A 56,121-nucleotide genomic window follows, 5' to 3' on the forward strand; every position below is an offset into this window, starting at 1 on the left:
GCGCGGCGTGCCGCGCCCTTGCTTTTTTTTTGCGCCCCTCTGCCGTACTGTGTTTATGGTTAAATAATATTTAACATTTTTTTCAATTCCCCGCTCGCCCCCTGATTCACCGGCTTACTGGTAGAACTTCATGTTTGGTCTAATCGGTCACCTTAACAGTTTGGAACACGCCCAGTCTGTAGCCAGAGATCTGGGCTACCCAGAATACGCCGATCAAGGGTTGGATTTTTGGTGCTCCGCGCCCCCCCAAATCGTTGACGAGATTACCGTCACCAGCATCACTGGCCAGAAAATAGAAGGCCGGTACGTGGAATCCTGCTTCTTGCCCGAGATGCTGGCCACCCGCCGGATTAAGGCCGCCACCCGCAAAGTTGTCAACGCGATGGCTCACGCCCAAAAGCACGGCCTGAAAATCACCGCCCTAGGGGGCTTCTCCTCGATCATTTTTGAAAATTTCAACCTGCAGCAGCTGCAGCAAGTCCGCACCATCAAGCTCGAATTTGAGCGCTTCACCACCGGCAACACCCACACAGCTTACATTATCTGCCGGCAGCTGGAACAGCTCGCGCCCCAGTTAGGCATTGAACTGTCCAAAGCGACCGTGGCCATTTGCGGGGCAACCGGCGACATTGGCAGTGCCGTGTGCCGGTGGCTGGACGCCCGCACCGATGTGGCGGAACTGCTGCTGATCGCCCGCGATCGAGATCGCTTGCAAGCGCTGCAGGAGGAATTGGGGCGCGGCAAAATCATGCAGCTCGAAGAAGCGCTGCCCCAAGCTGATATCGTGGTTTGGGTGGCCAGCATGCCCAAGGGCGTGGAAATTGACCCGGCGCAGTTAAAGCAGCCCTGCCTGCTGATAGATGGCGGCTATCCCAAAAACCTGGGCAATCAAATCCAGCACCCGGGGGTGTATGTCCTCAAAGGGGGCATTGTCGAGCACTCCCTCGATATCGACTGGCGGATTATGAAAATCGTCAACTTGATGGAGATGCCGGCACGCCAGCTGTTCGCCTGCTTTGCCGAGTCGATGCTGCTGGAATTTGAAAAATGGCACACTAATTTTTCTTGGGGCCGGAATCAGATTACTGTGGAAAAAATGGAGATGATTGGGCAGGTTTCGCTCAAGCACGGATTCCGCCCCCTGCTGTCATTCTGAGGGCCTTTTTTGGGGAAGAGTGTGGCGGCTGGCACCTCCGCCCCCAACCCGCGCACCTCCGGCAGCCGGCGGGCCCTTATCCCACCGGCTCCCCCTCTTCCCACACGAAATTTTTGATGTTCATCACTTCTATAATTTTCTCGCCAATCTCATCGGGGATTTCCAAAGCGTGCCACAGCTGAATCATAAATTGCTTTTCTTCTTTAGTGAAAACCGCATCCGCTAAAATTAGATCGGCGGCAATCGCAAACGCAGTTTGTCGCTGTTTCGGCGTTAGCGCTTTTTTTGCAGCAGCAAACACCGCAGGTGAACTGTGCTGCTCTATCAGCTTCAAGACTTGACTGAAAAGCTCTTTGAACTGCTCGCCTGAATAAGATTTGAACATCCGGACGCGGTTGGCAGACAGCGCCCACTTCTCCTCCTCAACTATCTTCCCATCCGCAGCCGCAGCTAGCACAAAAATAGCCACCAGCGCCTCCGCCGGCTTCAGCGACCGCACTGGCGCGCCGGGGAACGCCCTCTCATTTCCGAATAATTCCTTTCCGTCTCTCGGGGGTGTTGGGGGCATATTTGTTTCCTTTTAGTTTAAATTATGTGGTCTTCTCCCTCGTTGCCCTCGTTCCAGGGCAGAGCCCCAGAACGCAGTTCAGGAGGCAGGGCCTCCTTTCTGCAATAAGCAAATTAAAAGCGTAACAGCTCAGGATTTTCCCCTCGTTCCTGGGCGGTCGCTCTTTCCCGTACCCACAGAATAACTCGTTCCGGGGCAGATCCCCGCAACGCAGTTCAGGAGTAGAGCAGTATAGCAGCAGCCATTTAGGTTAAGACGTAGGACAGGCGTCTCGCCTGTCCCTATCCCTACTAGCAAGTGACATGCCTTGTCTTAAACTAACTGTGGATTGCTATAGTCATATGGGTTAGGACAATAGGAGCTTCGGGAGCAAGGGAGCAAGGGAGGCCGGAATGTACCTTCCCTAAATGCCTACTGCTATATAGACTTAGGGCAGGCGGGACGCCTGCCCTGAAGGTCTAATGTCCTAATCTAAGTGGCTCCTGCTCTATCTGCCTCTTTTTTGCAACAAGCAGCATGATTAGCGTAACAGCTCAGAATTTTTTATGAAAGAGGAAAACTGCTCGATCCCCGAGTTTTCAATTCCATTCTCCGGACATCTAAAATCCAAAATGGCTATTGAGGGGGGGTGGGGGGTGGGAGAGTGTGCGGCTGGCTTTCAGCACAACCCGCAGGGCTGGCAGGGGCTGGCCTGCGGTGCGGGCCGGCAGCCAGACGCTCTCGTGCAGTTGCAGATAGTTGTGCTTGATTCAATTGAAAGCCGCAATAACTGCGGAGCCATCCCTATGCTGGCACAGGTGGAAGCAATCGGCTGGCGTGCCGGCGGCGCGGGGATCACCGGCAGCAGACGGCCTCAAACGAGGCAACCGCTCTCGGGGGGATCTGCGATCCGCACTCGACAGGTTAAGATTTTATAAGAATCCACTCAATGCTATCCGAATTCCTATTGTGGCCAGTCCCGAGCGCAAACCCCTCCTTCTCGACTTTGAAAAGCCCCTGGCGGAGCTAGAGACCCGCATTGACCAGATCCGCCAGCTGGCAGAGGAAAATGGCGTCGATGTTTCCGAGCAAATCCGCCAGCTGGAAGCTCGCTCAGAGCAGCTGCGCCAAGAGATTTTTAGCAGCCTGTCGCCCATGCAGCGGCTGCAGCTGGCCCGCCACCCCCGGCGTCCCAGCACTCTGGATTACGTTCAGGCGATCGCCGACGAGTGGATGGAACTGCACGGGGACCGGCGGGGCTCCGACGACCCCGCCCTCGTCGGGGGGCTAGCCAGACTGGGAGGGAAGCCGGTGGTCATCGTTGGCCACCAAAAAGGCCGCGACACCAAAGACAATGTGGCCAGAAATTTTGGCATGGCGTCTCCGGGGGGCTACCGCAAGGCAATGCGCCTGATGGAACACGCCAACCGCTTTAGCATGCCGGTACTCACCTTCATCGACACCCCCGGCGCTTGGGCCGGCATCGAAGCCGAGCATCTGGGCCAGGGAGAAGCCATCGCCTACAACCTGCGGGAGATGTTCAGCCTCGATGTGCCGATCGTCTGCACTGTCATTGGAGAGGGCGGCTCCGGCGGTGCCTTGGGCATTGGCGTCGGCGACCGGCTGCTGATGTTCGAGCACGCCGTTTACACCGTCGCCACCCCGGAAGCTTGCGCCGCCATTCTCTGGAAAGACGCCCGCAAGGCACCCCAAGCCGCCGAAGCCCTGAAAATCACCGCCGGTGATTTGAAAAACCTCGGCATCCTCGACGAGCTGTTGCCCGAACCCAGTGGGGCTGCCCACGCCGATCCCCTCAAGGCGGCGGAGATTCTCAAGCAGGCGCTCTTACAGAATTTAGAGGAACTCTGTGGGATCACCGCCGCACACCGCCGCGAACTTCGCTATCAAAAGTTCCGCCGCATTGGCATGTTTCTCGAAGGTGCCGCCTAGCGCCGCCGGTCAAAGAATACCACAAACCGTTTTTTTTTGCATGGCGCAAAGTAACCCGGTTTCTTCCCACTCCCGAACCATACAGCACCTGTTCTCCCGTCCCCCACTCACCATGCCTCACACCCCTCCCCCATGCCAGATATCCCCAAGAGTCTTGGCATCTGTTACATTCCCTCCCAACGCCGCCGCCCACTCACTGCCTGCCACCGCCAGAAAGTCGGGCAGCGCCTCATATCTAGCCCTGTTGTGAACCGCTTCAGTACGGGGGCGCAGGGAGCGCAGCCAGAGCCCTGTCTGGGGTTGGCTATCACTGCTTGTTGGCGAGGGACAGAAATCTAATTGCCGGCACGGAAATTTCCGTTAGATTAGTGTCTTGTTTTTAGAGGCTGGCATTAGCTGAAACCCAGTAAAATCATGGTTTATAGCGTTCAGGCCAGAATCAAAATAGACAACTGAAAATTCGCTCTCCTGTCAGGGAGGAGGAAAATTCAGTATATCTGCTCATTGTAGCTGCGGTTGTGAGTGATAAAATGGGAGCGTAACAATTTTTAATGGTTATTTAATCTTGCCTAGTCTCGTTGTCCTCGACTGGGGTGATACCGGGCACAGTCCCAAACAAAATCACCCTAGGGTAGCCCCAGTCAAATTTCCAGAATCCTGGTAAGGGTGGGGCGATGTATAGATTGCGATCTTCCCAACCAGCCGGTGCAAATCCATTGAGAAAAGCTGAGGGATAATGTCCACCAGCAGTAAGTCTCGCACAACTGGCGTCAGCCAGAAAATTAGCTCATTAGAAGCACTTTTGGAAATCTGAATGAATTTCCCAACAAAACGGCGCGCCCCCCTCGCAGGGGCTAGCAGTGGGATTGGCAAAGCCACAGCCTTGGCGTTCGCAAAAGCAGGAATAGATGTTGCTTTAGTCAGTCGATCCCAAGAAAAATTAGAAGCCGTCGCTCAAGGCGCACGGCTGTGTGGCGTCAAAGCAGGGGTTTATCCCTTGGACTTGGCGAAAGTCTCCTCGGTGCGCGAGGGAATTGCCGCCATTGCAGCCGAAGAAAACCCCATCGATATCTTAGTGAACAGCGCCGGTATGGGGTACACCGGCACCTTAATGGATACCCCCCTTGCCGACTGGCAGCGCCTCATAGACTTAAATCTGACCAGCGTCTTTCAGTGTGTCCAAGGCGTCTTGCCCGCCATGCGATCCCGCCGAAGCGGACTGATAGTCAACGTCGCCTCCATTGCCGGCAAACAAACCTTTCCCAACTGGGGTGCCTGCGCCGTCAGCAAATTTGGCGTCATGGCGCTTTCCAAAACCCTGGCAGAAGAAGAGCGCCCCCACGGAATTCGCGTCACAGCTATCTGTCCCGGCGCTGTCAATACCCCCCTCTGGGATGCGGAAACAGTGGGAGCGGACTTTAACCGCTCTAGCATGCTAACCCCAGAAGTTGTCGCCCAGTCCATCTTGCATATCGCACTGCTCCCAGAAACAGCAGCGCTGGAAGAATTGACCCTAATGCCCAGTGCCGGCACCCTCTAAAAGCATTCAGCATTCAGCAACCGAATCTGAAATTTTTTCAGGCAATCGCCTTTTTCAAAATCCGGAACCGGCTGACAGCTGAAATTGACGCGCTCGCCCTGTCAACTCCTCATACAGTTAACCCAAACTTATCATGACTGTTACCTATTCCAACGGTTTTAATGGCTCCAGCTCATCCGTAGATAATAGTGCCAAAATGTCTCAAACTCCAGAAATTATCCCCAGCTTAGAAACGCGACCCGACCGCAATACCTTGGACGGTCAGCGCCAACCCCACCTGCACTCCCCTAGCGAAGAAGATAACCAGCAGCTGATGGAATCTGTGCGGACGATGCTGCTGAGCCTCGGAGAAGATCCAGAGCGGGAAGGACTCCTGAAAACCCCCAAGCGGGTGGCAGAAGCGATGCGATTTCTCACCAGCGGCTACTCCCAGTCCCTAGAAAAACTGGTCAACGGAGCCATCTTTGATGAAGGTCACAACGAAATGGTTCTCGTCCGGGACATCGACTTCTTCAGCCTCTGCGAGCACCACATGCTGCCGTTTATGGGCAAAGCTCACGTCGCCTACATCCCCAACCAAAAAGTAGTCGGACTGAGTAAATTAGCCCGGATTGTCGAGATGTACGCCCGCCGGCTGCAGGTGCAAGAACGCCTGACTCGCCAAGTCGCCGAAGCCATTCAAACCATCTTGGAACCCAAGGGAGTCGCCGTTGTCATGGAAGCCACCCACATGTGCATGGCCATGCGGGGCGTGCAAAAACCCGGTTCTTGGACAGTCACCAGTGCCATGCTCGGCATCTTCGACGAAGACCACAAAACCCGCGAAGAATTCCTCAACCTGATTCGCCACCGCCCCGCCTTTTTTTAAAGAAGAGGGGTGCCCTAATACAGGGTGTTTTGTAAACACAAAGTGAGGGCTGCCAGAAACCCGGTTTCTTCAAGAAACCGGGTTTCTCCCCCTATTCTCCCCGGTTTCTCAACCCCGCACCGGCTCAAAACCCAAACAATCTGCCATCCTTATTGCCGGTGCGCGCTACCGAACAGCCGGGCGCGATGTCCCACGCCCCGCGAGAATTGCCGGTCAAATCGCAGTTTTCCACCGTTCCAGAACCGTTGGAGTCAGCGCACAACCCGTAAGTATTCCCATAAATCTTGCACCGGCGAATCGCAGGATTGCTGCCCTTGGCAATCCTCACCCCTGCAGAAGCGTGACCAAAAATATGGCAGCCCTCTAATGTCCCCTGAGCGCTCTCCGTCAGGGACACACCGTTATTCGGCCCGTCATGAATTTGGCAGCGCTCAATCGCCGGATTGCTGCCCCGCTCAACCCTCACCTGAGCGCCGGCATTGCCAAAAATATCGCAGCCAGCAACTGTCCCCCTAGCGTTTTGGGCAATCCAAATACCATTCTGTTTGCCGTCGCGAATTTTGCAGCCCCGGATAACCGGATTGCTTTTGTTAGTAATTCCCACCCCCGGATAGGCGTTGCCAAAAATATCGCAATCCTCTACAGTCCCCTCAGCGCTCTCAGTAATCCAGACACCGTTCTGCTGTCCGTCCCGAATTTCGCAGCCCCGGATAACCGGATTGCTTCCCCCCACAATTCCCACCCCTGAATGGGCGTTGCCAAAAATATCGCAGCCGAAAACTGTCCCCAAACCGCCCGCAGCAACCCACACGCCAGATGCTCTCCCGTTGCGAATTGTGCAGCGCCGGATTGTGGGATTGCTATTCTTCGTAATTTCCACCCCCGGAGCGTCGTTGCCAAAAATATCGCAGTCCTCCACAGTTCCCTGACTGTTGTGGCAGAAATAGACACCAACATTTTTCCCGCCGTGAATTTGGCAGCGCTGGATCAGGGGATTGCTGCCCAGAGTCACTCCCACCCCCGGCATTGCGTTGCCAAAGATATCGCAGTCCTCTACAATCCCCTGACTGCGCTCGGAAATCCAAATCCCATTATGCTGCCCGTCGTGAATTTTGCACCGGCGGATAACCGGGTTGCTGCCCGAGACAATTGCCACTCCCGCACCGGCATTCCCCCTAATATCGCACTCCTCTAATATCCCCTGACCGTTTTCGCTAACACACACACCGGCGTCTTTCCCGTCGCGAAATTTGCAGCCCCGGATCAAAGGATTGCTGCCTTGCTTGATTCCGGCACCGGCACCGGCATTGCCAAAGATATCGCAATCTTCTACAGTCCCCTGACTGTTGCCCTCAAACAAAATACCACAATTCCTGCTATCGTGAACAGCGCACCGGCGGATAGCGGGGTTGGCTCGTTCCGTGCCAACCGCTATTCCAGGGCCGGTTTCCGAGGCAATATCACAGTCCTCAAGTATCAGGCATCCCTGAGTCACCCACACCGCACTGTCGCAGGACCGCCCAGATGCCGGTGGGAGACTGCCGTCGCCCCCCTCTGGCACAAGCCCCCGCCGGCGCACAGTCAAACCCCGCACTGTGGCGCAATCCGCCCGCATGACAATCCCCGGCGAGTCCCCACTCTCGATCGCGATCTCCCCCACCGGCCCATCCCCGAGAATCCCCACTGGCTTGTCAATGGCAATGCTTTCGCGGTATAATCCAGGACGCACCAAGATGCTCGCTCCCGCCCGGGCGTTTTTGAGCGCTTCGCCAATCGTTCTAAAGTCAGCCGGCCCCCATTGGGCCACCACCAAACTCTGTGCCGCTGGCGGATTTAAAGCAGCCAGCACCCGATCTGCTGACTGATAGCGATCCCTCACCAACTCGTGCAGCAGGTTGTCCAAAATTTGCCCCAGCTCGTCGCTCACTGCAGCGCCCGGTGGCAGGCGTTCGCGCCAGAACCAGCGATTTTCCACAGGATTGTGCAGTCGAGAGGGGTGAGTGCCTGTCAGCAGGTGCAGGCAAGTCGCGCCCAAGGCGTACAGGTCACTCGCTGGGTACGCTTTGCCAAATTGCAGCTGTTCCGTCGGGGCGTACCCTTTTGTGCCGGTGCGAGTCCCCGCTTGAGCCGGCTTTGTTCCTGACAGCTGTTTGGAAACCCCAAAATCAATCAGCACCAATTTGCTGTCGGACTGGCGGCGAATAATATTATCTGGCTTGATGTCTCGGTGAATGACGCCCCGATCGTGGATAAATTTAACCACCGGCAGGATATCCGCCAAAAGCTCCCGGATCTGATTTTCGCTGTAAGGCCCTTTTAAGTTCCTTTCTGCCAGCAAATTCTGCCCGTCGATGAATTCTTGCACCAGATACAGCTGCCGGTCTTGCTCAAAGTAGGCGATCAGGTCGGGAATCTGCGGGTGCGCCCCCAGTTCGTACAGCCGCCGCGCCTCTTCGTTAAACAGGCGAATGTATTCCTGCAAGTGGGCGGGATTTTGCTGCACGTGCGGCGGCGGCGACAGTTGCTTGATCACGCAGGGTTCGTCAAATTTGCCGTGATTGACCGCCCGAAAGGTTCGCCCCATACCCCCCTGACCGAGTGGCGAAATCGCCCGGTACAGGTCTTTGAGCAGCAATTTTGCGCCGCACTGCTGGCAAAATTTATTGCCGGCAGGGTTTTGTGGGTTCTGGCACTGGGGGTTGAGGCAATAGCTCATATTCGCAATCCATCAGCCAATGGATTCTATGATAGCGGCGGCAGGAGAGGGTCACGGTTGGGGGGAGCGCCAGTGATAGTTTTTATTAATATTTGAACCGCCAAGACGCCAAGGACGCCAAGGAAGAGAGGGGGAGAGTGTGAGGTTGGGGGAATTTACTGGGGATTGGGGGAGCGGGCCCACAGGCCGGTGCTGCCGGGACAGCAGTGCGTCAGGGATGTGCTGCCGGCGCGAGAGGGCCAGGGGGGTGCCGACCTGTGGGCCAGCCGGCAACCGATTCGGTGAAGTTTTACAATTAGTTCCAGGGAAAGGCTTATTTTCTGTTTGAAACTTTCTGGGGCCCGATTCTATGACATCGTATGCAACCTCCACTGCTAAAGCCGAAATAAATGAACTCCGGCGCTTGAAAGGCTTGCTGCCGCCGGAATTGCAGAGCTGGGTCATGGTGGAGAAGACCGCTGAGGTCAACCCCCCCCTGATCCGCTGCGAAGAGATTGGCAAGGATCAGGTGGAGATCCAAATTGACCTGGTGAAGTGGGAGCAGCTGGCGCTCGACCAGAGAAATCTGCTGTTTTGGCATGAAGTGGCCAGAATTCAAAACGACACCATCCCTAAAGAAGGGTGGGAAATGGCGGCGCTGGCGATTGGTCTGGGCGGCGCTGTGGGCGAACTCTGGGTGCAGGATGGGTTGCTGCTGCTGCTCGCCCTGGCGCTGTGCGGGGTGGCGGGGTACCGAATGTATCAGAAAAATAATGGCGACAAGCAACTCCAAGAAGCGATGGATGCTGACGAAAAAGCCATTGCCCTGGCCACTCGGTTTGGCTATTCTCTCCCCAATGCCTACAAGAGTCTGGGCAGCGCCTTGAAAACTTTGGTCGAGCTCACCCCCAAGAAGGGGCTGCGGGCTAAGTACGAAGCCCGGTTGCAAGCTCTCAAGCGCAGCGCTAACAAGGCTAAAGCCAAAGCTAAATCCCCCCGCGACACCAACCAATCTGAAAGCGTTTATTGACTGTTGGGCATTGGGCATCACGCAAAAGGGCAGGGGAGCTTGCGAGCAGGGGAAATCGGGAGCGGGGGAGCGCTATGCCCCATGCCCCATGCCCCATGCGCTATGCCATTACAGCTGGCCCAGGATTTTGTGCGTCTGCGGCACCACTCGCACTTGTTTGAGCTGGCGCTTGACCAGCGCTTGCCATTCCAGCACTTGCTCAGGTGCCGGTGCCAGCATCACCGGCACCTGTCCCGCCTCTCCCTCTGACGGCGCATTGGGTGTCACCGGCTGCAAAAACACCGGCACCTCCGGACTCACCGCCGCCACCATCTCCGCCGCCTGCTCTAACTCCTCTGGGTTCGTCTGGCTGGAAATAATTATCTTGACAAAAACTTCCTTTTGTGCTATTATGCACATCTTCAGAAATTCCGCGTGTGCCGGCCAGTGGCTTTCCCCGCTGACACTGGGCAGCTTGATGTCCATGCCTGCGGAGTCCAGATAGGGCAGAATCGCTGCCAGCTGCTGGGGGCGGTGGCCACCCGTTTCCAGGTAGACCGGCAAGCCGGTTCTGGCGCGAAGCTGGGGCAGAAATTCCGCCAAGAAGGGGGCGTGCAGCAGGGGTTCGCCGCCGGTCAGGCTAATGCTGTCGTGCAGCCCCGGTTGATTTTGCCGGTCTGTCCATTCCAGCAAGCTGTCAAGCGGCACGGGATTGGGGTGGGTTTGAAAGTCCCGCAGTCCGGGGGTTTGCTCGATGCTGCAAGTGGCCGGTGCCTGCCAGGTGTGAGCGCTGTCGCAAAAGTGGCAGCGCAGATCGCAGAGGGCAAAGCGGATGAAAATCTGGCGAGTGCCGACATTGAGCCCTTCGCCTTGAATGGCGGAGAACACTTCGATCAGCCTCGCAGTCGGGGTTTGATAAATCATAAAACAAACAAATAATGTCTTAGCATCCGACACCAAAAGCATTACATGGCTAAAGCCCAGCAAATATTATTATGTAATTTACGGTTGAATTGATTGTGTGTATAAACCGGTGTGGGCTTCGGGGTGCCGGCTCGGGAGACGTAGGACAGGCGTCCCGCCTGTCCTGCGGGGGGGTCAGGATGTGGGCGTTGCAGTAAAAAAAGATAATGTCACCAAAACCCCCATCTCTTTCTCCCCCTCCCCGCTTTTCGGAGAGGGGGTGAGGGGGTGAGGTTGTTAAATCTCAGCCACAGCGCGTTCAATCAAGCGGCGCGCCAGAGTTTGGATGCCGGTGTGTTCGTAATAGTTGGTGGTCATGTCGAGGAAAGCGCCGAGATAGTCCAACTTATCGTCGGCAATATCCACAAACCGCGACAGGTTGCTGACCACACTTTTTGGGGTTAAGTTGTGATCGGCGACGAAATTGTTCATCCAGCCAGAAACTGAGGAGACGCTTTCGCCAATAAAGCCCAACTTTCCGGCGGAACTTCCGCCTGGAATCTGATCGCTGATCTGCTTGAACGCCGGATTTTCCTCCAAGTCCGAGGGAGTCATTCCCCCGATTTGCTGGAGCGCCATCTGCACGAAGTTCGCACCGAGGGGAATCAAACCGTCGAAGCAAACCAGCGCCGCCATCCGGATCAGTGACTCGCCGCTGTATTGAGCCAAAGATCCGAGAAAATCGCCAATGCTGTCTCCGGGAATGCCGTTGATTTGGCAGAAAGCCAGCAACTCGGTGATAACTTTCAAGGAAAAATCAATGGTTTGAGCTTTCTCGGGTTTGGGAGTGATATTGCCCAAGAAGGACAAAAAGGAAACGTTCTCGCTCACTTTTTTGGCGAGGGCGGCTGTGCCCAGGGCGCTAGCGGTACTGTCAATGGTTTGGTAGAGCCACAGAGCTCGCTGGTATCCCTGGGATTTGTCGTTAAACAGGATAACAGCGCGGTCGCCGATTTGCTGGATAAGGTCTTCGTCTTCTTCGCCGGTGACGGCGCGAATGGTGTTGACGAAGCCCACGGTATTTTGCCACTCACCGGGGAGAACAAAATCCAGCGCTCGCAGCGACTTTACGGTCATGTTGTTGGTGGGCAGCTGATCGACTAATTCAAAAATTGGCTTGCTCATCAGAATTGGCTTGTGTTATCTGGGTTGTCTCTTGTCTGTGCTGATTTGAGCTTACTTGAGGCTGGCAATACCGCTGAGGTTAAATTTTTGCAGCCACGCTTCCCGGTCGCTCGGGCTAAAGGAGGGATCGAGGGAGCGGACTTTGACTTGGAATCGGTCGGCCACGAGAATGCTGGTCATGGTACTGCCTTGGGTGGCTGCGGGATAGCCGGCAATTCTCTGGGTGCTTTGCTTGAATTTCGCCCGCGTATCGGGGGTGTTGACGGTATCCGTGATGGACAGTTCGGCTACGTCCTTACCCCCTTTCTTCAATTTGGCTATGGCGGCTCCCTTTTTTTCCTGGGTGTAGACCCGCTCGTAGCCACCGCCTCCTGCGGGAAAGTATTTATTGAATGAACCGCCCGATGCAGACTCTCTGACGACCGCCGGACCTTTTGGCGGTGGATCAAAGCGGGATTGCTGCCCACCACAGGCGGTGACCAGCAGCAACACGGACAGTAGCACCGGCGCTAAAATTTTACGCCAACCGAAAATTCTCATTGCTGTCTCCTTAGATGTACTTAATTCGGTGTTTCTGGGTTTCCAGTAACGCTGTCGAAGCCTGCTGGGAGCGGTGACGCTCCCAACCCCGCTTTCCCGCAGGGGCTTCTAACCGACTATGTTAGTGCGGGCTGTTCCCAGTTGGGAACCCCCGATTCCCAGTCCTCTATCTAAGACCTGATTTATAAAGTAATTGTTAAGCCTGAATGGCGCTAGAAACCTGGTTTCTTCTCTGGGAGGTCGGAGGGAACGCCAGCCCCGGCGGTTTTTCCCGCTTCCCCAGCACAAGCCAGCCGGTTTCTTGTGCCTTCAGTTTTTCGTTATATAGCGGTTCTCCGTTGGATGAACTATGGCCCAGAAACCCGGTTTCTTTAAGAAACCGGGTTTCTCAGTACCTCACTAATATGAGAAAGGCTATAAATCAGCTCTCATATCTGAATTAGGCAGCTTTGACCCCCGTCAGGGCTGCTGCTGCGCCGGCGCGTCCCGGACGCCGATATGTTATTGCCGCTGGAAAATCAAGTCTTTGACCGAAATACCCCCCAGACTGTTACAAAACTCAACAGAATCCGCGAGTGGCGAACGTGCCTGAGATCCCTGATGCCAGACTTGGCTCGAAGGGATACTTTATTCTCTTTGCTCGCTGCCAGACTGTTCTTTGGCAATCTCACCTCTGGTCAGGACAACTTTCAAACAGTGGGTTCTCTTTCTCTATCCACCGGCAGAGTGATTTTGCCATCTTTTAGGGTAACAGATCGGGCCTGCCAGAACATTGGATAGAATTGCTTCGCGCGCCACGGGGATTTCATCGCTCGCCCCTGCTTGGGGTTCTTTTTGGTGCTGCCGGTGTTGCCAGTGAGAGCTTGACAGACCCTCTGAACCGGTTGAAAGTGGGGAGCCAACTTCCCTTTAGTTGCGCTTTGCCATTCTGTCCGCTTAGGCCATTAGGTTCTTGGCCTTCTTGATTCTGGGTTAATATCTTGACACAGGTGAGCTGCCCGAAACTGTTCTTCTTGAGCGGCTTTCAGTCGCTCAAACCATTGGGGTTCTCGATAGCCAAGCCGGTATATGGTTTTTGGCATTATACCACAAGATAGCGCATAATTTCCCCCCACTCATCAACAAGAATTGTTAAGAATGTGTTCGTAAATAAACTTAACAGCCGCGCTCATCGCAGGCCGATGGGGAAGGCTAAAACGGGGCCGGTATTCCCGCGCCCTCTTTTAAAGCGATTTTCAGAAGGGGCGGTGGCCATCGCCGAAGTCGTCTTGCCGTGTTCGCAGCTCCCACACCGGCGGCGGGTTGCCGGCGGTGCTGCTGCCGGTGGGGCTTGCGCCGCGCTGCCGGCCCCTCCAGGAAGCCCAAGAGCTTGTGCTGTATCGGGCAAATAGACCCGCCTTTTCGCCGGCTGCCGCAAAAGTGGCCCGCACGCACCCAGATTGGGAATTCCAGCCACCCCCCGAGGCCGGCGCTTTGGGGGCAGAAACATCTCCGACACCCCACGGTCAGTGAATTCCAGTTCTGGGATTGCAACCCCAAGCAACCCCTCAGTCGGCGCTCAGCGGTGGGACTTCTATCACTGCTTCGCCGGTGGCGATGTCCAGCAAGTGTTCCAGGGTGACTGGCTGCATCGTCTGGGGGTGGACTGGATCGAGAACGTCCATCAGCAGCAGCAGTTGGTCGATAGCGAGGCGGGTGATCTTTCCTCCTTCTATGCGATTGATCTGCGGGCCCGATATTCCTGGCACCAGTTCGGGGTCGATGTTCAATTCTTTGGCGCGGCGCAAGAGCAACTGGGACTCTTGCGCACCAATGTATGCCCCCAGCTCGTGGACTGAACTCCAGCCGCGATAGTGTCTGAGCCAGCGCAGATACCGGCCCAGCTGCATTAGCCCTATCTGGGTTAACCGGCGGTTCTTTTTCAGTGCGTTTTGGGGCATGGGGGCGCTATCAGTCTGCGGAGTTACACCCTCAAAATAGCACGTCTTTTTTAAATCCCACATTCTCTATAAATAACTCTTAACTTTTTTATAGCACATCAACAATTTGTAATATCTCCCAGGAGGCAGCGCGGCGCAGGGGGATACCGGTGTACTATCCGAATAAGCACTTATTAATACACCTGAGGGGAGAGGATCATTAATTAAGTTTATTAGAGACAATATAACAGCCGCAGCCTAAAGAGTTGCACAGATAAAAATAACGGATAAAGGAAAGGGGGAGCGAAGTGCTAGCCTTGAGGAGGGCCGGATGTCAGGGGGGAGGTGTGGCGGTCTGCTGCCGGTGGGGCTGGCGGCCAGTGATGGTCGTGGCCAACAGGAGCGGGCCGGGAGACTGTTACATAAATGTGAGGGGGCACTGAGAGGGGGGAATTCTGAAGTGGGGGCAGCAGCAGAGGCCCCACCGCGGGCCTGACCGGCACACGGTGGATGGAGAAGCGAGAGTGGGGGCAGCACCCGGTGGATTTCCCCACCACCGGGAGAGTGAGCTGGGGGCTGGGTGCGGCCACGAGCGCCCGGATGCTTGCCATGTTTTTCGCAAGTGGTGAAAGATTTCCGCGCTGCTGGAGCAGCAGCAGGAGACGCAGCTTTACAAAATATAAAAAAAACGTCTAAAAGCTTTACCAAAACTTTTTTTTCAGTTTATTCGACCTGGGTTATAATGGAGATAATCGAGAAAGCAGCCAAAGCGGGATAACTGTGTTGAGAGATGATTGTTAAGTGCCTGTGCCATCAAAGAACTGTGGCGTGCGTGTGCAGCTACCCTTTGAGTTTTAGCTTTCCAGCAGGAGTAGGGATTGAGATGCCACGCCCGCCTGTCATGCAGCCTTCAGCAGATAGAGAGAGCCGGTTAAAGAAATGAGCAGTGAGGGGTGCATTCGGGTTGTGAGAAGTGGGTTCGAGAGCTTCGTTACAGCGCCAGAGCTTCTGGCTAGTTGTGGCAAAAAGGCTGCAGCAGCAGTGCCGGTGCGTGCGCTTGCGCAGGGAAAAACCCCAAATTCAGCTTTCCACACCCTAAGGTGGTGGGGTAATCAGATGAATCAGTGCCGCAGGGCTCGGCTTGACGGAGGTGTTTTTAGAAAAGGGAAAAGAAGAAAGCCATCAGGGGAATACTATCTTTTGCAGGCTGCCGGTGGCGCGAGAGCAGACGGGGAGAGATCGTCCGCTTTGGCCAGAGGGCGCGGCCTGACCAGAATCAGGGATATAAATACGAGCGCTATCAACAGCACATAAAAGGAATGCGCCCAAATAGCTCCTCCGGAGAGCCACGGGAAGCCCTAGCGCCCCAAACTGCTCGCTCCCCTCTGGCAGCATCCCCAATCCCGACTGCCCAGAGACACTGACTGAACTTCTCTGTCCACAAACCAGGCATAAGATTACAGACGATGCGTATCTTGATTTATTCCTACAACTACTACCCAGAGCCTATCGGCATAGCCCCTCTAATGACGGAACTGGCAGAAGGTTTAGTCAAGCGAGGTCATCAAGTCCGCGTTGTCACCGGCATGCCAAACTATCCAGAACGGCGCATCTACCCGGGCTACGAGGGCAGGTGGTACATGACCGAGCGAAAAAACAGCGTCACCATTCAGCGCAGCACCCTGTGGATTCGCGGTCCCCGTCCGAATTTGCTAGACCGGATGTTGCTGGACGCCAGCTTTATTTGCACCAGCATGGTGCACGCCCTGAAGAGCTGGCGGCCAGACGTGATTTTGGCCACCGTGCCGCCGCTGCCGATTTGCGTGCCGGCAACCCTGCTGGGATGGTTGCGCAATTGCCCAGTGGTTCTCAACGTCCAGGACATTTTGCCGGACGCCGCCGTGGCAGTCGGTTTGCTGAAGAACAAAAAGATGATCCGGGTTTTTGAAGCCCTAGAAAATTTCGCCTACCGCCACGCACACACGATTAGCGTCATCGCCGACGGGTTTGTGGACAACCTGCAGGCCAAGGGAGTGCCGGCCAGCAAAATGGTGAAAATCCCCAACTGGGTGGATGTCAATTTCATCCGCCCCTTACCCAAAGAAAACAATGCCTTCCGCGCCACCCACCAGCTGCAAGACAAGTTCGTGGTTCTCTACTCCGGCAACATTGGCCTCACCCAAGGCTTAGAAACCGTTGTCGAGGCAGCCGTGCGCCTGCGCCACATCCCAGATCTTACCCTCACGATCGTCGGAGAGCCCAGCGCCATCAGCGAATTGCAGGATTACTGTCGCGCCCGCAGTGCGGATAACGTGCTGCTGCTGCCGTTTGAACCGAGGGAAAAATTGCCGGAACTGCTGGCGGCGGCAGATGTGGCTTTGGTGATGCAGAAGCACAACGTAATTTCCTTTAACATGCCGTCCAAAATTCCTGTCTACCTGGCCAGCGGTCGCCCGATCGTGGCCTCCGTTCCCGCCACCGGCACAGCAGCCACTGCCGTCAAGCAGAGTGGCGGCGGCATTGTGATTCCCCCAGAAGACCCGGAAATCTTGGCAGGGGCGATCTTTGACCTGTACGAACACCGGGAGAAAGCGGAAGCCCTCGGTCGCGCCGGCAGAAACTTTGCCCTGGAACACTATGCCTTCGAGGAAGCTTTAACCCGGTATGAGGAGATGTTCGCTGCGGTCTGTGCCAGTTGGGCGTCACCCGCCGGCGAGCTGGCCAAATAGAGCTCGCCAAATAGGAGAGGGGCGGACAGCGGCAGCCGGCAATGGGGGCGCAGGATGCCGGAGGGCGGCTTCGAGTAAACATACTTAAGCCGGCGGGTTGATTTTTGCGGTGGCGCAGACACTGCCGGCAAAAATTAAGCTAGAATGACAGGAAAATTAACAAAACCGCTTTTAAAAAGGCTGCGCGTTTACCACTGCCCTGACGATGTAAAGGAGATACCCTGGAGTGATGCGGGATCGGGTTCTGGCCTGGCTAGCAGAGAATGTACCCCCCTCTCGGCTGCGACATATTCTGGGAGTTGAACAGACAGCGATCGAACTAGCGCGAGCGCACCATCTCGATGTGGAGAAGACCGCCACCGCAGGGTTAATGCACGATCTCGCCAAACACTTCAAACCCCAGAAGCTGTTGCAAATGGCTTTGGCAGAGGGATTGGAGCTTGACCCAGTTCTGGAAGCTTCCCCTCACCTGCTGCACGCAGAGGTCAGCGCCACCGTCGCCAGAGAGGAGTTTGGCGTGTGCGACGAGGAAGTCTTGCAGGCGATCCGCAACCACACCTTAGGCCAGCCGGGAATGAGCGAACTCAGCTGTGCGGTGTTCCTGGCCGACAGTTTGGAACCGGGGCGGGGCAATACCCCTGAGCTAGCTGAGCTGCGGCAAGTCAGCCGGCAGGATCTCTATAAAGCGGTTGGGCTAACCTGCGATTATTCGCTAGGATTCTTGCTAAAAAGCCGTCAGCTGATTCACCCGCGAACGGTACTGACCCGAAATTGGGCGTGTCTAATGCAAGAGCGCAAAGAGCGCAAAGAGAAATCGTTGGAGAGCGCTAAAACAAGCTGCCTAATCGCATAGCAGGATGGCGCGTTACAAGATAACGCAAAGATTCTCTTAGTTAAAAGGGGACTAAAAAAGTAGGCCAAAGATTTCCAACTGAATTAATCAAAAGTAACACAGGAGCGGACGAAGTAGATTTAATGACAGATTATACGAAAGCGAATTATGTTGCCCAGAAAGGCACAGTCAGCCCAGATCCAACCAGAGACTTCGCCTTAACCATTGCCCGAGCGGCTGAGGATCGCAAAGGCGGCAATATCCTGATGCTGAAGGTGGCAGAAGTTTCCTATCTGGCAGATTACTTCGTGATTGTCACCGGCTTTTCTCGGGTGCAGGTGCGGGCCATTTCTCAAGCCATTCAAGAAAAAGTGGAACAGGAGTGGCACCGGCTGCCGCTGCGAATGGAAGGACAGGCCGAAGGCAGCTGGGTGCTGCAAGACTACGGGGAGGTGATTGTCCACATTTTGATGCCGAAAGAGCGGGAATTTTACAATCTAGAGGCGTTCTGGGGGCATGCAGAGCGGATTTCGCTGCCAGCTTCGGGTCGCGTGGGAGAGTAGGGCCATGACAGAAGGGCCAGTTACGCCGTGTCCGGTGCCAGAAGAGCAGCAACCGCTCAATGAGTATCAAGAACTCCAAGAATCGGCGTTTTTTCGCTCAGCAGCAGGAGATTTGCCCCAGTATCTGAAGGCGATAGCCTGGGTGTGGGGCTTGGCTTGGCTGGTGGGGGGGCCGGTGGCGGCGGCAAGTTTCGCGCCGGCTAAGTATCCGCTGCGGTTTTTCCTCAGCGGCGCTGCCGGTGCCGGTTTGATTTTGGGGCTGGCGCTGCTGCGGCTTTTTTTGGGCTGGTCCTACGTGCGCGACCGGCTGGTCAGCCAGACGGTGGTTTATGAAGAGTCGGGGTGGTATGATGGCCAGTCATGGACAAAGACCCCGGAAATCCTCCTGCGAGACCGGCTGGTTGTCACCCACCAAGTGGAGCCGATTCTCCGGCGGCTGAAGCGGACGTTCGCAGTCATGGCCCTGTTGCTGCTGGCCGGCACCCTGATTTGGTTTTGGCTGTAACCCCTGTGCCGGCACCCGGATTGCGGCGTGGGGAGCAATGGCCAATTGAAATCAAAAATATATTGTTAAAAATCCTTTGTCCTGTACCTTTCAAATGGTAAATTTTTACCCATGACAATGGGAAAACGAACTCAAGCCGCAGAGCTGGAAGTCAGGCTGCTGCGGGAAGGCATCATCGAATCAAGGCATCAAGTCCAGGCGGTCGTGTCTGACAACCGGGGACGGGTTCTGTCTGTGGCGGGCAATTCGGAAACCGCTTCCTTTGTCCGCTCGGCGTTCAAGCCGTTTCAAGCCCTGGCCGTGACGACGACCGGCACCCTGGAGCGCTACAGCCTCACAGACAGGGACTTAGCGATTATCTGCAGCTCCCACAAGGGGACGATTGAGCAGTCGCGGCAAGTTTTTAATATCCTGTGGCGCTGCGATATCGAACCCTCGGCGCTCCAGTGTCCAGTTCCGGAAGGTAAGCACAGCCCGCTAGAACACAATTGCTCTGGCAAACACGCGGGTATGCTGGCGGTGTGCCAGCAGCGCAATTGGCCACTGAATAATTATTTGCAGCGCAGCCATCCGGTGCAGCAGCTGATTTTGAGCAAAGTGGCCGAGTTGCTGCGCATGCCGGCGGCGGAGTTTATTTGCGCCCGCGACGACTGCGGGGCACCCACCTATTTCATGCAGCTAGGACAGATGGCCTCCCTGTACGCCAAGCTCGCTTCCGGCGACAGCTTGGATATGGAGCGCATTGTCCGCGCGATGACCCACCACCCGCAAATGGTCGCCGGTGCCGGTGAGTTTGATACCGAGCTGATGCGCTTGAGCGAGGGAGAACTGGTCAGCAAAGGCGGTTCGGAAGGGATTCAGTGCGTGGGCCGCGCCGGTGAGGGCATGGGTTTGGCCATTAAAGTGGTGGATGGGAGCAAGCGGGCTAAGCACGCCGTGGCCATCCAGCTGCTGAAGCAGATGGGCTGGATCAGTCCGGCGATTGCGGAAACGCTGTCGGAGACGTATATGAGCCTGAACCCGTTTAAGCGCCTGGAGGTGATCGGGGAGCTGTCCATGCTGTGAGGGCCAAGTTCAGCCCCCCTGGCCCGTGAGAAAAAAAAGAAAAAAATTTTTTCCAGGGGGGTTGTCAAACTGTTTCGCGTGTGCTTATAATAGAAACATCGACGCGGGATAGAGCAGTCTGGTAGCTCGTCGGGCTCATAACCCGAAGGTCAGTGGTTCAAATCCACTTCCCGCCACCTTGAAGAAAGCAAGATCCGCAACAGGAAACTGTTGCGGGTTTTGTTGTGTTTGCTTTGGGACATGGGGACAGGCGAGACGCCTGTCCTACGCCTTATTACTCGTTCCCAGGCTCCGCCTGGGAATGCTTGAAAGGAGGTTGTGCCTCCCCCTGCAAATTAAATGCGCAACAGCTGGCGGCACGGATAAGCTTGAGAAACCGGGTTTCTGAATCGATGTTTCGGGGAGGAGGCAAAGGTTGTCGCAGAAACCCGGTTTCTTTAGTTTCTTTAAATTTGATAGTACCTTGCCTGCAGTTCAAACAAGCGGGCGTAAGTCCCGCCAAACCGCAGCAGTTCTTCGTGGGAGCCGGCTTCTACAATTCTACCATCTTGCAACACAAAGATGCGATCGACCATCTTGACGGTTGAGAGCCGGTGGCTAATCAGAATCGCAGTTTTTCCTTGAATCAGCTGGCGAAACTGTTCAAAAACTTCGTGTTCCGCTTTGGCATCCAGGGCGCTTGTGGGTTCGTCGAGAATGAGAATTTGCGCTTGACGCAAAAAAGCTCTAGCAATGGCAACTTTCTGCCACTCGCCGACGCTCAGTTCTTCCCCCTCCTCAAATTGCGTGCCTAATGTAGTGTCGTAACCTTTGGGAAGTCGGACGATGGCTTTGTCTGCGCCCGCCTCCCGCGACGCTTTGAGAATTTCTTCCTCATCGGGGAAGATGCTGACATTGCCAAAGGCAATATTCTCCCTTGCGGTTAAATTATAGCGCACATAGTCTTGAAAGATGGCGCTAATTTCTCGCCGCAAGTCTGTGGTGGTGAATTGGCGCAAGTCAACCCCATCGATAGTGATGCGCCCGCTTGTCGGATCGTAGAGCCGGCACAATAATTTAATGAGCGTGGTTTTTCCGGCTCCGTTTTCGCCCACCAAGGCAACTGTCTCACCGGCGCGAATTGTCAGGTTAATATCTTCTAGCAAGGGGCGGGCGCTTTGGGGATAATGAAAATAAACGCCCTCGAACTGAATGCCGGTCTGTAGGGGATTGGGGACGGTTTGCGGACGCGCCGGCTCGATAACCGAGCGCTTTAATTCCAGAAATTCGTACAGAGTAGAGAGAAACAAGCTATTTTCATACAGACTGGCGAGACTGGTGAGCATTTCTCGCAAAAACCCCTGCCCCCGCTGAAATCCTTGGTAGTACATCACCAGCCCGCCTAAGGTAATTTGCCCTTGGATTGTCTGGTAAGCGATGAAACCGCAAGCTGTAAAAACGGCTACTGTGCCGCTAGCTTGGGTCATCAATTCTGCAATCGATCTATGGCTGGCTAGGGCGAGTTTTTCCTGACGGATTTGCTGGCGCAGGTTGCTGTAGCGCGTGCGAAATACAGGACCTAAGTCAAACAGCCGCACTTCTTTGGCATAGGAGTCTTGGGTGAGCATTATATGAAAGTAGTAAGCAATGCGCTCTTGAACAGTCCAGCCTCGCTGCCGGCGGTACAGCTTGCCGGTGTGCTTCAAACGCACAAATAAACCGGGAATACCGGCAGCAAATAGCACTGCAGCGATTCCCCAGTGCAGGGAAATTAACAGCCCCGCTATTGCTACGAGGGAAATTCCGTTTTGAGCCAGCTGTACGAGACTGGTAAGGATGCGGGTGGGGCGGTAAATCGCTTCTTGTTGGGCGCGGTGGAGGGCGTTGTAAAATTGGGCGTTTTCGTAATATTCCAGGTCTACTTCTATGGATTTCGCGTGCAAGAGGTCATGGACGAAATCGGTGACGATTTGCGACTGAGCCTCGCTTGCGTACCCGGATAGAGAGCGGCATATGTCGCCAAACAGTGCGGTAATTCCTGCTAAGATTACTAGCAGGAGTACCTGGGAGAAGGCTGCGGCGCGATTGCCGGCTCCTATGCCGGCGGTTACCGCATCGATGAGCAGTTTCATTAAATAGAGCGAGAGCAAGGGCAATAAGCCCTGTACCAGCAAGAGTGCGAGACTGACAGCAGTCCATAGGGGCGTGCTTTGCCAGACTAGCCGTATGGCTCTGGGCAGATTCTCTATGTTCTGAAGTTTATTTTTCAAGGGAGGAGTGCCGGGGGTATTTGTCAAGATGAGGGAGTCTGTGATATATTATAGTTTAGCTATGAGGGGTGACGCAAGTGCAGCTAAGTTCCTGGCGATTGGAAATCGCGGCTATACAAACAAAGCCCGCCTTCGCGGGCTAATTGTTGCAGAAAACCGGTTTCTGGGGGGCGGAGTGGGGGCTGAGAAACCGGGTTTCTGATTAAAGGTTTCGAGGAGGAGGCAAGGTTTGTCGCAGAAACCCAGTTTCTGGGTTTCTGGAGGGCGGAGTGGGGGCTGAGAAACCGGGTTTCTGATTAAAGGTTTCGGGGGGGAGGCAAGGTTTGTCGCAGAAACCCGGTTTCTGGGGTTTCTGGGCACTTTCGTGGGATGATAGGTTTGCACCGGCAAGCCCCCGCGCTTGCCCGAAACAAATTGTGCGACACTCGTTTAAATAAGGTCATTTTATGCTATGAGCGGTATTGTCGGTATTCTCAACGGCGACGGCGAACCTGTTGACCGCGCCCTGTTACAGCAAATGACCGATTTAATGGCCTTTCGCGGCCCAGATGCTCTCGATATCTGGAGTGCGGGTCATGTTGGGTTCGGTCACGCCCTCTTGCGGACGACTTGGGAATCAGAAAAAGAACGGCAACCTCACAGTTTGGATGGGGAAGTTTGGATTGCGGCTGATGTGCGCCTGGACCGGCGCGACGAGTTGATGGACCGGCTGCGTGCCGGTGGGTGCAGCCCAATTAGCGACGCGCCCGATGCTGACCTGATACTGCACGCCTACCGTATTTGGGGAGAAGCTTGTCTGGAGCACCTGAGTGGGGATTTTGCCTTTGCTATTTGGGACAGCCGGCAGCAGCGCCTATTCTGCGCCCGCGACCAGTTTGGGGTGGTGCCATTCTACTATACAGAAATCGGGAAAAGCCTGATTTTCAGCAACACCCCCGACTGCCTGCGCCTCCACCCGCAGGTATCGGATCGCTTCAATGAGCGAGCGATTGGCGATTTCCTGCTATTTAGTATGAATATGGATGTCGCCACGACCACCTTTGCCGATATCCAAAAGTTGCCTCCCGCCCACACCCTTATTTGGTCGGAGGGAGAGGTGCGGGTGCGGCGTTACTGGCAGTTGCCGGAAGCAGTTGAATACCTGCGTTACAAGCGCCCGGAGGAATATGTCGAGCAGTTTCGGGAATTGTTTGAAAGGGCGGTGGGCGACCGGCTGCGGACGGAGAGCGCCGGCACCCATTTAAGCGGCGGAATGGACTCTACCAGTATCGCCGCCACGGCTTATAAATTAATGGCGGCAAGTGGTAAAATTGTGGATTTTCGGGCTTACACGATCGTCTACAAACAGCTGATTTCCGACGAAGAAGGGGGCTACGCCACGCAGGTCGCTGAGGCTGCCGGTTTCCCAATTGAGTGCCTCGTGGCGGAAGATTACATACAGCAGGCACCACCGGAACAGCCGGAATATATCTCTCCGGAACCCCTAATGATTCCGAACCAACTCGCTGAAACGGAAATTAATAGGCGCACCGCCGGCTGCAGTCGGGTGCTGCTCGCTGGGTTTGGGGGCGATCCGGCGTTTTACCCATCGCCGGCTTACTGGTACACTTTACTACAAACCGGCAAGTTTCAGCATTTTATGCTAGATGCGCTGGCTTACATCCGCTGTTTTCGCCGGTTGCCGCCCTTGGGGTTGCGATCCGGAGTGCGCCGGTGGCTGAAAAGAGGGGACTTGCGGCAGCAAGAGATTGATTGTCCCGACTGGTTAAACCCAGATTTCGCAGAGCGAGTGAATTTGAAAGCGCGACTCCAAGAAATCTGGACTGCGCCACCGCAGAAAGACCGCTACGGGATGGCGGCGGCTCCCTTGTGGTGGAACATTTTTGCGTGGGCAGATCCGGGCTTCAGTGGCTTTCCTCTCAAAGTTCGTTTTCCCTTTTTCGATGTGCGTTTGGTGCTATACTTGCTGTCAGTGCCGCCGGCTCCCTGGTTTGAAAATAAATTGTTGCTGCGGGAGGCCATGAAAGGCGTGTTGCCCGATTCCGTGCGACAGCGACCCAAAACACCGCTGCGAGGTTTCGCCCATTACAACTTAATGCAGCAGCGAGGAATCCAGCCCTGGATGGTAGAATTGGCAGCAACACCGGCCCTGACCCCCTATGTCAGCAGCCAGCGCCTGTTGCAAAGACTGCAAGCCCTTGCAGAACTCACCCCTGCCAGCTACAGTCAGGCTGTCCCAGCCCTGCAACTGGCTTACTGGCTGCGCCACCAGCGTCGTCCAGAAGTCAAGACCAGACCAATTGTTTCCCTGATTTGAAGAAATTGAAATTCAGGAGGAAAACTATGTCCCAAACAACTCCCAACCAAGCAAATGCTGCGAATAAAAAGGCATACCACACCCCGCAATTGCGGAAATTTGGCAATGTTAGCGAACTGACGTTTACTAATATCACTAATTCGTCTGGGAATCCGGATGGCGGTTCACTTCCTGCTGTGTATGCTTCGTAACTAAAATGAGTTGTTAGTTTCCCCTCCTATAGGGGCGCTAAAAACCAGTCCACTTTACTGAAGCGCTAGGTCGGAAAGAGAGGGGTGGAAATCCCCTCTCAAATAATAGAGATTAAAAATGAGTATTTTAGAGAGAATGGGTGAGTTTTTTAGATATAGATCCTATGGCTTAACGCTACAGGCAAATCGACCTCTACCAGGGTTAATGGCTACCTCCGACCATGCGCCGGTCGATGTCTGGGTGGATTTGATGGGAGAGCGTAGTTCAAACCCCTCAGCACCCCAAGCAACTCCAAACTTTACTCCTTACCAGAATCAGGAAGAGGAGTTTGGGATGCGGGTGTGGACTGAGCAAACGGGAGACGGTCACTACATAAGGTTGTGGTTTCGCGGTCCTGTCAAGCCTTCAGGGAAAGTCGATTTCAGGCTCGATGAAGATGGGAAACGAATCTCCGTTACCTGGACTGAGATGGTGCTAGAGGATGTGATATCACTTTTGCTCGGTTCAGTTTTGGGGTGTGTATTGCGGCTGCGGGGGACAGCCTGTCTCCACGCCTGTACAGTAGCGGTCGGCGAGCGTGCTATTGCGATTTTGGGAGAGAAAGGGGCGGGTAAATCAACGACTGCTGCGGCATTAAGCCAGCGCCAAATGTCGATTTTATCCGACGACATTGCCGTTCTTAACGATAGCGGTAAGAATTTTTCAGTACAGCCTGGCTATCCGCACCTGCGACTGTGGCCAGAGGCGATAGATGCCCTCTACGGTTCAGAAGTGGATTTGCCGCCAGTTCTAACCGGCTGGGAAAAACGCTATATTAATTTGATTGACGGTGGGGGATCGTCTGCATGGGGATTTCAAAGCGATCCCCTGCCTTTGGGGGCGATTTACGTCCTGGGAGAACGGGTGCCTTCTTTGGCAGCACCGGCGCTTGAACCCATTCCCCCGGCAACAGCTGTGATGGCGCTGATGGCGCACAGATCGGCAAGCTTTTTAACATTAGAGCGAGAGAAGCAAGCGCGGGAGTTTGCCGTCCTCAGTCGCGTTGCTGCGACAGTGCCGGTGCGAAAAGTGATTCGCCCCGATAGCTTGGATGCCTTGCCCCAACTGTGCGATGCTATTTTGGAAGATTTGGCGGGGAATAAATGCACTCTACTTTAGCTGAATCTGTGGATGTGCTTTTGGGGGCGGGCGCGGAAGCACCGGCACTGCAGCATTTAATTGCGCCGGCTGCCGTATTAGAATTAAAAAAATTGGCTGCTAATTTAGCTCCGATTCTGCGGGGTGGCTTTGAGTGCCGGCTGGCTGCAAATACACCCCAAGTAGATTTGCAGCAGTGCGTTGTGCCAGACGAGAGCGAATTGACTTTGCTGCGAGAGCACATTGCTGCTGTCACCGGTGCCGGTGGGGTGTCCCCACATCCGGGGTGGTCACAGTTACAGGATTTCCTTGCTCAGTGGTGCGAGCCACTCTCCCCACTCCATAACAGCATACCAGAAATCTGGCTGGAGTTTGACATTAACAGCCCATCTGTTATCCTGCCAGTACCGGCGATTTTCTTTGGGTTGCCCCAAGACGTATCGCCAGCGGTTGAACCCTATCCCATCGCAGCGAAAGCCCTCGATTTGCTGCTAGGTGAGTTGGGTTGGTGCGCGTGGCGAGACAATCTCTATCGCTGCTTTGCAGCTTGTCCCGATGGCGTGTTTGTCAGTCACATCGGGGTGATGTTATCGCGAAAGGCACCGGCTTTGCGAGTCAATGTCAAACGTTTGCTTCCCGACTCGCTGGTTCCCTACCTGCAACAGATTGGCTGGGAGGGGGAAACAGACGAAGTGGGATCGCTGATGGAGCAGCTGTTGGCTTTCGCCGATCGGATAACGGTTTGTCTGGATGTGGGGGAGAGAATTTATCCCCAAATTGGGTTAGAATGTATTTTACTGAAACAGCCCCAAAGCGAACCTCGCTGGACTGCTTTTCTAAAGTATCTGGTAGACGGAGGTTTGTGTGCGCCGGCAAAGGCAGAGGCGCTGTTAAACTGGCCAGGACAAACGAATCCCGCCGGCGCACCGGCACCTTGGCCAGGTGAGTTGATTGCGGCGTCGCTGTTGCAGCCTCCAAATTGCTTTAGCGTCTTCGAGCGCCGGTTGAGCCACATTAAAATTGTTTGGCAACCGCAACGCCGGCTAGAGGCTAAAGCCTATCTCTGGTTCCAGCACCAGTGGCTGTCTGTGGAAAGGAAAAGGTGAATAAGCTTTTAGGCTTTTAATCTTCTTGTCTGATCAAAGGAGGCAGAGCCTCCAGAACGGCGTTCCCAGGCGGAGCCTGGGAACGAGAAACCAAATACAAAATCCAAAATCCTTGCATCCAATGACTTTTGACCTAGATAACTTTTACTCCAGCGAATCCATTTCCGAATGGAAACAGATTATCGGCGAGGAGTTGCACTACCATTTCGGTTTCTTTCGCGGTTCTGAAGATTTGGAAGCCGGTTTGCGGCAAACGATTAGGAACTACTATCCTTACCTTCCTCCGGGTTCGCGCGTTTTAGATGTGGGCTGCGGTTGGGGAGGGCGAGCCAAGATGCTAATCGCCGAGCGCAATTGCTCTGTAGCGGGTATCGCATTCAGCAGGACACAGGTAGAATATTGCCGTAGCCAGGGATTAAATGTGTGGCAGCAAAATTTGGAACAAGATAAGTTTCAGGGCGAGTATGACCTAATTTTCCACATAGAAATTATCTCTCATATTCGCAATAAAGCCGAACATCTGCGCCGGCTGCGTTCCTGTGCGTCTCGCTTAATCTTGTCAGAGAGTTGTGCTGCGGACAGCTATTCGGGAGAGCGAACGACCTTTGGTGGATCTATGGTTCTTTGCACAGTGTCTGAACTGGTTCGGGATGTGGAGTCAGCTGGCTGGAAAATTCAATTCATGCAAGACCGGCGCTTTTCCTCACTGCGGACGATCTCCCTGTGGAAGCAAAACTTCGATCGCGTCTACGGCGACCGGCAGCCTCCCGGACAGCTGGGCTGTCTTCGCAGTCTTGTTGATGCCGCGCTGCAATCGCCGGTGAGGTGGTGCCAGACCTTTCCCCTAATTGATATTGTAGCAGATTGAGGAATGAAAGATGAGTGAAAAAATTCAAAACGAAACCGTGCCTTTGCCATTTAATCCGCGCTCGTCAGAGTTTCGCGCCAACCCCTATCCCACTTATCACTATCTGCGGACTCACCACCCCATCTACTATCGGCCAGAATGGAACGATTGGGTGCTGACGCGCTACGCTGATATTGTGGAAGTTCTGCAAAATTATGGTGCCGGTCATTCAGAACAATTACTCACTAACTTACAGACCTCGGACGCGCCAATTAATCGATTATTGGCGTCGCGGAACGAAAGTCAAAAACTGTTGAAGCTGTGGTTAGTGCTGAGAAATCCGCCTGACCATACCAGAATGCGCCAAGTGGTTCAAAACACTTTCACTTTCCAGAATATTCAAGCTCTGCGGGAGCGCTTAGAAGCCAGAGTTAACGCTCTCATCGAGCGGGTCAAAGATAAAGGTAAGATGGAGATTGTTGACGATGTTGCTTATCCGGCATCCGTGGGAGCGATCGGTGAAATATTAGGAATCCCCCAACTAGAAGAGGATCGCCGGTTCAAGCTGTGGTCGCAAGAGCTGTCACTATTGATTGATATGGATGTGACTCCAATCAACCAGGAGCGAGGTTTGCTAGCGTTTTCTGGTCTTGTCGATTACTTCCGCAGTTTCATTGCCAAATGCCGCACCTATTGCCCCCCTCAAGATAACTTGATTGGCACGCTGATTCAAGCGCAAGCGGAGGGAAAAGTGAGCGAAGAAGAACTCATAGCAAATTGCATCCTCATGTTTTTTGCCGGACACTCCACCACTAAGCATCTGATCGGCAACAGCATAGTGGCATTACTGCAGCATCCCGATCAGTTACGCCTGCTACAAGCAGACCCATCGCTGATTGAAATGGCCATCAATGAAGTCTTGCGCTATAACAGTTCGTTCCAAGGAGTTTCCCGCACCGCTTTACACGACATAGAACTCTCAGAGGGAGCGATTAAAAAGGGCCAAATCGTTCACTGTCTAATAGGTGCAGCAAATCGCGATCCAGCCCAGTTCCCCGATCCCGACAAGTTTGAGATTAGACGCAACCCAAATTCATCCCTTTCTTTTGGTCACGGAATACATTTCTGCTTTGGGTTACACTTGGCAAGATTGGTGGCTAAAACAGCGGTAGGGACAGTGGTGCGCCAGTTGCCAGGGTTATCCTTAGAAACGGAATCCCTCGCATGGGAAGAAACTTTCCTAGCACGCGGGTTGAAATCTTTGCCGGTCGTCTTTTAATCCCTCTCTCAAGAATTGTAAATCAACCAGCGCATCGCCCAGTCGTGTTTGTGCGCTGCTTGCAGTTCCTCAACCGTAAAAGTCACACCGGCTTCAGCGCCAAGTTTGACGAGAGTGTCCAAGTCCGGGCTGTTATTAAGGGCCAAAAGTTTACTTTTTAGCCCCACATCAGCCCGCACTTGCTGGATAAATTGTAAAGCGGTTTGCACAGACATCCGTTTTCTCAAGAGGGGAGATTAACTTGTATCGGGCGCTCGAACATGGCAAAGCGCTCGCACCTCTTTTATTATAATCGGCAATTAGCCCCTCTCCCCACAATAACCCCAGACAATTACAAAACATCCAGCCAGATTGCCAAATCCGCCGTTTTAGCCAGCAGCTTCGACAACCGCCTTTTCCGGCTCCCTTCAGTTTGAGGGTTGAGAAACTCCTGATACTGTTTGGATAAAACTTTCCTGCTCACATAATTTCCTAAAGCAGATTCCCGATTAAACAGCAAATCTTCTAGCAATTTCGGTTCTTCTTTTTCCAGACCTTTGACAATTATCTCAGAAAAATCAATTTTGCTCGATCGCTCCCTTACTTCCGGCGGTAATATATCGATCATAGCACAGCGCATCACTCCTCGTCCCATGCCGTTATAAAACTTCAAAGTTGCTGGGGCTGCTAAACACAACTCTATCACTCTCTTATCTAAAAACGGGTGTCGTGGTTCTATAGATAAACCGCTACATATCCCGTCTATTTCCTCCGTGGAGTTGAGAAGATTATCTGAGAGAATCCCCCGAGAATGAGCCCTGTATTCCGAAGGGACATATTCGGCAAACTGACACTCATATTCTCGCTCGATTAACTGCTGCAAATTAATCTCTTTTGCCAGAGCAGCACTCACGGCTGGATTGTACTGTTGCCAGCGAACTTTATGGGAAATAAGGCTGTGTTTCAATACCCTTAAATTTTGCCAAAGCCCCCAGGGTCTGTGACCGACTATTTCTGCAAAAAGTTTCAAAAACTTGCTGTAATTTTCTTGGCTCACCTGATGTTTCAAATAAGGCACAATATGCTGAAAAATTTGTGAGTTCAATTTCGTTTGTAACTCACTCTCTTTTACCTGATACACTTTCAGATACGCGACAATTACCTCTATCAAATTTTGCCAATTTTCTAGCTCAACTAACTCAGCCAAGTAATGTCGCCCGTGAGAAACAATTGTATCGCCGTCATGCCCCGTTAACATCACTCTTGCCCCTTGTTGCTGGGCTGCCTGTACTGCTGCCAATAATATCACTGGAGTCGGCATTTGCAGGGGTTGATTTATCCAAGAAATAGTGGTTTGAGCAGCGCTAATCACGTTCCTGTCGATAGGGGTGAAGCAGTGCTGAAATCCCCCTCCGGCTAATACAGCCCGCACATAAGATTTTTCATCGGTAGATTCCAGCCCGCCATCTCCATAAATGGTGATTAAATCAGCGCCATTGCCTTGCTGCTTTAAAAAATTCCGCGCCACGCAGCTGACTGAAGAGGAATCCAACCCGCCACTCAAATTCGATGCTACGGGGTAAGCGCTTCGCAGGCGACAAACCACGGCTTGGGTGAATCGTTCTTGAAATGCCTCAATGTACTCTCTTTCGGAGTTGAGTTTTATTTTTGCGGCTTCCCCTTCTAAATCCCAATAAGGTTTTAACCGGCACCCTTGCGGGCTGACTGTCATCCAGTGTGCGGGAGGCAAGCGAAAAATATTTCGGTAAAATGTCTCAGTTTTTAACGCCGCAAATCCCGTCAGCTGACACAGGAAAACTCCCAGCTTTGCATCGTTCACTTGACGCGGCACCTCTTCTAAACTGAAAAGGGCTTTGATTTCGGAACCAAAGGCAAAAAACTTGTCGGGCTGGCAGTAATAATAAAACGGCTTGACTCCCATCGCATCTCTGGCACAAAAAAGCTGCTGATCGTAGCGATTCCAAATGGCAAAGGCAAAGTCACCCAAGAGTTTTTCCGGACAAGACTCGCCCCATTTTTCATAAGCCGCCAGTATCAGTTCGCTATCGGTTATCGTTTCTCGCGGGTTCCCCCTCATCCCCAAGGCAGCGATTAATTCATCTCGGTTATCAATGCGAGCGTCTGCCGTCAGTACGAGATTTCCCCCTCGCTTCGCCAGCGGGAGTTTTTCGTGCAGAGATTCCGGCGTCACCCACAACATCCGGTGCCCTAAACCCACAGCGCCTTCCCTCCAGATTCCCGCTCCATCGGCACCGCGATGCGCTAAACTATCTACCATGCGGGCGAGGGTTTCTGCGCCGGCTGAGCGCTCGTCAAAAAAATAAATGCCAGTGATGCCACTCATATTATGCCTTGTTCAATTGCCGCGACGAATGTGTTGAGCATTTTAAAATTTTGGGGGCGCTGCCATTTCCAGAGTTCCACGCGACTGAGCAAGTTAGCGCACTGCTGAAAATGATGCTGAAGTGCAGCTCCTTTCAGGATAGCACTCGGACAGGGAAAAAAGCGCGTCAGCATCAAAAAAGCTTCTCTCGGCTCCATTTTGGCAATCTTTAGCTCGCTCGACAGACGCACATTATCCTCCGGGGGCGGGTTTATTGCAACCCTTTGCTGTGCCATCAAGTTTTCGGGCGAACCCGCCCCTGCGCTGACTGTCTCTAACAGGAAAATCCGATTTACAGAAAGTGGTGTCAGGGGAAAATTTTCCCGCTGTTGAATCACTTGTTTTCGCGAACCCGGAAACAGCGGCGATAAACTGGAGGGATCGCAGCCAATGCCATCCACGGCTGATGGCCATATTTTGATTTGGGGAAATGCCGGCAAAATTACGGGTTGGGGGTGAGAGTCAAGTGAAATGGCAACCATATCGTCGGCTAGCACCTGATGGCCTTTTTTGGCAAAAGCTGCAACAGTGGTTGATTTGCCGGCACCTGGAATCCCGACAAAGACTGTCACTTCTTCCCCGATTTTTACCGCGCTCGCATGGAGCAAAAATAAGCCTTTTTGATACAGTATTAATCCCAGTGCCTCGCTTAAAATATAGAGGTTTAACAATTGCCGGTCAACAGCTCCTTCCCCAACCGGCGCAACCGCAGTGGGATTGCTCCGGTTCGGGGCAACCACGGGGGGATTGCCCTTGCAATCTGGCTGGACAGTCAGACGGGTGCCACCTACCGCTAATATTGTAACGACTCCCGGCCATTGCAGGTAAGCTTCTTGCTTGTTGCCGCAAAATAAGGCTTCAATTCCTTGGCGTTTAATTGAGGTCGGCTCCAGTTTGGGATGTGTGATTTTGCCTTTGACAATGCAAACATCCTCCCCTTTACCTCCTGCGATGAGTTCAGGGAACTCAAGTTCGGAGGCAATATTTAAACCGTAAGCTTGATAGAACAACATCTTTGCTATGGCTAGTAAATGCCGCCCTAACATTTGTTTATAAACCAACTATCGTTCGCTCAAACACGCCGTTATAAATCGGATCTTTTGAACCAAGCCCCGACTGAAATTCCTCCAGCATAACATCTGGTATTTGTCAGCCGTTAACTTTAAATTAAAGGCTAGCATCTCGATTATCTGAGTAATTTTTTATTCCCTCAAACCCTATCTAGCCTTAGTTGAATTTGACAGGTGCTGCTTCGCGATTAATCACGACGGCGGTGCCATATTTCCCCCCATCCCATCCGTATTGCTTCCCGATGTCGCTTGAGTGATGTTTTGGATACTTCCGTAGGGGGTTAGAGTGGGTTTTTTGTAAGGCAGTTTGCCTTGGCTGTTTGCTTTATTTCCTGCGTTCTTCATAATTTCTCCTGATCCAATGATTTGTCCTTATGGCCCTTGACTTCCGGGGACGGGTTGATTGCAACTCGGAGTTTTGCCCGCAAGGGTTCCGGCAAGCCCCGCCCCCTACAGCTTTGGGCTCTGAATGATTCTATCCTACACCTCTAGGGCGGCTTTGTCAAGGGATTTTGCCTCTTTTTTTATGTCGGATTGTTAAGATTTCAACACTTGTGGATTTTGCCCCGTTCTATCTATCGTCTAGCGGCGCTCTAACGCTTCACCTCAATGGGAGAATCAAACATGGCAAAGCGCGAGCGCACATCCTGAGTGTCATTGAGCACAGTACCCTCCCACTCCACCCAAGCGTGCGCCTCAAAATTCCCCGCCTCCCGTTTTACCCCAATCCGCAATTCGCTGTCAATTCCCTGCCGGCGCAGCACGCCCCACAGCACCAGCGACTTCTTCAGGCAATTCGCCCAAGGCTGGCAATATTTCGCCGCTAACTGTACCCTGCGGCCAGGTTAAATTTGACAGGTGCTGATTCACAATTAATCACGTCTAAACAAGATTTCCACCCATCCCATCCGTATTGCTTCCCGATATCCCTTGAGTGATGTTTTGGATACTTCCGTATGGGGTTAGGGTGGGTTTTTTGTAAGGCAGTTTGCCTTGGCTGTTTGCTTTAGTTTCTGCGCTCTTCATAATTTTTCCTGCTCAAATGATTTGTCCTTATGGCCCTTGACTTCCGGGGGCGGGTTGATTGCAACTCGGAGTTTGGCCAGCTAGGGATCAGGCCAGCCCCGCCCCCTACAGCTTTGGGTTTTGAATGATTTTATCCTACACCTGTAGGGCGGCTCTGTCAAGGGATTGCGCCCCGTTCTATCTGACGCCTACCGGCGCTCTAACGCTTCACCTCAATGGGAGAATCAAACATGGCAAAGCGCTCGCGCACATCCTGAGTGTCATTGAGCACAGTCCCTTCCCACTCCACCCAAGCGTGCGCCTCAAAATTCCCCGCCTCCCGTTTTACCCCAATCCGCAATTCGCTGTCAATTCCCTGCCGGCGCAGCAACCCCCACAGCACCAGCGACTTTTTCAGGCAATTCGCCCAAGGCTGGCAATATCTCGCCGCTAACTGCACCATGCGGATAGCCCTCACAATCGTGAGATTGCGCTCCTCACTTGAGAGTGGCAATTTGGCTGCCGGCAGCCACCTCGCCAAAGCAGTTTGCGTGAAACCCAGCCCCCTGAATTTTAGCGACAGTGCAACTAGGGGGAGCAACAGAAAAGCTTGCAAAAGCAGCCGGCGGGAATTTCCGTCCAGCCGGCAAAAACTGCGGGATTTACGAACCAGTAACTTCAACCAGCCCATGCGCCAATAACTCTTCAATTAGATTCCCCACATCCTGCTGTAACTGTTCTGGCTCAATGTCGTACTCAGCCCCCAGCGCATCTATCGCCTTCCCGACAGACTCCCTCTCTGTCAGCGCTTGCCAGATCCGGCTGCCAACATCATCCAGGCCAAAATACTGTTCCGTCTGGAGGTTCAGCAGCACCGACTCCCCAGCCAAGTCTTGAACCAGAACATTGGGAGCCACTGAAACTTTTTGGTTAGTTTGGAATTTCAACAAGTTTGCCCTCCTCTCAATTTGGTATAATTGTATCACGCACGGCGATGTTACCTAAAAAAAGACCCGCTGCATTTTCTTACTCCCCCTCTCCCCTTGTGGGAGAGGGGGTTGGGGGGTGAGGGGGGATTTATGCGGCCAATCAACCTGACACGATCCCTATTAGAGAAATACCTACCACCGGCTAACACAAAAGTCAACACCGGCACAAAAGAGATTTTATACCCAGCAGGGGGGAAATCCCCCATTACCGTATAAGGCGAGTGTGATGAAACGCGCTCCCCTTGCGGTTACAATAAGATAGACGCAAGAGCGAGAGAGCGGGGAGATGGCCTTGACCCGGTTTTGTCCTTCTTGCCGGCCCGGTCACCAACAAATCATATAATTGCCTTTATGGATGTAAAGCTGCGCAAACCTATTTTAGTAGGGGGCATTGGCCTCTCCATGTCCCTGTGGCTGCTGGAAAGCGCCCACCACTCCGTGATGCAGCTGGGTGAGTGGGGGCTGCTGGGCGTGCTGGGAGCCGGTGCAGCCGCTTGGTGGTTCGGACAGCAGACGCCCCAAATCGCACCGGCATCTGCGCCCCTCGACCGGCAAGCTGTGGACAGAGCCATCGCCGCAGCCGAAACCGCCATCGCCCAACTGCAAGCTGAAACAGAAAACCAGCCCTCCGCAGACGCCACAGCCCTGATTGCCGCACTCCAGGAGCGGGTTGGCCACTTGAAAGCCGAGCTAGACCGGCAGGAATTGCGCCTAACGGTGATTGGCGGGAAAGGCACCGGCAAATCTAGCCTGCTGCAAGTATTGCAGTCCGAGTGGCTGCCGCAACACTGCAAAAACGCCAAATTTACCGTCTCCACCGCCGAAACACCGGCACTTTTCGCTCAAAACGGCGACTCAGCCGCCCAAACCGCCGCAATCGAACAAGCCAAAGCCTCAGACTTGGTGCTGTTCGTCACCGCCGGCGACATCACCGATCCAGAGTACCAAACCCTGCAGCAGCTGACGAATGCCGGTGTGCGCACCCTGCTGGTGTGGAACAAGCAAGACCAATATTTGCCAGAAGAGCGAGCCACCGTATTGCAGCAGCAGCAGTACCGGCTGCTGGGAACTCTGGAATCAGCAGACGTGCTGGCGATTTCCGCCGCACCCGCGCCGGTGAAAGTGCGCCAGCACCAGCAAGACGGTTGCGTGCGCGAGTGGATGGAGCAACCGGCACCCGATCTGGCACCCCTCACCAGCCGGCTCAGCCAAATCCTAACAGAGAGTGCCGAAACCCTCGTGCTCGCCACTTCCATGAGAGCCGCCAGCAGCGCCAAAGCTGAAGCGCAAACCGCCCTCAATGGACTCCGCCGCGAGCGCGCCATGCCGGCGATCGAGCAATATCAGTGGATTGCAGCCGCTGCAGCCTTTGCCAACCCCCTTCCCGCCCTCGACTTGTTAGCAACCGCAGCGGTTAACGCCCAGCTGGTTGCCGATTTGGGCGCGATTTACCAGCAGAAATTCTCCCTGCAGCAAGCCCAAACTGTCGCCGGAACAATGGGGAGTCTGATGCTCAAACTCGGCTTAGTCGAGCTGTCCACTCAGACAGTAGGGAGCGCCCTCAAGAGCCACGCAGTCACCTATGTTGCCGGTGGCGCGGTGCAGGGCGTCAGCGCCGCCTATCTGACGCGGATTGCCGGTTTGAGTTTGATTGAGTATTTCCAAGCCCAAGAAGCTGTGGCGGCTGATGGCCAGCCTTTGAATTTGGACAAACTCAGCCAGACATTGCAAGCCGTGTTCCAGCAAAATCAGCGCATAGCATTTGTGCAGACATTTGTCAAGCAAGCGCTGGGGCGTTTAGCGCCCGAATCGCCGCAGCCGGTGACTGTATCGCAGGCGTAACGGCACCGGGCTTTAGCCCTAGTTTGTAGTTGGGCTTTAGCCCTAGTTTGTAGTTGGGCTTTAGCCCTAGTTTGTAGTTGGGCTTTAGCCCTAGTTTGTAGTTGGGCTTTAGCCCCAGTTATCGTTCCCAGCCTCAGGCTGGGAACAAGCCTCGGTCGGCTCTGCCTCCTTTCTACAATAAGCAGATTAAAAGCGCAACAGCTTATTATATTGCCCCAAGCGCCCCTAGTTTTTGGCTTCTATCTTTTATAGATAGTAACTTTGTAAGCCCCGCTATTATTATCAACCCCCCCATCTACATCATTATAGCAAAGGAATAAAGTTCCAGACTGATTCATAGACAGTTGATTGCCAGTCTCTCCAAAATCTCTGCCAACTCTATATTAGCCGCAACTGGGCCTGTGTTTTTGGTTGGAGAAGTTATTTAGTGGACAGATCCGGATGTGACACCACCGGCAGCCCCAGCCCCTTTAAGATTGAGAGAAAATAGAACTGTAGCCTCTCCTCCCTATCCAGCCTTGAATCACCCGCAACCCTCCCAACCCAACCCAGCCACCTCGCGCCAGACACCGGCACGCACCAGCCGGCAAGACGCTGACTTCAACCGCGCCCGCGCCAGCTTGCGCCAGTCTCTCTCCTGGTACTCCCACGTGCGCCGGCTCAAACAGCACTCCCAAGACACAGAACTGCAATCCGCCCTGCTCAAACAGCTGGATATCCTGACCGGCATCCTCTCCAAACTTGACTGCAGCGTAATTCGCATCTCCGCCTTCGGGTTAGTCAGTCGCGGCAAATCAGCCGTCTTGAACGCCCTCACCGGCCAAAAAATCCTGCAAACCGGCCCGATCAACGGCGTCACTCAATGGCCACGTTCCGTGCGCTGGACGCCCCACCCCGACAGCAAAGTGCAAGTCGAATTAATCGACACCCCGGGGCTGGACGAAGTGGACGGCCAAGAGCGGGCCAGAATGGCCCGAGAAGTGGCCCGCCAGTCCGACTTAATTTTGTTTGTCGTCGCCGGCGACATCACTCGCACCGAATATCAAGCCCTGTGCGAACTGCGCCAAACCCAGAAGCCGGTGATTTTAGTCTTTAACAAAATTGACCTCTATCCCGAACAGGACCGGCAAGCGATTTACCAGCAGCTGCAACAGCTAGCAACCGGTGCCGGTGCGGAACAATTTTCAGAACAATTTCCCAATGAAATCCAAGCGGCTAATTCCCCATCTCCCGATGATATTGTCATGGTAGCTGCAGAACCGGCACCCCTGTCGGTGCGCGTCGAGTGGCCAGATGGCCGCATCACCCATGAATGGGAGACACCGGCACCCCAAATCGCCGAACTCAAAGACAAAATCCTCGACATTCTCAACCGCGAAGGGCGCTCACTCTTGGCGCTCAACGCCCTCATGCAAGCCAGAGACGCCCAAGCAACCATTGCCGGCAAAACCGTAGAGTCCCGCCAAAAACAAGCGGAAGATTTGATTTGGGAATTTGCCAAATATAAAGCCGCAGCAGTGGCGCTGAATCCGATTGCCTTCTTAGATTTGCTCGCCGGCACAGTAGCGGATTTAATTCTAATTCGCTCTTTGGCGCGGCTGTACGGTTTGCCGATGACCGGCTACCAAGCTGGCAAACTTTGGAAGCAAATTATATTCAGTGCCGGTGGCTTGCTGCTGGGGGAAATGGGCAGCAGTTTGCTGTTCGGTGCCGGCAAAACTGCAGCCGCCCTCGCGCCGGCGGGGATTACCGCTTATGCCGGTGCGGCGATAGCCCAAGCTTCCCTTGCTGGTTACGGCACCTACACCGTGGGTCAAGCAGCCCAAGTGTACCTCGAACGGGGCTGCACTTGGGGCGCAACAGGCCCGGACACCGTGATTCAAGACATTCTCGATCGGGCGGAACCTAACACAGTCATCGCTCGTTTGAGGCAGGAATTTTCAGTTAAAAACGGTGCGAAGGCAGAGGGCGAGAGGGTTCGCTCCCGATAGAGGGGGAATTCCAGGAAGCCGGTGTCAATCTCTCGTGCCGGTCGGCCTGGAATTAGCTCTACTTTTTATCGAAATTTGCCGCTATAATATAAAGACAGTAAACTCTGACTCTAAGCCAAGAGAGGGCAACATGGCTGAAGTAAAGATTAGATGCAAAGATGCAGATTCTTTAAGGTTGCTGGTTAAGGAAGCTCTAGCAGAAAGATTTCGAGGACTGGAAGATGGCATCCGGCGCACGGAGGAGCGATTGCGCGAATTTGAAGCCAAGTATGAGATGTCTACAGAGGAATTCCTGCGCCGGTTTGAGAATGATGAGATTACCCACCGGCTCGACATGGAGTTTGACGAGTGGATTGGGGAATCTTGGATGCTGAAACGGCTGCGGGAAGAAGTAGAGACGCTGAGAGGAGTCGAATTTGTTAATTGAAGAATATTTTCAGCTCCTTCGTGAGGAGATAGAAGCCTGTACGGTGGTGCAGTCCTTCTACCTCACCCCTGACAGACGAAACGATTATGAAGGGTTTATTCGGGGAGAAATCAAATTTGCCGATGGTTCAGTTCTGTTATGGCGTGAGTTTGTGGATGTAAAAACGATTGTAGAGCGTGGCATGTACTCTTATCAGTACATGGATGAATCGAATAGTCTGATTTTTCGATATGACAATACCAAGCATCACAAAAAGCTGAATCTCCTGAATTATCCCCACCACAAGCATGAAGGCAGTGAAGATAATGTCCTGTCTTCAAATGCTCCGCTGCTAGCAGATGTCCTGAAAGAAATTGAAAAATTACTGAGGGGTTATAGCAGTATTCACTTAGATTAGGACATTAAGGGCTAAAGCCCAACTACGAACTTTTGGGCTTTAGCCCAACTACGAACTTTGGGCTAAAGCCCAACTACGAACTTTGGGAGCAACCGTTTATCTGCTTTAATCTGCGGTTTTTAATTCCCGTCCGGCATTGCCGGCAATCTCTGCGATGGCGTCTAAATCGGGGGCTGGCATTTGACTGTCCATACCCAGCCACAGGAGATATTCGATGTTGCCGGCGGGTCCGGTGACCGGCGACCAGGTTAAGCCGCGATATTTCCACCCTTGCGCGATAGCAAATTGCAAGACTTTGGCTATGGCACCGGCTTGGTCGGCTGTGTCTCGCACTACGCCTTTTTTGCCGACGCGCTCTCGCCCCACTTCAAACTGCGGCTTTACCAGCAGTACCGCTTCCCTCGGTGGCTGTAGGAGTTCCCACAGTGCCGGCATTACCTTGGTCAGGGAAATAAAGGACAAGTCGGCGACGCCTAAATTAGCTAATTCATTATTACCATATAACTCATTTTTTGTCAAGTAGCGCAGGTTGGTGCGCTCTCGCAAAATCACTCGCGGGTCGTTGCGGATGCCCCAGTCAACTTGTCCGTAGCCAACGTCAATGCCGTAGACGAGTTGGGCACCGGCTTGCAGGAGACAGTCGGTGAAGCCGCCGGTGGAAATGCCGCCATCGAGGCAAATCCGACCGGCAGCGGATATGCCAAAGACTTCTAGGGCTTTGGCCAGTTTTTCGCCGCCTCTGGAGACGTAGCGGCTGTGCTGTTTAATCTGTATCTCGGCGGTGATGTCAACTTCGGTGCCCGGTTTGTCAATGACTTGCCGGTTTACCATCACTTCGCCGGCGCGAATCAGCCGCTGCGCCAGCTGTCGCGAGGAGCACAGGTCGCGCTCTACTAATAGGGTGTCGAGTCGCTGTTTGGTCAAGGAATCTGAATATTTAACTTAAGTTGCTATTTATAAGTCTAAGCATCCAGATCCCCGCAAAGGGCTGGCACGGGGGCCTGCCCCTACAAGGGGGGGCTTTTCCCCCCTTTTTTAAGGGGGGGCTAGAGGGGGATCTGACTTGCAGCTTTCCGATTTGATTGCTGTAACTTTTGCTACAATTTTTCCAGAAACCAGAGGGTATAGTCCTGAAAGGCTAGGGAGAGATACCTATGTCAGAAGCGAACCTGACTCCGTGCGCGGAGGAACTCTACGGCTGGGTTTTGCGGCGAGAGGGTGCCGGTGGCAGGCAGAAAATTGACCTGCGGGACTTTCGGGCTTGGGCGCAGGAGTATGGGGAGACACCCTACAGGGAGCGCGAGATTTTGCAGGCGCTAGGACAGCTGGAGGAATTGGAGTTAATCCAGGTTGCCAAAACGGAAGTGACGCTGGATGTCAAACCGGCAGCAAGGGGGTTTCCGGCGTCAGGCGAGGGCCCAAATCGATTGCGGCTGGTGTTCCTGTCAGTATTGAGTTCTTTTGCGGTGGGGCTGACTCCTCTGGCGGTGGGTTTGGCCTTTCCCCGGACACAGCATCTGTTTCTCCCGAGCGCCCACGCTTGGAGTGCCTTGGCGGAAAAAGACGCAGGTTAATCCCACTGAGGGCGGTGCGGCGCGGTTGCTGTTGCTGCCGGTTGGGGTGCCGGTGGGAGACTTTTTCTAGTTTCTGTTTAATGACTTATTTTTTGAAATGCCGGTTGGAGGGGCGGTTAGAAAGCCGGGTTCCTGAAAAGCTGCTAGCTAATAATGCTGCTTGTCTGCCCTTTGGAGGCAGTCGCTTCTCTTGCTGCGCACACCGTCCCCAATGAAAATTCTGCGCCAGAACGAGTCCCGCCTATTGGGCTAAAGCCCAACTACAAACATGGACTTTTTCTCGCGTGCGGGGCGAGAGCAGCTGCTACCGCACCGGCAAGGGAGCAGGGGCGATAGCAACGGTCACTCGCCATTGGGCTCTCCGCAAGGGGGAGTCCGTTAGATATCCTGTTCGCTCAGCTCGCGAGTAATGTGGTCAAAGGGCTGGTCGAGCCAAGGGCCAGGCTCAATCCCAGCAGCGGCGACTTGTTGGCGGACAAGATCCTTGAGAATTTGAATCCCCACAACGGTCGGGCCAATGGGCACGCCCAGAGAATTGTAGGTTTCCCGCAGACCTTGCAGTACGCGCTCGTCGAGGACGTCCGTATCACCGGCCACTAGGGCATAGGTGGCATAGCGGAGGTAATAGTCCATGTCCCGCAGACAGGCGGCGTAGCGACGAGTGGTGTAGGCATTGCCACCGGGACGAATCAGTTCCGGCTGTTCTGCAAACAGCTGAGATCCAGCCTGCTTAACCAGACCGGCTGCGTTAGCATTGATGGCAGCGGCGGCCTGAACCCGTGCCGTGCCGGTGGCAAAATAGGATTTCAGCCGGTCAATGGCATCGCGGTCGAGATAGCGACCCGTTACATCGTAGTTTTTAATCAGGCTTGTGATTGCGTCCCGCATTAAATTCTTCTCCCAACAACTTCAACAGCTTGGCTTAGCGACTCGTGACCGAAGTGGGCTCGCTGCCGGTAGCAGCGGCGCACTGACTTGCCCGCTCGGGCTGGGGCGCTATCCACCGGTCGGGCAGATAAGGCTCTGGGACAAGAGCAGCACCTGTTGTCCCGCTATTCCGAGGGGTCGTCTGATAGTTAGCCGATTGTAGTCTACTACAAAGCGCTCCCCAGAAACATACGGGATCGGGGCGGGCATGGGGCATGGGGGCAGCCGGCAATGGGGGCAGCCGGCAATGGGGGCATGGGGCTGGCCAACGCCAGCCTGTTTGGCAGCTCGCTCAATCCGCCGCGATTCTTAATCTTTTCTCTATGAGAGCAGAAGGGCGACTGTGGTTAGATTCATCTTGGAATGTGATAGAACGCACAATAAATCGTATCCAGCGATACAAAATCCTGAAAGTCCCAGTCCGTAGGATGATTCGGGTTCAACAGAATGGCGAGAGCTGAGCGATTAAGGACATAAGGTAAGGAGTCATTCATGCCGCAAACCGCGCAAGAAGTCTTGCAGCTAATCCAAGAGCAAGATATAAAAATCGTAGACCTGAAATTTATCGACACGCCGGGGATCTGGCAGCACTGCTCGTTCTACCGCGACCTAATTGACGAGAGTGCCTTCGACGAGGGCGTGCCTTTCGACGGTTCCAGCATTCGGGGCTGGAAAGCGATCAACGAATCAGACATGGCAATGGTGCCCGATCCGACCACAGCGTGGATCGACCCGTTCATGAAAGAGAAGACCTTGAGCATGATCTGCAGCATCAAGGAACCGCGCACCAACGAGTGGTACAGCCGCGATCCGCGCACGATTGCTCAGAAGTCGCTCGACTACCTGATTTCCACCGGCATTGGCGACACAGCGTTCATTGGCCCAGAAGCGGAGTTCTTCATCTTTGATGATGTCCGGTTTGACCAAACCCAGAACACGGGCTATTACTATGTAGACTCTGTGGAAGGTCGCTGGAACTCCGGTAAAGAGGAAAAGCCAAACCTGGGCTACAAACCCCGCTACAAGGAAGGTTACTTCCCGGTTGCGCCAACGGACACGCAGCAGGACATCCGCACGGAAATGCTGCTGACAATGGCGGACTGCGGCGTCCCCATTGAAAAGCACCACCACGAGGTGGCCACCGGCGGGCAGAACGAGCTGGGCTTCCGCTTCGACACCTTGGTGAAGGCGGCTGACTACCTGATGACCTATAAGTATGTCATCAAGAACGTTGCCAAGAAGTACGGCAAAACCGTCACTTTCATGCCGAAACCGCTGTTTAACGACAACGGTTCTGGGATGCACACCCACCAGTCCATCTGGAAGGATGGCCAGCCCCTGTTCTGGGGCGATGGCTACGCCAACCTGAGCAAGACAGCGCTGCATTATATCGGCGGGTTGCTCAAGCACGCACCGGCACTGCTGGCGCTCACCAACCCCACCACCAATTCCTACAAGCGGCTGGTTCCGGGGTTTGAAGCGCCGGTGAACTTGGCCTACTCTCAAGGCAACCGCTCCGCTTCCATTCGCATCCCCCTGTCGGGTGCGAATCCCAAGGCCAAGCGGCTGGAGTTCCGCTGTCCCGACGCCACCTGCAACCCCTACCTGGCCTTTGCGGCGATGCTGTGTGCCGGTTTGGATGGCATCAAGAACGAAATCGATCCGGGCGAGTCTCTGGATGTGGACATCTACGACCTGACCCCAGAAGAACTGGCCAAGGTGCCCTCCACTCCTGGCTCCCTGCTGGACGCTCTCAAGGCGCTGGAAGCGGATCACGAGTTCCTGCTTGCCGGTGGGGTGTTCACAGAAGACTTCCTGACCACCTGGATTGAGTACAAGATTGACAACGAAGTTAACCCGATGCGGCTGCGCCCGCACCCCTACGAGTTCTCGCTCTATTATGATTGCTAATCTAGGGAATTCGTGAACTTCTTAAGGACGCCACCTTGCGGGGTGGCGTTTTTTTGTGATAATGGGGTATGGGGGATGGGGTATGGGGTATGGAGCGCTGTAAAATAGTAGCGTTCCGCCCTAAAATACAGGCAGTATTTGTGCGGAGCCGGTTCCAGGCGGAACGCACCCTACTGTAAATTTAGTTGAAGGCCACAAAAAAAGGGAAAATAAGTATGGCGTCAGAACGTTTCAGAATCAATAGTCCTAAAGTTGTCCATGAAATTATTGACGGTGAAGTCGTAATTGTCCATCTGGTGAAAGGGCATTATTATAGCCTGGTCAAAACAGGGGCGGAGATTTGGAGCGGGATTGAAAGAGGCATTTCTAGGAGCGAGCTTGTAGAAGAGATGGTGCGGCGGTACGATGGGGAGCCGGCAGATATTGAAAAGGCGGTCAACAATATGATAGAACAGTTGCAGGAGGAGGAACTGATCGCTGTCGCACAGACAGAGGAACCGGACAGCGCGACTGTAGCCGCCGGCGCAATCGAAGCGAAGGCGAATCCAGAAAAGTTGAGCTTTGAGCCACCAAAGTTAGATAAGTACACAGATATGGAAGATTTGCTGCTGTTAGACCCCATCCATGAAGTGGATGAAACCGGCTGGCCCAATGTCAAGCCGGCGGCTGTGTGAAATACCGATGAGCAACAAATTATTACAGCCGGATATGGCAGCCAAAAATGCTAGAATGGAGCCACTAGAGTTTTTCGATGCGGTTTATCAAAAGTACGGACAAGCGGAAGCTGCTGGCGGGGGGTGTGTTGACCGCTATTATTGTATAGCCGGTTTTGCAGTTCGGTTGCGTTTTGCCGGAGTGGCGCTGCTACCCTATATCACACCGGCTCTAGCGCACTTGGCGATAGGACCAGTGGCGGAGCCGGCGCTGACTGTGTGTTTGTGGGACAGTGACTCTACGAATATTGTAATGCCGCCGCCGCCTTGGCAAGCGGATGATTATCGAGAGGGCGGGGAAATTCGAGGGTTTGTGGATGAGCGCATTCATACGATTGTCCAAATAGGAGTGAACGCACTCTCGGTTTTGGACAGAGAGCGGAACTTGGGAATATACTGGGTGAAGACTGCCAAACAGATTCCTTACTATGAAAGTGCCGCCCCTCTGCGGGCAATTTTTCACTTGTGGATGAGTCAGCGGGGAATCCAGCTGATTCATGCCGGTGCGGTGGGACTTCCCAGTGGGGGGGTGTTGCTGGTGGGAAAGGGGGGTTCGGGCAAATCGACCACAGCGCTAGCTTGTCTGAATTCCGAGCTTTGCTATGCTAGCGATGATTACTGTCTGCTGGCGCACCACCTGAAACCAACCGTTTTCAGTATTTACAGCACCGGCAAGAAAAATGGGAATGATGTGGGAAGATTGCCATTCCTGGTTTCAAAGATCCGCAATCCTGACCGGCTCGGTACAGAAAAAGCGGTTTATTTGTTGAGCGAGAGTTTTCCGGACAAACTTTTGCCAAGTTTTCCGCTCAGGGCAATTTTAATCCCGCGAATTAGTGGGGGGAGAGAGACGGCATTGAAACCGGCATCGCCGGCAGCCGGTCTGGCGGCGCTGGCTCCGAGTACAATATTTCAATTACCTGGGGACAGGAAAAAGGGTTTTCAGACAATGGGACAACTGGTCAGGCAGGTTCCTTGCTATCAGCTGAACTTGGGCACTGATATGGGACAAATTCCTGAGGTGATTTTAGAATTATTAGCTGATAACTAAGCAATGCAATCTGACCAATTTTTCGTGAGCGTTATTATACCCGTGTACAATGGAGAAGCCTTTTTGGCAGAAGCTGTTGAGAGTGTGTGGCAGCTTAATTACCATCCTCTAGAAATTATCATTGTAGACGATGGCTCGACAGATGGCACTGCTGGAATTGCCAAAAGTTTCCAGGGGGATGTCCGCTATGTGTGGCAATCTAATAGTGGGCCATCTGCTGCCCGCAACGCGGGACTGAAGATGGCGAGGGGGAACGTTATCGCTTTTTTGGATGCGGACGATTTGTGGCCAAAAAATAAATTAGAAATTCAGCTGGCGTGCTTGGCTGCAAATCCATCGGTCGAAATTGTCGGGGGGTACATACAGCATATGCGGCTATCGGACAGCGCCGCAGACACACAATTATTGGTTGAATTTGCCGAACCTATTGTTTCTTTTAACTTGGGAGGCGCGATTTTTAGGAAGTCGGTGTTTGACAGAATAGGCTTGTTTGACGAGAAGCTGCGTTATAGTGAGGATGTTGACTGGTTTATGCGAGCTTGGGAGAAGGGGGTTTCAATGGTTGTGTTGAAGCAGGTGACGCTGTTTTATCGAAAACACCAGGACAGCATGACTTCTGGAAACAATATACACGAGAATAATTTCATTAAGGTACTCAAAAAATCTCTGGATCGCCGCCGGCAAAAAAGCAATGGTTCCGCCGCGCCTCTTCCTGGATTGTCCTATCTGGATGAAGCTAAGCTTTAGGAAAACCGCTGGGAGAAGCACTGTAACTCCTGGTCTGTTTAGAATGGCGTGTGTTAAGCTGGAAAAGCCGGCCTGCAAGCAGGGGTAAATCTATAAAGGACATATTGAAAAATGGAGAAACCGCTAGTCAGCGTTATTATGGCTGTAAAAAATGGGGAGCGCTTCTTGGCAGAAGCCATTGAAAGCGTTCTGTCCCAGACTTATGAACCGTATGAAATTATCGTGGTTGATGGCCAATCTACAGATAGCACGGAAAAGATTGCCAAATCTTACAAGCCGGTACGCTATATCCGTCAAACGGGTCAGGGTGTGGCGGACGCTTATAATGCCGGTATCGATGCTGCTCGCGGAGAGTTCGTGGCATTTCTCTCCCATGACGATCTGTGGGCACCCAATAAATTAAGTGTCCAGGTAGATTACCTGATCAGCCATCCGGAAATCCAATACACAGTTGCAAAAGCTAAGTTTTTTTTGGAGGAAGGATATTCGATACCGCCGGGTTTTAAACCTGAATTATTGGAAGGAGAACCCATTTGCCGGACTATGGAAACCTTGGTGGTGCGAAAGACTTTGTTTGAGGAGATTGGCAAGTTGAATCCTGAATTTAGTCCAGCGGATGATGTGGATTGGTTTGCTAGGGCCAAAGACCGAAAAATTCCGATGGCTGTGATTCCTGAAGTGCTGCTTTCCAAGCGGATACACGACGCGAATACTTCCCTGTCCGACCAGAAATTGAACAATCAACTTTTGCTAAGAATCTTAAAACAATCAATCGAGCGCCAGCGATCTCGGAGAGGTGAGAAAGAATGAGGATGGGAAATCAGCCCCTAGTGAGTGCTATCATACCCGTGCGCAATTGCGAGCGCTATTTGGCAGAAGCGCTGGACAGTGCGCTGGCGCAGACTTATCAGCCGGTGGAGATATTTGTTGTGGATGACGGTTCAGGGGATGGGAGTGGGGAGATTGCCAAACGCTATGTGCCGGCTGTGCGGTATATCTTTCAAACCAGTGCCGGTGCTGCAGCCGCCAGAAACCGGGCAATTCCACTAGCTAAGGGTGACTTTTTCGCTTTTCTGGATGCTGATGATGTCTGGCTTCCGGACAAACTTGCCCTGCAAATGGCAGCGTTTGATGCCGAACCAGACCTTGACATTGTTACCGGCCACGTGCGACAATTTATCAGTCCAGAGTTAGACGCAGAAGGGATGAAAGGCGTTTATTGCCCACCTGACCCAATGCCAGGTTATATCCCTAGTGCTATACTCGTCAAGCGCGAAGCCTTTTTTAGGGTTGGCTTGTTTGATGAAAATTATCCTGCCGAATATCAAATGGAATTTCTCAACTGGTGTGCGCGTGCTGTGGAGCTTGGTTTAAATATAAAGGTGCTTCCCGAGTTAGTCGCGCGGCGGCGCTTGCACCAAACAAACCAGGAGCGATCTCGCAACTCGATGCTGGGAATTGTGCGCATCCTGAAAGCTTCTCTCGACCGGCGGCGAGGTGCAAACCGGTAAAAACCGGGTTTCTTAGACGTAAAGAACCGACAATGAACTTACCAGCTTGGCTTTACTACAGTCAATTATACAAAGATTATTACCACTTGCTGTTCTGGAGCGTTGCGGCATCCCTGGGGCAATCTGCGGTTTTTTTCCCCATCGCCTTGCTGGTACGCCATGTATTTGATGTCGCAATACCCACCCACAACTTATCGCTTTTGGCGCTCACAGGAGTGGGGGTTCTTGCCCTGTACGCCGGCAACATGGCACTGGCGCTGTGGACGAGATACATTATCCTTAAAATCACTAAAATTGCCATCCACCGGCTGAGGGCTGAACTATTAAATAAGTTTTACGCTTTTTCGCGCTCCTACTACAGTCAAGCTGATACGAGCCAGTTGCACACTATCGCCGTTCAAGACACCCTGCGCCTGGACATAATGAGCAATGCGCTAGTTGCCCAAGTCATCCCGGCGCTGCTCATCTGTGCTGTTTTGAGCGCGGTGTTAATCGCAGTGAATTGGTTTTTGTTTCTAGTGCTGGCGCTCGTCGCGCCTCTGATTTATCTGTTGAGCAAAAGTCTTGGCAAAAAAGTCAAGCATTGGATAAAAGCTTATCACCGCACCTTTGAAACATTCAGCAAAGGGATGCTGTTTGTACTGCAAAATATGGAACTCACCCAAATCCAAGCGGCGGAGGAATTTGAAAGGGTGAGGCAAGGGAAAATGCTGAATGATGAGCGATTGACAAGCAGTGCGATGGCTTGGCTCTATACGGCTTACGGTCTGGCGCAAAGTTTTACCGTCGCTGCTGTAAGTGTCCTGCTTTTAATCGCTGGCGGCTGGGCGATATCCGCCGGCTACATCACCTTAGGGGAAATGGTATCCTTTTATGTAGCGGCAAACTTGATGAGAACTTATGCCGGCACAATCTTGCAAGCCATTCCCCAAATTATAGAAGGGAATGAATCCCTGACTGTTTTATACGAGCTGTTACAGGTGAGCGACACAAGACCTTATGCCGGCACTGAAAAAATTGGCTTTCAGGGGAAAATCACTCTCAGGAACGTGAGTTTTTCTTACAGCGACAGGAGGATACTGTCAAATGTCACGCTGTCAGTCAATCCGGGAGAGACTGTAGCGATTGTCGGGCGCAACGGTGCCGGAAAAAGCACGATTATTTATCTTATCTTAGGCTTTTACCGGCCACAAGAAGGAGAGCTGTGGGCAGATGACTGTCCCTTCAGCACGCTGGACATTGTGCATCTGCGCCGGCAAATAGGAGTCGTCATGCAAGATCCGACGATCTTTGCGGGTACAATTTGGGAAAATCTCACCTATGGTGCGCCAGATGGAAGTTATGATGTGTGTTGGGAAAGGGTGATTGAATCTGCTAAAATAGCAACAGCTGATGAATTTATCCACCTGCTCCCCGAAGGCTACGAAACCTGTGTGGGAGAAGGGGGAATGCTGCTATCCGGTGGACAGCGCCAGCGGATTGCCATCGCCCGCGCTCTTGTGCGCCAACCCAAGCTCCTCATCCTCGATGAGCCAACCAATCATCTGGACGAGGCGGCTGTGAGCCAGCTGATAAAAAATCTCAAAGGCATGGCGGAAGCGCCGGCTATCCTGATCATAAGTCATAACAGGGATATTGTGCGGGAAGCCAAATATGTGTATACTGTAAAAGATGGATGTCTGCTGGAAACCGTTTGGGGATGAAAGGCAGAGAGGATTTATCCCCCGGAAGTGGGACAGGCGTCTTGCCTGTCCAAATCCAGGCGTAGGACAGGCGTCTCGCCTGTCCAGACGTAGGACAGGCGTCGCGCTTACGCGCCGCTACGCTAACGCCTGTCCCAAAATAGAACAAAGAAAGGAGGTACAATGGAAGAGTGGCAAATGAATACAAAGGAAAATCTGGGCGGCTACAAGCCGACTCACCAGCAAGGATTGCTATTGCGAGCTGCGCTTTTGCAAGGGGAAGACGCCCTCGCAGCTTGGGAGGAATGGAAAGCCGGTGTTGATATTCAACGCCTCGATGCCGGTTCCTATCGGTTACTGCCTTTATTGTATCGCAATTTGTCGCTTCATGAGGTAAATGACCCCCTGATGGCAACATTTAAGGGAGTCTACCGGAACACCTGGTGCAAAAACCAACTCTTATTTAATAAAGTCTCAGATGTGCTGCGGGCTTTTCACGAGGCGGGGATTCAAACCATGCTCCTGAAAGGTGCGGCTTTGACCATAAACTATTACCGAGATTATGGCCTCCGCCCCATGAGTGATTTTGACATTCTCGTGCCCACGGCAGACGCTTTAGCCGCCATGAAGCTGTTGAGGGAATTGGGGTGGGAAGCTGATGCAGAGCCCCCGGAAAGATATATAGATATACTGCACGCAATGCCTTTTAAAAAGGATCTATCTGGCGGGGGAATAGACTTACACTGGCATGTATTGCACCAGTGCCTTCAAGAGAATGCTGACGAGGATTTCTGGAAGGGCGCGATTTCTGCAAAATTAGATGATTTGTCAGCCCATGTCTTAAACCCAACCGACCAGTTATTTCACGTCTGCGTGCATGGATGGCTTGGGGATATATTTCCGACAATTCGCTGGGTGGCTGACGCGATGACGGTGATTAACTCATCCCCAGATGCAATTGATTGGCACCGGCTAGTCGCACAGGCTGAAAAAAGACAATTGGTTTTGCGGTTAAAAGACACACTGCCGATATTGCGCGACCTTTTGGACGCCCCAGTGCCCCTATCGATTATACAAGATATCGAAAAGCTACCCATTGCAGCAATTGAGCGGCTCGAATATAACAGTTCACCAGGCAGACTGATGCGAGGATTTGGGAGTTTGCCAATGATATATACTTCTTATCTGAGGCGGAGTATGAACGATGGCAGGTTCAACCTTTTAGGTTTGGCAAGGTACTTGCAATATTACTTGGGGTTGGAACACTTATGGCAGCTTCCCTTTGATGTGATTAAGCGGGGTATAAGAAGGATTTGGATTGACTTTTTTGGAGGAAAGCTTGCGCCAATTCCAACCAAACGGACATTTCGCCAGGAGCGCGAAGCCAGTAAAACTCCAGTTTAGTTGCAGTGGCGCATTCTCCGCACAATCGCAATTACGGCATTTCAATGAATAAATACTAGCAAAATTAAATGCCTAACAGCCGGCAGCCAGGGTGGATCTGTCTGCCGGCTTGGCAAACGCTCCCTGTGTGGGTTAAGCTGTTAGGCTAATAATGCTGTCTGTCTGTCTAAAGGAGGCTTTGCCTCCTGGACGGCGTTCCCAGGCAGAGCCTGGGAACGAGGGAAAAGCTACCTGTGTGTGTTACAATTCTTTACCGAATACGCCATTGCTTACACAGACCCAGCCATTCTTATGTCTGACACCTTAACAAAACTGGCCTATCAGACTTTTCAACAGGGCAAAAGTTACTTCGGTCTGGCTCACAAAGCCTTAAGTTCAAACTTGCGGAACTTCTTGTATCCTGCTAGCACTTCTCAGACTAAACCTGTGGGCTCGGATCTGATAGAACTCCTGCAAAAAAGGAGCGCTCAGCTCCTGGAAACAGACTGGCTGGATGCCGAGCGGGGCGTCTATCCCACCAGCTTGCTCTTTGACAGCCCTTGGGAAGACTTCTTTCGCTACTATCCCGTGGTTTGGCTGGATATGCCGCCAATCTGGGAGCGGATACAGCAGAAGAAATATCAGCAATTTTCGCCAGAGATTGAAACGGAAGGCTATCCCAACTACTACCTGCAAAACTTCCACCACCAGACAAATGGCTACTTGAGCGACATGTCAGCCAATCTCTATGACTTGCAGGTGGAGCTTCTCTTTAGTGGCACAGCCGATCCCATGCGCCGGCGAATCCTGGCTCCCCTAAAGCAAGGGCTGAATGTTTTTAGCTCAACTCCCGCTCACCAAATCCGGGTTCTAGATATAGCTTGCGGAACCGGGCGCACCCTGAAATTAATCCGGGCGGCTCTGCCGAAAGCATCCCTGTTTGGAACGGACTTGTCACCGGCTTACTTGCGCAAAGCCAATCAGCAGCTGTCGGAAAATCCAGGAGAATTGCCGCAACTCCTACAGGCTAATGCAGAGGAGCTGCCCTATCAAGATAGCTACTTCCACGCAGTCACGAGCGTTTTTCTCTTCCACGAACTTCCGCCGGCGGCTCGCCAGCGGGCGATCGAGCAGTGCTTCCGAATCACTCAGCCAAGAGGAGTCTTTATTATCTGTGACTCCATTCAGATGAGCGATTCTCCGGAATTCATGCCAATGATGGAAAACTTCCCAGCTGTGTACCACGAACCCTACTACAAGCATTATATCACTGATGACCTGACAGAACGTTTGGAAAAAGCCGGCTTCACGAACATTTCAACTGAAGTCCACTTTATGAGCAAGTATTGGGTCGCTCACAAGCCGGCCTAATCCAAATTTGGGATTGGGGATTTGGGATTTGGGATTTGGGATTTGGGATTTGAAGAATGGAGGGGATGCAGTCGAGCAAAAATTAAATCTCTATAAAGTTGGGAGAAGGAGTGAGGGAAATTGGGAATTGGGTTTTACTCCTGATCGTTCACCCCCCTCACTCCTCAAAATCAAAAGAGTGAGTGCCAGACTTGAGTAAAAATCGCCACACCGGCAGGCGGTGGGGAATCGGGCGCGGAACAGCTAGAATGATTCCAGAAGCCATAACCCCTAAGCCCAGCCCCGAAGCTCTCACAAATAAAAATCGTAGAAGTGGCGCACAAAGGGGCCTAGAGGCGATACTGTTGGTTTAGGCACCACCCAACACGAGGATCTAGAGATTAGTATGATTACCAGCGATCCGAATCCGCAAACGGTTTCTACTGAAAGCCGGTCAAGAGCAGATATAATCACCAGCGAGCTAATCGAGGACGCAACAGCAGTCAACCTTCTAGAAGAGATTGAAACGGTCATTGCCAGTATGGCGGCAGACCAAAAGGTGATGGTGGGCCAGAGCGAAGAAGGCCATTTTTGGAAATTTAAGTATGGCAGCGTTGAGGTGTTTGTCCAGCTCACCGGCACCAGCAATGAGGATACCCTGACGGTTTGGTCGTTTGTGCTGCAGCTGCCGGCAAAGAACGAACCGCAGTTAACCCGCAAACTGCTGGAGATGAACGCCACCTCAACATTTGAGTCCCATTTCGCTATTGTTGAGGAAAAGGTGGCGGTGATATCAAGCCGCACAGTTCTGGATATTTCTCCGGCAGAAATCTCCAGAACCATTACCGTTGTGGCCACTATCGCGGACGAGAACGACGAAGCCCTGCAAGCTGAATTTGGGCAATAAACAGCGCCCAATGCCCAATGCCCAATGCCCAATGCCCAATGCCCTATGCCCAGTTCCCAAAATTGGCGTTTAATTCCCTTGCTGCAAGCGCCCGGCGATATGCAAATGGCTCTCGACCTGTGGTTGCTAGAGCAGCACCGGCAGGGGTTGCACCCGCCGGCACTGCGGTTTTACACTTGGTCGCCACCGGCCATTTCCCTGGGCTACCACCAGCGCCGGTGGCCAGAATTCTGGCAGCAGCTGACGTGGCAAGGAGTGCCGGTGGATCTGGTGCGGCGTCCTAGCGGCGGGCGGGCTGTCCTGCACCAAGGGGATTTAACGTATGCGGTGGTTACTTCCGGATTTGCCGGCAGCCGCCTCCAAGCCTATCAAGAGATTTGCCAATTCTTGATAGCAGGCTTTAGCTCCTTAGGCGTCGAATTAAACTACGGTGAAATGGGGCGAGGTTACATCCACAACCCCAGCTGTTTCGGCACAGCAACCGGCGCTGATTTAATTATGCCCAGCGGCGCTAAGCTGGCAGGCAGCGCCCAGTTGCGGCGAGGACCGGCAATTTTGCAGCACGGCTCCATGCCGCTGCTGCAAGATAGCCAGCTATTCCAGCGAGTGTTTGGCACAGCGCCCGTGCCGGTGGAGCTACCCCTATCCCAGCACGGAGACGCCCTAATTCAAACCGTCACCGATGCTTTAATTGCCGGTTTCAAAAACAGCTTCGGCGTCGCACTGGAGGAGCAACCGCTGTCAGACGCCGAGTGGCGGGCAATTCTAGATTTCAGGTGTTGAAATCTCAGAAACCGGGTTTCTTTTGGTTTTTCCTGGGAAAGAAATCCGGTTTCTTAACTCCGGTTTCTTCACCGCCGCACTCTAGGGACTCTGGGGACTTAAGGCGTCAGCAGTGGCTTTAGCGATTGCCGGCAGCTGCAAACCGGGAGGGTAAGTGCCCTCAGACTTAATGCGCTTAATCTCCGCCTCAGGAATCCGCAGCTGCAGCTTTTGGCACAGGGCGCGCACAATGTCGCCCCTGTCGGCGACACCGGCAACGGCACCGGCTCGGGAGAGGACAGTAATCCGGGGCAATTTGTGAATTTCCAGCTGGTTAATCACTTCAACCAGGGGCGTATTTTCTTCAACAGTAATGATGTCGCTCAGGGGCCGGACAATGCTGTGCAGCGTCTGAGATTCCCAGAGACTGCGCTCTGCGAATCTCATGTCATCCGGGACAACCATGCCGCGATAGCGACCCTCGGAAGCGGCGTAGAAGGGTCTTTCTGGCCCGGGCAACTCTGCCAGCAGGTACTGGTCGGCAAACTGGCGCAGGGTCATGCCGGCATCTACCACCCGAAACTCGCGGCTCATGGCATCAGAGGCGCTCAGCTGCACCAGGGCTTCTTGCAGATCGGTGAGCCGGTCGTAGGCGCTGGCATTGCGGGTGACAAACCAGCCCAGCATGGCAATCCAGATGCCCGCCACACCGCTCTCACCTGCGAGCAACACGACGGCGATTCCGAAGCTGACGGCGATCGCTCCCAGAGTTTGCCCCGCCTTCGCCGCCCAGCGGACGCCGGCAAACCGGTCGCCGGTCAGCTTCCACACGGCGGCTTTGACAATCTGCCCCCCATCCAGGGGCAGCCCGGGAATCATGTTGAACAGTCCCAGCACCAGGTTGATTCTGGCCAGATCCGCTGCCAGGACTGTCACCGGCTCCGGCGCGGGCAGCACCAGCCCCAGCAAGCTCAGCAAGCCGAACAGGACGAAACTGACCGCAGGGCCGGCGATGGCCACTTGAAACGCTTGGCCCGGTGTCTTGGATTCTTGGTCAATGGCAGCCACCCCGCCAAACATAAATAGGGTGATAGAATTGACTTTGATCCCCTGAGATCGCGCCACCAAACTGTGACCCAGTTCGTGGAGCAGCACCGAGCCAAACAGCAGCAGGGCCATTCCCAACCCAGCGCTCCAAGCAACTGCCGGCCCCCATTTGGCGTAGTCGAACTGGTTCACCAGGGTGACTGCCGCTAAGATAATGAACCAAGAAGAATCTATATAAAGGGGGATGCCAAACAGAGAGCCAATTCGCCAACTTGTCTGCATAAAATTTTCCTTGATTATCGCAGCTATTTATCGGCGCAAGCGGTGCAGAAGCGAAATTTCGCTCCCCCACACTCTTTAATTCTACTCATTTTTCCAGTGGCTGATGGGGGCGGGGAGGCCGGAAGAGCCGGCGAGCGCCTCTCGACCTGACGCCAGCCGATCAGGGAACCGACGCAGGCACGCACGGGCGCGGTTCGGGCGGCAACCCCAGACAAACCCAGCCCTAGCAAGGTTCAATGGCCCTTCTGGATTTTAGATTTTAGATTTTGGATTTTGGATTTTAGATTGCCAATTTGGCAACAGCATCTATAAAAAGGAATGGAAGAATCCTTTCTTAATTTTTAATTTTTAATTTTTAATTGATAAGCCGGCCTGCTAATGGTTAATGGTTAATGGCATTATTTTATTGCCAATTAACAATTAACCATTAGAAATTAGCGCTGCCCAAATCCTACAGGACGCCGGCGTTGCTCAGCCCCAAGATGAAACCGGCACCGAGCACGTGGCCAAAGCTGGTGGTGGCCAGCAATTCAGGCCAGCCAAAGCCGGCAAACAGTCCGGGCAAGGGAAGGGGCAAAGACGGGCCAGCGCCGCGATTCTTGATAGCATAGTAGCCGATGGCGATGGCAAAAAGATTGGAAAGAATCATCACCAGACCCACACTCGGAGACCAGGTGGGTGTGGCGGGCACTGTGGATGCCAAGAGTAACGTAGAGTAAATCATGCTTCTATCCCCTGCATTCGTAAAGGTGTACAAGTTAGACAAAGTATAAAGTTTTGCTCGATAAACCCTAAATTTTGTATAAAATCTTTACATAAAGGTAAATTTTTGCTACAAATCTACACAATTCACCGGGACTGAGGGGCGCTGATGCGGGTCAAAATTTGCGGAATTACCAAACCAGAGCAGGGTGAGGCCATTGCCGATCTGGGGGCAACAGCTTTAGGGTTTATCTGCGTGCCGGCTTCCCCCCGCTACGTGACGCCGGCGGCGATTCGGGCGGTGGTGGAGCGCCTGCCGGTGCCGGTGGACCGAA

Annotated in this window: 54 protein-coding genes, 1 tRNA gene and 1 pseudogene (1 of these 56 cut by a window edge); 35 read left to right on the plus strand and 21 right to left on the minus strand. The window is 53.4% G+C overall.

Features of this window, described 5'->3' with window-relative positions; translation table 11 throughout:
* The first annotated feature begins 130 nt into the window (after positions 1-130).
* A complete protein-coding gene (locus OSC10802_RS0118170) occupies positions 131-1,156 on the plus strand; it encodes a long-chain acyl-[acyl-carrier-protein] reductase (RefSeq protein WP_017718195.1) in 1,026 nt (341 codons plus the stop codon).
* Positions 1,157-1,232: 76 nt separating this feature from the next.
* Here OSC10802_RS0118170 and OSC10802_RS0118175 read toward each other — a convergent pair whose 3' ends face one another.
* A complete protein-coding gene (locus tag OSC10802_RS0118175; RefSeq protein ID WP_017718196.1) occupies positions 1,233-1,724 on the minus strand; it encodes a tellurite resistance TerB family protein in 492 nt (163 codons plus the stop codon).
* 545 nt (positions 1,725-2,269) lie between these two features.
* On the opposite strand from OSC10802_RS0118175, the gene OSC10802_RS0118180 reads away from it, so the two are divergent.
* The 4 genes from OSC10802_RS0118180 to folE all read left to right on the plus strand — a co-directional run bounded on the left by OSC10802_RS0118180 (position 2,270) and on the right by folE (position 6,061).
* Positions 2,270-2,641, plus strand: a complete 372-nt coding sequence (locus OSC10802_RS0118180; RefSeq protein WP_017718197.1) for a hypothetical protein — start codon at positions 2,270-2,272, stop codon at positions 2,639-2,641.
* 31 nt (positions 2,642-2,672) lie between these two features.
* Entirely contained in the window at positions 2,673-3,653 is a 981-nt protein-coding gene (gene accA / locus OSC10802_RS0118185; RefSeq protein ID WP_017718198.1) for an acetyl-CoA carboxylase carboxyl transferase subunit alpha, read from the plus strand.
* Positions 3,654-4,467: 814 nt separating this feature from the next.
* Positions 4,468-5,193: an SDR family oxidoreductase gene (locus tag OSC10802_RS0118190; RefSeq protein WP_017718199.1), complete on the plus strand. Its 726-nt coding sequence runs from the start codon at positions 4,468-4,470 to the stop codon at positions 5,191-5,193.
* A gap of 133 nt (positions 5,194-5,326) precedes the next feature.
* Positions 5,327-6,061, plus strand: coding sequence for a GTP cyclohydrolase I FolE (gene folE / locus OSC10802_RS0118195; RefSeq protein WP_017718201.1), 735 nt, complete (start codon positions 5,327-5,329; stop codon positions 6,059-6,061).
* 124 nt (positions 6,062-6,185) lie between these two features.
* On the opposite strand, the gene OSC10802_RS44530 is transcribed toward folE, so the two are convergent.
* Positions 6,186-8,777, minus strand: a complete 2,592-nt coding sequence (locus OSC10802_RS44530; RefSeq protein ID WP_017718202.1) for a right-handed parallel beta-helix repeat-containing protein — start codon at positions 8,775-8,777, stop codon at positions 6,186-6,188.
* A gap of 349 nt (positions 8,778-9,126) precedes the next feature.
* Here OSC10802_RS44530 and OSC10802_RS0118210 point away from each other — a divergent pair, with 349 nt between their 5' ends.
* Positions 9,127-9,786: a DUF3318 domain-containing protein gene (locus OSC10802_RS0118210; protein WP_017718204.1), complete on the plus strand. Its 660-nt coding sequence runs from the start codon at positions 9,127-9,129 to the stop codon at positions 9,784-9,786.
* A 108-nt stretch (positions 9,787-9,894) separates the two neighbouring features.
* On the opposite strand, the gene OSC10802_RS0118215 is transcribed toward OSC10802_RS0118210, so the two are convergent.
* From OSC10802_RS0118215 to OSC10802_RS0118240, 6 genes are all read right to left on the minus strand, one after another.
* Positions 9,895-10,689, minus strand: coding sequence for a 7-carboxy-7-deazaguanine synthase QueE (locus tag OSC10802_RS0118215; RefSeq protein WP_026098594.1), 795 nt, complete (start codon positions 10,687-10,689; stop codon positions 9,895-9,897).
* A gap of 276 nt (positions 10,690-10,965) precedes the next feature.
* Positions 10,966-11,853: a hypothetical protein gene (locus OSC10802_RS0118220; protein ID WP_017718206.1), complete on the minus strand. Its 888-nt coding sequence runs from the start codon at positions 11,851-11,853 to the stop codon at positions 10,966-10,968.
* Between the two features lie 51 nt (positions 11,854-11,904).
* Positions 11,905-12,393, minus strand: a complete 489-nt coding sequence (locus OSC10802_RS0118225; RefSeq protein WP_017718207.1) for a hypothetical protein — start codon at positions 12,391-12,393, stop codon at positions 11,905-11,907.
* A gap of 944 nt (positions 12,394-13,337) precedes the next feature.
* Positions 13,338-13,475 (minus strand): hypothetical protein, encoded by a 138-nt coding sequence (locus OSC10802_RS50270; RefSeq protein WP_155968038.1) that lies wholly within the window; start codon positions 13,473-13,475, stop codon positions 13,338-13,340.
* Between the two features lie 86 nt (positions 13,476-13,561).
* A complete protein-coding gene (locus tag OSC10802_RS50275) occupies positions 13,562-13,882 on the minus strand; it encodes a hypothetical protein (RefSeq protein WP_017718209.1) in 321 nt (106 codons plus the stop codon).
* Between the two features lie 58 nt (positions 13,883-13,940).
* Positions 13,941-14,333, minus strand: coding sequence for a helix-turn-helix domain-containing protein (locus tag OSC10802_RS0118240; RefSeq protein WP_155968040.1), 393 nt, complete (start codon positions 14,331-14,333; stop codon positions 13,941-13,943).
* Positions 14,334-15,778: 1,445 nt separating this feature from the next.
* On the opposite strand from OSC10802_RS0118240, the gene OSC10802_RS0118255 reads away from it, so the two are divergent.
* The 6 genes from OSC10802_RS0118255 to OSC10802_RS0118280 all read left to right on the plus strand — a co-directional run bounded on the left by OSC10802_RS0118255 (position 15,779) and on the right by OSC10802_RS0118280 (position 20,182).
* Complete coding sequence (locus OSC10802_RS0118255) at positions 15,779-17,041, plus strand: glycosyltransferase family 4 protein (RefSeq protein ID WP_017718213.1); 1,263 nt, start codon at positions 15,779-15,781, stop codon at positions 17,039-17,041.
* A 229-nt stretch (positions 17,042-17,270) separates the two neighbouring features.
* Positions 17,271-17,894 carry a bis(5'-nucleosyl)-tetraphosphatase (symmetrical) YqeK gene (gene yqeK / locus OSC10802_RS0118260; protein WP_017718214.1) on the plus strand — a complete coding sequence of 208 codons (624 nt, stop codon included), beginning with the start codon at positions 17,271-17,273 and terminating at the stop codon, positions 17,892-17,894.
* 122 nt (positions 17,895-18,016) lie between these two features.
* Positions 18,017-18,436 (plus strand): ribosome silencing factor, encoded by a 420-nt coding sequence (gene rsfS / locus OSC10802_RS0118265; protein WP_017718215.1) that lies wholly within the window; start codon positions 18,017-18,019, stop codon positions 18,434-18,436.
* Positions 18,437-18,440: 4 nt separating this feature from the next.
* Positions 18,441-18,941, plus strand: a complete 501-nt coding sequence (locus OSC10802_RS0118270; protein WP_017718216.1) for a CGLD27 family protein — start codon at positions 18,441-18,443, stop codon at positions 18,939-18,941.
* A gap of 111 nt (positions 18,942-19,052) precedes the next feature.
* Positions 19,053-20,006 (plus strand): asparaginase, encoded by a 954-nt coding sequence (locus OSC10802_RS0118275; protein ID WP_026098596.1) that lies wholly within the window; start codon positions 19,053-19,055, stop codon positions 20,004-20,006.
* 102 nt (positions 20,007-20,108) lie between these two features.
* Positions 20,109-20,182: transfer RNA gene (locus OSC10802_RS0118280), tRNA-Met, on the plus strand.
* Between the two features lie 270 nt (positions 20,183-20,452).
* Here OSC10802_RS0118280 and OSC10802_RS0118290 read toward each other — a convergent pair.
* Positions 20,453-22,255, minus strand: coding sequence for an ABC transporter ATP-binding protein (locus OSC10802_RS0118290; RefSeq protein ID WP_017718218.1), 1,803 nt, complete (start codon positions 22,253-22,255; stop codon positions 20,453-20,455).
* Positions 22,256-22,706: 451 nt separating this feature from the next.
* Between OSC10802_RS0118290 and OSC10802_RS0118300 the strand changes: the two genes are divergently transcribed.
* From OSC10802_RS0118300 to OSC10802_RS0118330, 6 genes are all read left to right on the plus strand, one after another.
* A complete protein-coding gene (locus tag OSC10802_RS0118300) occupies positions 22,707-24,572 on the plus strand; it encodes an asparagine synthetase B family protein (protein ID WP_017718220.1) in 1,866 nt (621 codons plus the stop codon).
* Positions 24,573-24,598: 26 nt separating this feature from the next.
* Positions 24,599-24,763, plus strand: coding sequence for a hypothetical protein (locus OSC10802_RS50280; protein ID WP_017718221.1), 165 nt, complete (start codon positions 24,599-24,601; stop codon positions 24,761-24,763).
* Between the two features lie 118 nt (positions 24,764-24,881).
* The gene (locus OSC10802_RS0118310) at positions 24,882-25,922 is read left to right on the plus strand and encodes a phosphoenolpyruvate carboxykinase (ATP) (RefSeq protein WP_198525145.1); all 1,041 of its coding nucleotides are present in this window, start codon (positions 24,882-24,884) and stop codon (positions 25,920-25,922) included.
* Positions 25,907-27,007, plus strand: coding sequence for a hypothetical protein (locus OSC10802_RS0118315; RefSeq protein WP_017718223.1), 1,101 nt, complete (start codon positions 25,907-25,909; stop codon positions 27,005-27,007). The genes OSC10802_RS0118310 and OSC10802_RS0118315 overlap by 16 nt, the downstream gene beginning before the upstream one ends.
* A 121-nt stretch (positions 27,008-27,128) precedes the next feature.
* A complete protein-coding gene (locus tag OSC10802_RS0118325) occupies positions 27,129-27,875 on the plus strand; it encodes an SAM-dependent methyltransferase (protein WP_017718225.1) in 747 nt (248 codons plus the stop codon).
* 10 nt (positions 27,876-27,885) lie between these two features.
* Positions 27,886-29,133, plus strand: coding sequence for a cytochrome P450 (locus OSC10802_RS0118330; protein ID WP_017718226.1), 1,248 nt, complete (start codon positions 27,886-27,888; stop codon positions 29,131-29,133).
* 8 nt (positions 29,134-29,141) lie between these two features.
* On the opposite strand, the gene OSC10802_RS0118335 is transcribed toward OSC10802_RS0118330, so the two are convergent.
* The 8 genes and pseudogenes from OSC10802_RS0118335 to OSC10802_RS0118365 form a co-directional block, all read right to left on the minus strand.
* Entirely contained in the window at positions 29,142-29,348 is a 207-nt protein-coding gene (locus tag OSC10802_RS0118335; RefSeq protein ID WP_017718227.1) for a Nif11-like leader peptide family natural product precursor, read from the minus strand.
* A gap of 116 nt (positions 29,349-29,464) precedes the next feature.
* The gene (locus OSC10802_RS40765) at positions 29,465-31,477 is read right to left on the minus strand and encodes a lasso peptide isopeptide bond-forming cyclase (RefSeq protein WP_017718228.1); all 2,013 of its coding nucleotides are present in this window, start codon (positions 31,475-31,477) and stop codon (positions 29,465-29,467) included.
* Positions 31,474-32,529: a hypothetical protein gene (locus OSC10802_RS0118345; RefSeq protein WP_017718229.1), complete on the minus strand. Its 1,056-nt coding sequence runs from the start codon at positions 32,527-32,529 to the stop codon at positions 31,474-31,476. The genes OSC10802_RS40765 and OSC10802_RS0118345 overlap by 4 nt, the downstream gene beginning before the upstream one ends.
* Positions 32,530-32,778: 249 nt before the next feature.
* Positions 32,779-32,931: a hypothetical protein gene (locus tag OSC10802_RS50285; protein WP_155968042.1), complete on the minus strand. Its 153-nt coding sequence runs from the start codon at positions 32,929-32,931 to the stop codon at positions 32,779-32,781.
* Between the two features lie 248 nt (positions 32,932-33,179).
* Positions 33,180-33,416, minus strand: a pseudogene (locus tag OSC10802_RS40770) (lasso peptide biosynthesis B2 protein); the annotation flags it as partial.
* 52 nt (positions 33,417-33,468) lie between these two features.
* Positions 33,469-33,612 carry a hypothetical protein gene (locus OSC10802_RS50290; protein ID WP_017718231.1) on the minus strand — a complete coding sequence of 48 codons (144 nt, stop codon included), beginning with the start codon at positions 33,610-33,612 and terminating at the stop codon, positions 33,469-33,471.
* A gap of 199 nt (positions 33,613-33,811) precedes the next feature.
* Entirely contained in the window at positions 33,812-34,282 is a 471-nt protein-coding gene (locus OSC10802_RS0118360) for a lasso peptide biosynthesis B2 protein (protein ID WP_017718232.1), read from the minus strand.
* Positions 34,254-34,508, minus strand: coding sequence for a PqqD family protein (locus tag OSC10802_RS0118365; RefSeq protein WP_232731709.1), 255 nt, complete (start codon positions 34,506-34,508; stop codon positions 34,254-34,256). Before OSC10802_RS0118365 ends, OSC10802_RS0118360 begins: the two co-directional genes overlap by 29 nt.
* A gap of 423 nt (positions 34,509-34,931) precedes the next feature.
* On the opposite strand from OSC10802_RS0118365, the gene OSC10802_RS0118370 reads away from it, so the two are divergent.
* From OSC10802_RS0118370 to OSC10802_RS0118385, 4 genes are all read left to right on the plus strand, one after another.
* On the plus strand, positions 34,932-36,422 hold the full coding sequence (locus OSC10802_RS0118370; RefSeq protein WP_017718234.1) for a slr1306 family protein: 1,491 nt from the start codon (positions 34,932-34,934) through the stop codon (positions 36,420-36,422).
* 518 nt (positions 36,423-36,940) lie between these two features.
* Positions 36,941-38,413 (plus strand): GTP-binding protein, encoded by a 1,473-nt coding sequence (locus tag OSC10802_RS0118375; protein WP_017718235.1) that lies wholly within the window; start codon positions 36,941-36,943, stop codon positions 38,411-38,413.
* A 130-nt stretch (positions 38,414-38,543) separates the two neighbouring features.
* Positions 38,544-38,840: a hypothetical protein gene (locus OSC10802_RS0118380; RefSeq protein ID WP_026098598.1), complete on the plus strand. Its 297-nt coding sequence runs from the start codon at positions 38,544-38,546 to the stop codon at positions 38,838-38,840.
* Positions 38,830-39,237: a toxin-antitoxin system TumE family protein gene (locus OSC10802_RS0118385; RefSeq protein ID WP_017718237.1), complete on the plus strand. Its 408-nt coding sequence runs from the start codon at positions 38,830-38,832 to the stop codon at positions 39,235-39,237. The genes OSC10802_RS0118380 and OSC10802_RS0118385 overlap by 11 nt, the downstream gene beginning before the upstream one ends.
* A gap of 105 nt (positions 39,238-39,342) precedes the next feature.
* Here the strand turns inward: OSC10802_RS0118385 and OSC10802_RS0118390 are convergent, their stop codons facing one another.
* Complete coding sequence (locus tag OSC10802_RS0118390) at positions 39,343-40,161, minus strand: TlyA family RNA methyltransferase (RefSeq protein WP_017718238.1); 819 nt, start codon at positions 40,159-40,161, stop codon at positions 39,343-39,345.
* Positions 40,162-40,391: 230 nt separating this feature from the next.
* On the opposite strand from OSC10802_RS0118390, the gene OSC10802_RS0118395 reads away from it, so the two are divergent.
* A complete protein-coding gene (locus OSC10802_RS0118395; RefSeq protein ID WP_017718239.1) occupies positions 40,392-40,811 on the plus strand; it encodes a hypothetical protein in 420 nt (139 codons plus the stop codon).
* 378 nt (positions 40,812-41,189) lie between these two features.
* On the opposite strand, the gene apcB is transcribed toward OSC10802_RS0118395, so the two are convergent.
* Entirely contained in the window at positions 41,190-41,699 is a 510-nt protein-coding gene (gene apcB, locus OSC10802_RS0118400; protein WP_017718240.1) for an allophycocyanin subunit beta, read from the minus strand.
* Positions 41,700-42,230: 531 nt separating this feature from the next.
* Between apcB and glnA the strand changes: the two genes are divergently transcribed.
* From glnA to OSC10802_RS0118465, 11 genes are all read left to right on the plus strand, one after another.
* Positions 42,231-43,649, plus strand: a complete 1,419-nt coding sequence (glnA, locus tag OSC10802_RS0118410; protein WP_017718242.1) for a type I glutamate--ammonia ligase — start codon at positions 42,231-42,233, stop codon at positions 43,647-43,649.
* A 215-nt stretch (positions 43,650-43,864) separates the two neighbouring features.
* Positions 43,865-44,323 carry a PqqD family protein gene (locus OSC10802_RS0118415; RefSeq protein ID WP_017718243.1) on the plus strand — a complete coding sequence of 153 codons (459 nt, stop codon included), beginning with the start codon at positions 43,865-43,867 and terminating at the stop codon, positions 44,321-44,323.
* Between the two features lie 7 nt (positions 44,324-44,330).
* Positions 44,331-45,413: a hypothetical protein gene (locus tag OSC10802_RS0118420; protein WP_017718244.1), complete on the plus strand. Its 1,083-nt coding sequence runs from the start codon at positions 44,331-44,333 to the stop codon at positions 45,411-45,413.
* Between the two features lie 3 nt (positions 45,414-45,416).
* On the plus strand, positions 45,417-46,160 hold the full coding sequence (locus OSC10802_RS40775; RefSeq protein ID WP_017718245.1) for a glycosyltransferase family 2 protein: 744 nt from the start codon (positions 45,417-45,419) through the stop codon (positions 46,158-46,160).
* Positions 46,161-46,271: 111 nt separating this feature from the next.
* Positions 46,272-46,970: a glycosyltransferase gene (locus tag OSC10802_RS0118430; RefSeq protein WP_017718246.1), complete on the plus strand. Its 699-nt coding sequence runs from the start codon at positions 46,272-46,274 to the stop codon at positions 46,968-46,970.
* 2 nt (positions 46,971-46,972) lie between these two features.
* Positions 46,973-47,671 carry a glycosyltransferase family A protein gene (locus tag OSC10802_RS0118435; protein WP_017718247.1) on the plus strand — a complete coding sequence of 233 codons (699 nt, stop codon included), beginning with the start codon at positions 46,973-46,975 and terminating at the stop codon, positions 47,669-47,671.
* A gap of 32 nt (positions 47,672-47,703) precedes the next feature.
* Positions 47,704-49,374 carry an ABC transporter ATP-binding protein gene (locus OSC10802_RS44535; RefSeq protein ID WP_017718248.1) on the plus strand — a complete coding sequence of 557 codons (1,671 nt, stop codon included), beginning with the start codon at positions 47,704-47,706 and terminating at the stop codon, positions 49,372-49,374.
* 162 nt (positions 49,375-49,536) lie between these two features.
* Positions 49,537-50,757 (plus strand): nucleotidyltransferase domain-containing protein, encoded by a 1,221-nt coding sequence (locus tag OSC10802_RS0118445; RefSeq protein ID WP_017718249.1) that lies wholly within the window; start codon positions 49,537-49,539, stop codon positions 50,755-50,757.
* 291 nt (positions 50,758-51,048) lie between these two features.
* The gene (locus tag OSC10802_RS0118450) at positions 51,049-52,107 is read left to right on the plus strand and encodes a class I SAM-dependent methyltransferase (protein WP_026098599.1); all 1,059 of its coding nucleotides are present in this window, start codon (positions 51,049-51,051) and stop codon (positions 52,105-52,107) included.
* A 385-nt stretch (positions 52,108-52,492) separates the two neighbouring features.
* Entirely contained in the window at positions 52,493-52,993 is a 501-nt protein-coding gene (locus OSC10802_RS0118460; RefSeq protein ID WP_017718252.1) for a YbjN domain-containing protein, read from the plus strand.
* A gap of 45 nt (positions 52,994-53,038) precedes the next feature.
* On the plus strand, positions 53,039-53,776 hold the full coding sequence (locus OSC10802_RS0118465) for a lipoate--protein ligase family protein (protein ID WP_044171188.1): 738 nt from the start codon (positions 53,039-53,041) through the stop codon (positions 53,774-53,776).
* Between the two features lie 81 nt (positions 53,777-53,857).
* On the opposite strand, the gene OSC10802_RS0118470 is transcribed toward OSC10802_RS0118465, so the two are convergent.
* A complete protein-coding gene (locus OSC10802_RS0118470; protein WP_017718254.1) occupies positions 53,858-55,084 on the minus strand; it encodes a site-2 protease family protein in 1,227 nt (408 codons plus the stop codon).
* Between the two features lie 451 nt (positions 55,085-55,535).
* Positions 55,536-55,808, minus strand: a complete 273-nt coding sequence (gene psaK, locus OSC10802_RS0118475) for a photosystem I reaction center subunit PsaK (protein ID WP_017718255.1) — start codon at positions 55,806-55,808, stop codon at positions 55,536-55,538.
* A gap of 147 nt (positions 55,809-55,955) precedes the next feature.
* On the opposite strand from psaK, the gene OSC10802_RS0118480 reads away from it, so the two are divergent.
* Positions 55,956-56,121, plus strand: the start of a protein-coding gene (locus OSC10802_RS0118480) for a phosphoribosylanthranilate isomerase (protein ID WP_017718256.1). The gene runs 470 nt beyond the window's last position; the window shows 166 of its 636 coding nt (coding positions 1-166); it begins with the start codon at positions 55,956-55,958; the stop codon falls past the right edge of the window.

The sequence above is a fragment of the Kamptonema formosum PCC 10802 genome (assembly GCF_000332335.1).
In the GTDB taxonomy this organism is placed as follows: Bacteria; Cyanobacteriota; Cyanobacteriia; order Cyanobacteriales; family Oscillatoriaceae; genus Oscillatoria.

Excerpts from the sequence above, each read along its gene's own strand:
- OSC10802_RS50285 (WP_155968042.1), bottom strand. The coding sequence starts at position 32,931 with ATGAAGAACGCAGGAAATAAAGCAAACAGCCAAGGCAAACTGCCTTAC.
- OSC10802_RS0118315 (WP_017718223.1), top strand. The coding sequence starts at position 25,907 with ATGCACTCTACTTTAGCTGAATCTGTGGATGTGCTTTTGGGGGCGGGC.
- apcB (WP_017718240.1), bottom strand. The coding sequence starts at position 41,699 with ATGCGGGACGCAATCACAAGCCTGATTAAAAACTACGATGTAACGGGT.
- OSC10802_RS0118430 (WP_017718246.1), top strand. The coding sequence starts at position 46,272 with ATGGAGAAACCGCTAGTCAGCGTTATTATGGCTGTAAAAAATGGGGAG.
- folE (WP_017718201.1), top strand. The coding sequence starts at position 5,327 with ATGACTGTTACCTATTCCAACGGTTTTAATGGCTCCAGCTCATCCGTA.
- OSC10802_RS0118310 (WP_198525145.1), top strand. The coding sequence starts at position 24,882 with ATGAGTATTTTAGAGAGAATGGGTGAGTTTTTTAGATATAGATCCTAT.
- OSC10802_RS0118470 (WP_017718254.1), bottom strand. The coding sequence starts at position 55,084 with ATGCAGACAAGTTGGCGAATTGGCTCTCTGTTTGGCATCCCCCTTTAT.
- OSC10802_RS40775 (WP_017718245.1), top strand. The coding sequence starts at position 45,417 with ATGCAATCTGACCAATTTTTCGTGAGCGTTATTATACCCGTGTACAAT.
- OSC10802_RS0118270 (WP_017718216.1), top strand. The coding sequence starts at position 18,441 with ATGACAGAAGGGCCAGTTACGCCGTGTCCGGTGCCAGAAGAGCAGCAA.
- OSC10802_RS40765 (WP_017718228.1), bottom strand. The coding sequence starts at position 31,477 with ATGAGTGGCATCACTGGCATTTATTTTTTTGACGAGCGCTCAGCCGGC.
- OSC10802_RS0118345 (WP_017718229.1), bottom strand. The coding sequence starts at position 32,529 with ATGTTGTTCTATCAAGCTTACGGTTTAAATATTGCCTCCGAACTTGAG.
- OSC10802_RS0118330 (WP_017718226.1), top strand. The coding sequence starts at position 27,886 with ATGAGTGAAAAAATTCAAAACGAAACCGTGCCTTTGCCATTTAATCCG.
- OSC10802_RS0118420 (WP_017718244.1), top strand. The coding sequence starts at position 44,331 with ATGAGCAACAAATTATTACAGCCGGATATGGCAGCCAAAAATGCTAGA.
- OSC10802_RS0118335 (WP_017718227.1), bottom strand. The coding sequence starts at position 29,348 with ATGTCTGTGCAAACCGCTTTACAATTTATCCAGCAAGTGCGGGCTGAT.
- OSC10802_RS0118225 (WP_017718207.1), bottom strand. The coding sequence starts at position 12,393 with ATGAGAATTTTCGGTTGGCGTAAAATTTTAGCGCCGGTGCTACTGTCC.
- yqeK (WP_017718214.1), top strand. The coding sequence starts at position 17,271 with ATGCGGGATCGGGTTCTGGCCTGGCTAGCAGAGAATGTACCCCCCTCT.
- OSC10802_RS0118435 (WP_017718247.1), top strand. The coding sequence starts at position 46,973 with ATGGGAAATCAGCCCCTAGTGAGTGCTATCATACCCGTGCGCAATTGC.
- OSC10802_RS0118445 (WP_017718249.1), top strand. The coding sequence starts at position 49,537 with ATGGAAGAGTGGCAAATGAATACAAAGGAAAATCTGGGCGGCTACAAG.
- rsfS (WP_017718215.1), top strand. The coding sequence starts at position 18,017 with ATGACAGATTATACGAAAGCGAATTATGTTGCCCAGAAAGGCACAGTC.
- OSC10802_RS0118190 (WP_017718199.1), top strand. The coding sequence starts at position 4,468 with ATGAATTTCCCAACAAAACGGCGCGCCCCCCTCGCAGGGGCTAGCAGT.
- OSC10802_RS0118215 (WP_026098594.1), bottom strand. The coding sequence starts at position 10,689 with ATGATTTATCAAACCCCGACTGCGAGGCTGATCGAAGTGTTCTCCGCC.
- OSC10802_RS44535 (WP_017718248.1), top strand. The coding sequence starts at position 47,704 with ATGAACTTACCAGCTTGGCTTTACTACAGTCAATTATACAAAGATTAT.
- OSC10802_RS0118450 (WP_026098599.1), top strand. The coding sequence starts at position 51,049 with ATGTCTGACACCTTAACAAAACTGGCCTATCAGACTTTTCAACAGGGC.
- OSC10802_RS50270 (WP_155968038.1), bottom strand. The coding sequence starts at position 13,475 with ATGCCAAAAACCATATACCGGCTTGGCTATCGAGAACCCCAATGGTTT.
- OSC10802_RS50280 (WP_017718221.1), top strand. The coding sequence starts at position 24,599 with ATGTCCCAAACAACTCCCAACCAAGCAAATGCTGCGAATAAAAAGGCA.
- OSC10802_RS0118370 (WP_017718234.1), top strand. The coding sequence starts at position 34,932 with ATGGATGTAAAGCTGCGCAAACCTATTTTAGTAGGGGGCATTGGCCTC.
- OSC10802_RS0118465 (WP_044171188.1), top strand. The coding sequence starts at position 53,039 with ATGCCCAGTTCCCAAAATTGGCGTTTAATTCCCTTGCTGCAAGCGCCC.
- OSC10802_RS44530 (WP_017718202.1), bottom strand. The coding sequence starts at position 8,777 with ATGAGCTATTGCCTCAACCCCCAGTGCCAGAACCCACAAAACCCTGCC.
- OSC10802_RS0118275 (WP_026098596.1), top strand. The coding sequence starts at position 19,053 with ATGACAATGGGAAAACGAACTCAAGCCGCAGAGCTGGAAGTCAGGCTG.
- OSC10802_RS0118180 (WP_017718197.1), top strand. The coding sequence starts at position 2,270 with ATGAAAGAGGAAAACTGCTCGATCCCCGAGTTTTCAATTCCATTCTCC.
- psaK (WP_017718255.1), bottom strand. The coding sequence starts at position 55,808 with ATGATTTACTCTACGTTACTCTTGGCATCCACAGTGCCCGCCACACCC.
- OSC10802_RS0118255 (WP_017718213.1), top strand. The coding sequence starts at position 15,779 with ATGCGTATCTTGATTTATTCCTACAACTACTACCCAGAGCCTATCGGC.
- OSC10802_RS0118380 (WP_026098598.1), top strand. The coding sequence starts at position 38,544 with ATGGCTGAAGTAAAGATTAGATGCAAAGATGCAGATTCTTTAAGGTTG.
- OSC10802_RS0118360 (WP_017718232.1), bottom strand. The coding sequence starts at position 34,282 with ATGGGCTGGTTGAAGTTACTGGTTCGTAAATCCCGCAGTTTTTGCCGG.
- glnA (WP_017718242.1), top strand. The coding sequence starts at position 42,231 with ATGCCGCAAACCGCGCAAGAAGTCTTGCAGCTAATCCAAGAGCAAGAT.
- OSC10802_RS0118175 (WP_017718196.1), bottom strand. The coding sequence starts at position 1,724 with ATGCCCCCAACACCCCCGAGAGACGGAAAGGAATTATTCGGAAATGAG.
- OSC10802_RS0118220 (WP_017718206.1), bottom strand. The coding sequence starts at position 11,853 with ATGAGCAAGCCAATTTTTGAATTAGTCGATCAGCTGCCCACCAACAAC.
- OSC10802_RS50275 (WP_017718209.1), bottom strand. The coding sequence starts at position 13,882 with ATGTTTCTGCCCCCAAAGCGCCGGCCTCGGGGGGTGGCTGGAATTCCC.
- OSC10802_RS0118300 (WP_017718220.1), top strand. The coding sequence starts at position 22,707 with ATGAGCGGTATTGTCGGTATTCTCAACGGCGACGGCGAACCTGTTGAC.
- OSC10802_RS0118240 (WP_155968040.1), bottom strand. The coding sequence starts at position 14,333 with ATGCCCCAAAACGCACTGAAAAAGAACCGCCGGTTAACCCAGATAGGG.
- OSC10802_RS0118325 (WP_017718225.1), top strand. The coding sequence starts at position 27,129 with ATGACTTTTGACCTAGATAACTTTTACTCCAGCGAATCCATTTCCGAA.
- OSC10802_RS0118415 (WP_017718243.1), top strand. The coding sequence starts at position 43,865 with ATGGCGTCAGAACGTTTCAGAATCAATAGTCCTAAAGTTGTCCATGAA.
- OSC10802_RS0118460 (WP_017718252.1), top strand. The coding sequence starts at position 52,493 with ATGATTACCAGCGATCCGAATCCGCAAACGGTTTCTACTGAAAGCCGG.
- OSC10802_RS0118395 (WP_017718239.1), top strand. The coding sequence starts at position 40,392 with ATGTCAGAAGCGAACCTGACTCCGTGCGCGGAGGAACTCTACGGCTGG.
- OSC10802_RS0118210 (WP_017718204.1), top strand. The coding sequence starts at position 9,127 with ATGACATCGTATGCAACCTCCACTGCTAAAGCCGAAATAAATGAACTC.
- OSC10802_RS50290 (WP_017718231.1), bottom strand. The coding sequence starts at position 33,612 with ATGAAGAGCGCAGAAACTAAAGCAAACAGCCAAGGCAAACTGCCTTAC.
- OSC10802_RS0118170 (WP_017718195.1), top strand. The coding sequence starts at position 131 with ATGTTTGGTCTAATCGGTCACCTTAACAGTTTGGAACACGCCCAGTCT.